Source organism: Phenylobacterium conjunctum, from assembly GCF_042679085.1.
Lineage (GTDB): Bacteria > Pseudomonadota > Alphaproteobacteria > Caulobacterales > Caulobacteraceae > Phenylobacterium > Phenylobacterium conjunctum.
The window spans coordinates 1-57,671 of sequence record NZ_JBHTLQ010000010.1 but is presented as its reverse complement, the minus strand read 5'-3'; the positions used below and the strand labels follow the sequence as shown (position 1 = coordinate 57,671).

At 69.2% G+C, this 57,671-nt stretch carries 44 protein-coding genes, 1 tRNA gene and 1 pseudogene (1 of these 46 running past the window's edge); 30 read left to right on the top strand and 16 right to left on the bottom strand.

What is annotated here, in order from left to right; genetic code table 11:
* On the bottom strand, window positions 1-1,146 hold the 5' portion of the coding sequence (locus tag ACFQ27_RS06405) for a UxaA family hydrolase (RefSeq protein WP_377353010.1). 333 nt of this gene lie to the left of the window's left edge; the window shows 1,146 of its 1,479 coding nt (coding positions 1-1,146); it begins with the start codon at window positions 1,144-1,146; the stop codon falls past the left edge of the window.
* 105 nt (window positions 1,147-1,251) lie between these two features.
* Here ACFQ27_RS06405 and ACFQ27_RS06400 point away from each other — a divergent pair, with 105 nt between their 5' ends.
* The 9 genes from ACFQ27_RS06400 to ACFQ27_RS06360 all read left to right on the top strand — a co-directional run bounded on the left by ACFQ27_RS06400 (window position 1,252) and on the right by ACFQ27_RS06360 (window position 15,041).
* Window positions 1,252-2,325 (top strand): LacI family DNA-binding transcriptional regulator, encoded by a 1,074-nt coding sequence (locus ACFQ27_RS06400; RefSeq protein WP_377353009.1) that lies wholly within the window; start codon window positions 1,252-1,254, stop codon window positions 2,323-2,325.
* Between the two features lie 114 nt (window positions 2,326-2,439).
* On the top strand, window positions 2,440-3,885 hold the full coding sequence (gene uxaC / locus ACFQ27_RS06395) for a glucuronate isomerase (protein ID WP_374344658.1): 1,446 nt from the start codon (window positions 2,440-2,442) through the stop codon (window positions 3,883-3,885).
* Between the two features lie 24 nt (window positions 3,886-3,909).
* A complete protein-coding gene (gene kduI / locus ACFQ27_RS06390; protein ID WP_374344656.1) occupies window positions 3,910-4,755 on the top strand; it encodes a 5-dehydro-4-deoxy-D-glucuronate isomerase in 846 nt (281 codons plus the stop codon).
* A gap of 4 nt (window positions 4,756-4,759) precedes the next feature.
* Entirely contained in the window at window positions 4,760-5,515 is a 756-nt protein-coding gene (kduD, locus tag ACFQ27_RS06385) for a 2-dehydro-3-deoxy-D-gluconate 5-dehydrogenase KduD (protein ID WP_374344654.1), read from the top strand.
* Between the two features lie 21 nt (window positions 5,516-5,536).
* The gene (gene ppc, locus ACFQ27_RS06380; RefSeq protein WP_377353008.1) at window positions 5,537-8,221 is read left to right on the top strand and encodes a phosphoenolpyruvate carboxylase; all 2,685 of its coding nucleotides are present in this window, start codon (window positions 5,537-5,539) and stop codon (window positions 8,219-8,221) included.
* Between the two features lie 107 nt (window positions 8,222-8,328).
* The gene (locus tag ACFQ27_RS06375; RefSeq protein WP_377353007.1) at window positions 8,329-9,906 is read left to right on the top strand and encodes a L,D-transpeptidase family protein; all 1,578 of its coding nucleotides are present in this window, start codon (window positions 8,329-8,331) and stop codon (window positions 9,904-9,906) included.
* Between the two features lie 222 nt (window positions 9,907-10,128).
* Complete coding sequence (locus tag ACFQ27_RS06370; protein ID WP_377353006.1) at window positions 10,129-12,996, top strand: TonB-dependent receptor; 2,868 nt, start codon at window positions 10,129-10,131, stop codon at window positions 12,994-12,996.
* Window positions 12,997-13,158: 162 nt separating this feature from the next.
* A complete protein-coding gene (locus ACFQ27_RS06365; protein WP_377353005.1) occupies window positions 13,159-14,172 on the top strand; it encodes a sugar kinase in 1,014 nt (337 codons plus the stop codon).
* 50 nt (window positions 14,173-14,222) lie between these two features.
* Complete coding sequence (locus ACFQ27_RS06360) at window positions 14,223-15,041, top strand: TrmH family RNA methyltransferase (RefSeq protein WP_377353004.1); 819 nt, start codon at window positions 14,223-14,225, stop codon at window positions 15,039-15,041.
* A 66-nt stretch (window positions 15,042-15,107) separates the two neighbouring features.
* On the opposite strand, the gene ACFQ27_RS06355 is transcribed toward ACFQ27_RS06360, so the two are convergent.
* A complete protein-coding gene (locus tag ACFQ27_RS06355) occupies window positions 15,108-15,521 on the bottom strand; it encodes a helix-turn-helix domain-containing protein (RefSeq protein WP_374344643.1) in 414 nt (137 codons plus the stop codon).
* A 268-nt stretch (window positions 15,522-15,789) separates the two neighbouring features.
* On the opposite strand from ACFQ27_RS06355, the gene ACFQ27_RS06350 reads away from it, so the two are divergent.
* The 5 genes from ACFQ27_RS06350 to ACFQ27_RS06330 all read left to right on the top strand — a co-directional run bounded on the left by ACFQ27_RS06350 (window position 15,790) and on the right by ACFQ27_RS06330 (window position 23,064).
* Entirely contained in the window at window positions 15,790-18,207 is a 2,418-nt protein-coding gene (locus ACFQ27_RS06350; RefSeq protein WP_377353003.1) for an ATP-binding protein, read from the top strand.
* An 88-nt stretch (window positions 18,208-18,295) separates the two neighbouring features.
* The gene (locus ACFQ27_RS06345; protein WP_374344639.1) at window positions 18,296-18,886 is read left to right on the top strand and encodes a TetR/AcrR family transcriptional regulator; all 591 of its coding nucleotides are present in this window, start codon (window positions 18,296-18,298) and stop codon (window positions 18,884-18,886) included.
* 71 nt (window positions 18,887-18,957) lie between these two features.
* Window positions 18,958-19,986, top strand: a complete 1,029-nt coding sequence (locus ACFQ27_RS06340) for an NAD(P)/FAD-dependent oxidoreductase (RefSeq protein WP_377353002.1) — start codon at window positions 18,958-18,960, stop codon at window positions 19,984-19,986.
* Window positions 19,987-20,011: 25 nt separating this feature from the next.
* Complete coding sequence (locus ACFQ27_RS06335) at window positions 20,012-21,181, top strand: acyl-CoA dehydrogenase family protein (RefSeq protein ID WP_377353001.1); 1,170 nt, start codon at window positions 20,012-20,014, stop codon at window positions 21,179-21,181.
* A gap of 98 nt (window positions 21,182-21,279) precedes the next feature.
* Window positions 21,280-23,064 carry an ATP-binding protein gene (locus ACFQ27_RS06330; RefSeq protein WP_377353000.1) on the top strand — a complete coding sequence of 595 codons (1,785 nt, stop codon included), beginning with the start codon at window positions 21,280-21,282 and terminating at the stop codon, window positions 23,062-23,064.
* Between the two features lie 6 nt (window positions 23,065-23,070).
* Here ACFQ27_RS06330 and ACFQ27_RS06325 read toward each other — a convergent pair whose 3' ends face one another.
* Window positions 23,071-23,766: an energy transducer TonB gene (locus ACFQ27_RS06325; protein WP_377352999.1), complete on the bottom strand. Its 696-nt coding sequence runs from the start codon at window positions 23,764-23,766 to the stop codon at window positions 23,071-23,073.
* Window positions 23,767-23,934: 168 nt separating this feature from the next.
* Between ACFQ27_RS06325 and ACFQ27_RS06320 the strand changes: the two genes are divergently transcribed.
* Window positions 23,935-24,777 (top strand): transglycosylase SLT domain-containing protein, encoded by an 843-nt coding sequence (locus ACFQ27_RS06320; RefSeq protein WP_377352998.1) that lies wholly within the window; start codon window positions 23,935-23,937, stop codon window positions 24,775-24,777.
* On the opposite strand, the gene ACFQ27_RS06315 is transcribed toward ACFQ27_RS06320, so the two are convergent.
* On the bottom strand, window positions 24,774-25,970 hold the full coding sequence (locus ACFQ27_RS06315) for a CaiB/BaiF CoA transferase family protein (protein WP_377352996.1): 1,197 nt from the start codon (window positions 25,968-25,970) through the stop codon (window positions 24,774-24,776). The two genes, ACFQ27_RS06320 and ACFQ27_RS06315, sit on opposite strands and share 4 nt — an antisense overlap.
* A 50-nt stretch (window positions 25,971-26,020) precedes the next feature.
* Window positions 26,021-27,856 carry an ATP-binding protein gene (locus ACFQ27_RS06310; RefSeq protein ID WP_377352995.1) on the bottom strand — a complete coding sequence of 612 codons (1,836 nt, stop codon included), beginning with the start codon at window positions 27,854-27,856 and terminating at the stop codon, window positions 26,021-26,023.
* A gap of 159 nt (window positions 27,857-28,015) precedes the next feature.
* Here ACFQ27_RS06310 and ACFQ27_RS06305 point away from each other — a divergent pair, with 159 nt between their 5' ends.
* Both ACFQ27_RS06305 and ACFQ27_RS06300 read left to right on the top strand, forming a co-directional pair.
* On the top strand, window positions 28,016-29,164 hold the full coding sequence (locus ACFQ27_RS06305) for a DUF2336 domain-containing protein (RefSeq protein WP_374344621.1): 1,149 nt from the start codon (window positions 28,016-28,018) through the stop codon (window positions 29,162-29,164).
* Between the two features lie 79 nt (window positions 29,165-29,243).
* Window positions 29,244-30,029, top strand: a complete 786-nt coding sequence (locus tag ACFQ27_RS06300; protein WP_377352994.1) for an NUDIX hydrolase — start codon at window positions 29,244-29,246, stop codon at window positions 30,027-30,029.
* A 16-nt stretch (window positions 30,030-30,045) separates the two neighbouring features.
* Here the strand turns inward: ACFQ27_RS06300 and ACFQ27_RS06295 are convergent, their stop codons facing one another.
* From ACFQ27_RS06295 to ACFQ27_RS06285, 3 genes are all read right to left on the bottom strand, one after another.
* Window positions 30,046-30,528 (bottom strand): Hpt domain-containing protein, encoded by a 483-nt coding sequence (locus ACFQ27_RS06295; RefSeq protein ID WP_374344617.1) that lies wholly within the window; start codon window positions 30,526-30,528, stop codon window positions 30,046-30,048.
* A 75-nt stretch (window positions 30,529-30,603) separates the two neighbouring features.
* A complete protein-coding gene (locus ACFQ27_RS06290) occupies window positions 30,604-31,386 on the bottom strand; it encodes an NAD kinase (protein ID WP_377352993.1) in 783 nt (260 codons plus the stop codon).
* A gap of 33 nt (window positions 31,387-31,419) precedes the next feature.
* Window positions 31,420-32,544, bottom strand: coding sequence for a DUF2336 domain-containing protein (locus tag ACFQ27_RS06285; protein WP_377352992.1), 1,125 nt, complete (start codon window positions 32,542-32,544; stop codon window positions 31,420-31,422).
* A gap of 148 nt (window positions 32,545-32,692) precedes the next feature.
* Between ACFQ27_RS06285 and glpK the strand changes: the two genes are divergently transcribed.
* The 6 genes from glpK to ACFQ27_RS06255 all read left to right on the top strand — a co-directional run bounded on the left by glpK (window position 32,693) and on the right by ACFQ27_RS06255 (window position 41,740).
* Window positions 32,693-34,192 (top strand): glycerol kinase GlpK, encoded by a 1,500-nt coding sequence (glpK, locus tag ACFQ27_RS06280; protein ID WP_377352991.1) that lies wholly within the window; start codon window positions 32,693-32,695, stop codon window positions 34,190-34,192.
* A gap of 23 nt (window positions 34,193-34,215) precedes the next feature.
* Window positions 34,216-34,761 (top strand): pantetheine-phosphate adenylyltransferase, encoded by a 546-nt coding sequence (gene coaD, locus ACFQ27_RS06275; RefSeq protein WP_374344609.1) that lies wholly within the window; start codon window positions 34,216-34,218, stop codon window positions 34,759-34,761.
* 57 nt (window positions 34,762-34,818) lie between these two features.
* Window positions 34,819-36,228 carry a M20/M25/M40 family metallo-hydrolase gene (locus ACFQ27_RS06270; protein WP_377352990.1) on the top strand — a complete coding sequence of 470 codons (1,410 nt, stop codon included), beginning with the start codon at window positions 34,819-34,821 and terminating at the stop codon, window positions 36,226-36,228.
* A 65-nt stretch (window positions 36,229-36,293) separates the two neighbouring features.
* Window positions 36,294-37,064 (top strand): class II aldolase/adducin family protein, encoded by a 771-nt coding sequence (locus ACFQ27_RS06265; RefSeq protein ID WP_374344605.1) that lies wholly within the window; start codon window positions 36,294-36,296, stop codon window positions 37,062-37,064.
* Window positions 37,065-37,301: 237 nt separating this feature from the next.
* A complete protein-coding gene (locus tag ACFQ27_RS06260) occupies window positions 37,302-38,501 on the top strand; it encodes an efflux RND transporter periplasmic adaptor subunit (RefSeq protein WP_377352989.1) in 1,200 nt (399 codons plus the stop codon).
* Entirely contained in the window at window positions 38,501-41,740 is a 3,240-nt protein-coding gene (locus ACFQ27_RS06255) for an efflux RND transporter permease subunit (protein ID WP_374345523.1), read from the top strand. The genes ACFQ27_RS06260 and ACFQ27_RS06255 overlap by 1 nt, the downstream gene beginning before the upstream one ends.
* Window positions 41,741-41,977: 237 nt before the next feature.
* On the opposite strand, the gene ACFQ27_RS06250 is transcribed toward ACFQ27_RS06255, so the two are convergent.
* The 3 genes from ACFQ27_RS06250 to ACFQ27_RS06240 all read right to left on the bottom strand — a co-directional run bounded on the left by ACFQ27_RS06250 (window position 41,978) and on the right by ACFQ27_RS06240 (window position 43,130).
* On the bottom strand, window positions 41,978-42,490 hold the full coding sequence (locus ACFQ27_RS06250; protein ID WP_374344601.1) for a c-type cytochrome: 513 nt from the start codon (window positions 42,488-42,490) through the stop codon (window positions 41,978-41,980).
* Window positions 42,491-42,561: 71 nt separating this feature from the next.
* Window positions 42,562-43,035: a YaiI/YqxD family protein gene (locus ACFQ27_RS06245; protein ID WP_374344600.1), complete on the bottom strand. Its 474-nt coding sequence runs from the start codon at window positions 43,033-43,035 to the stop codon at window positions 42,562-42,564.
* 19 nt (window positions 43,036-43,054) lie between these two features.
* Window positions 43,055-43,130: transfer RNA gene (locus tag ACFQ27_RS06240), tRNA-Thr, on the bottom strand.
* Between the two features lie 276 nt (window positions 43,131-43,406).
* Here ACFQ27_RS06240 and ACFQ27_RS06235 point away from each other — a divergent pair.
* Window positions 43,407-45,605 (top strand): methyl-accepting chemotaxis protein, encoded by a 2,199-nt coding sequence (locus ACFQ27_RS06235; protein WP_377352988.1) that lies wholly within the window; start codon window positions 43,407-43,409, stop codon window positions 45,603-45,605.
* Between the two features lie 96 nt (window positions 45,606-45,701).
* Window positions 45,702-47,111 (top strand): amidase, encoded by a 1,410-nt coding sequence (locus ACFQ27_RS06230; RefSeq protein WP_377352987.1) that lies wholly within the window; start codon window positions 45,702-45,704, stop codon window positions 47,109-47,111.
* Here ACFQ27_RS06230 and ACFQ27_RS06225 read toward each other — a convergent pair.
* Window positions 47,108-47,248: a hypothetical protein gene (locus ACFQ27_RS06225; RefSeq protein WP_377352986.1), complete on the bottom strand. Its 141-nt coding sequence runs from the start codon at window positions 47,246-47,248 to the stop codon at window positions 47,108-47,110. The genes ACFQ27_RS06230 and ACFQ27_RS06225 overlap by 4 nt on opposite strands.
* 67 nt (window positions 47,249-47,315) lie before the next feature.
* On the opposite strand from ACFQ27_RS06225, the gene ACFQ27_RS06220 reads away from it, so the two are divergent.
* Window positions 47,316-47,669, top strand: coding sequence for a DMT family protein (locus ACFQ27_RS06220; protein WP_374344594.1), 354 nt, complete (start codon window positions 47,316-47,318; stop codon window positions 47,667-47,669).
* Here the strand turns inward: ACFQ27_RS06220 and ACFQ27_RS06215 are convergent.
* A complete protein-coding gene (locus tag ACFQ27_RS06215; RefSeq protein ID WP_374344592.1) occupies window positions 47,653-48,081 on the bottom strand; it encodes a DUF1761 domain-containing protein in 429 nt (142 codons plus the stop codon). The genes ACFQ27_RS06220 and ACFQ27_RS06215 overlap by 17 nt on opposite strands.
* Before the next feature lie 128 nt (window positions 48,082-48,209).
* Between ACFQ27_RS06215 and metG the strand changes: the two genes are divergently transcribed.
* Window positions 48,210-49,997 (top strand): methionine--tRNA ligase, encoded by a 1,788-nt coding sequence (gene metG / locus ACFQ27_RS06210; RefSeq protein WP_377352985.1) that lies wholly within the window; start codon window positions 48,210-48,212, stop codon window positions 49,995-49,997.
* Between the two features lie 94 nt (window positions 49,998-50,091).
* Window positions 50,092-51,228, top strand: coding sequence for an alpha-L-fucosidase (locus tag ACFQ27_RS06205; protein WP_377352984.1), 1,137 nt, complete (start codon window positions 50,092-50,094; stop codon window positions 51,226-51,228).
* A gap of 210 nt (window positions 51,229-51,438) precedes the next feature.
* Here ACFQ27_RS06205 and ACFQ27_RS06200 read toward each other — a convergent pair whose 3' ends face one another.
* Both ACFQ27_RS06200 and ACFQ27_RS06195 read right to left on the bottom strand, forming a co-directional pair.
* The gene (locus tag ACFQ27_RS06200) at window positions 51,439-52,188 is read right to left on the bottom strand and encodes a YjbE family putative metal transport protein (RefSeq protein WP_377352983.1); all 750 of its coding nucleotides are present in this window, start codon (window positions 52,186-52,188) and stop codon (window positions 51,439-51,441) included.
* A gap of 37 nt (window positions 52,189-52,225) precedes the next feature.
* Window positions 52,226-53,755 (bottom strand): acetyl-CoA acetyltransferase, encoded by a 1,530-nt coding sequence (locus ACFQ27_RS06195; protein ID WP_377352982.1) that lies wholly within the window; start codon window positions 53,753-53,755, stop codon window positions 52,226-52,228.
* 111 nt (window positions 53,756-53,866) lie between these two features.
* Here ACFQ27_RS06195 and ACFQ27_RS06190 point away from each other — a divergent pair, with 111 nt between their 5' ends.
* Both ACFQ27_RS06190 and ACFQ27_RS06185 read left to right on the top strand, forming a co-directional pair.
* Entirely contained in the window at window positions 53,867-54,604 is a 738-nt protein-coding gene (locus ACFQ27_RS06190; RefSeq protein WP_377352981.1) for an IclR family transcriptional regulator, read from the top strand.
* 38 nt (window positions 54,605-54,642) lie between these two features.
* The gene (locus tag ACFQ27_RS06185; protein ID WP_377352980.1) at window positions 54,643-55,782 is read left to right on the top strand and encodes an aminotransferase class I/II-fold pyridoxal phosphate-dependent enzyme; all 1,140 of its coding nucleotides are present in this window, start codon (window positions 54,643-54,645) and stop codon (window positions 55,780-55,782) included.
* A 268-nt stretch (window positions 55,783-56,050) separates the two neighbouring features.
* Here ACFQ27_RS06185 and ACFQ27_RS06180 read toward each other — a convergent pair.
* Window positions 56,051-56,563: pseudogene (locus ACFQ27_RS06180) on the bottom strand (hypothetical protein); the annotation flags it as partial.
* Window positions 56,564-57,671 lie beyond the last annotated feature (1,108 nt).

Below are 57,671 nucleotides of genomic sequence, written 5' to 3'. Positions count from 1 at the left end.
GCCGGGGCAAGTCGCCCGGTCGCCATAGCGCAGCACCTCGGTCACCTGGCCCCGTCCGGCCTTCTGGACCGCGCCCAGGGATTTCTCCTCCAGGGTGGTGATGCCGCCCGCGATATTGCCGGGGGAGGGGTTCTCGCTGATCGGCTCCCCGTGGGCGATGAAATAGCGCCGGAAGTCGTCCACCACTTTGACGACGCCGTCGAACACCGCCGCGTCCGTGGCGCGCGCCATCAGCAGGCGCTCGGCCCCGAAGATTTCCGGGATCTCGGTCAGGATCGCCGTGCCGCCCGCGCCGGCGACCTTGTCGGCGATGCGGCCCACCAGGGGATTTGCCGTCAGGCCGGAGAACCCGTCCGAGCCGCCGCACTTCAGGCCGATGACCAGGTCCGAGACGGGGCAGGGCTCGCGGCGGTCCTGCTCGGCGACCGCGACCAGGGCCTCAACACAGGCCAGACCTTCCTCCAGCTCGTCCTCGCTCATCTGGGCGGAGAAGGCCCGCAGGCGCTCAGGCGCGACGCCTTCCAAGGTCTCCAGCAGGGGGCCGAGCTGGTTGCTCTCGCAGCCCAGGCCGACGATCAGCACGCCGCCGGCGTTGGGATGCCCCGCCAACTGGGCGATCATCTTGCGGGTGGCCGATAGGTCATCGCCTAGCTGGGAGCAGCCGAAGGGGTGGGTAAGGGCGATCACCCCGTCCACGCGGCCCGCGAAGCGCTTCGCGGCCGCCTCGGCGATGCGCTGGGCGGTGCGGGCCACGCAGCCCACGGTGCACAGGATCCAGATTTCGTTGCGCGTGCCCACCCGGCCATCGGTGCGGCGATAGCCCAGGAAGCTTGCATCCGAGCCGGCCAGCGGCTCCGGCGCTTGCGGCGCATAGGCGTAGTCCTCAAGGCCCTGCAGGGCGGTGGCCAGGTTGTGGCTGTGCACATGGTCGCCGGCGGCGATGTCCGCCGTCGCCCGGCCGATCGGCCAGCCGTACTTGAGGACCGGAGCTCCCTTGGCGATGGCGCGCAGGGCCAGCTTGTGTCCTGCCGGGATTTCGCCGCGGACCGTCACGCCGCCGGCCGAATCGCCGGGGGCCAGGGCGACCAGGGCGGTGGCGACGTCGTCGCGGGGATCGATGCGCAAAATCGCGGCGTCTTGGGTCATGACCTAGGTATGATACCGGTGTCAGGTATCGTGCAAGGCTTCCCTTGGCGCGGCCGACGGCGGCGGGCTATGTACGACGCCTGAAGAATAGGGACGGGTGGGCCTGTGGCGTCGCACGAAGAAGGTCCGGAGAGGAAGCGCAGGGCTCGCGCCCAGGACGGTGACGCCAAGCGCCGTCACACGATCAATGATGTCGCCCGCATGGCCGGGGTCTCCAAGAAGACCGTCAGCCGCGTCATCAACGCGTCCCCCTTCGTCAAGGAAGAGACCCGCAAGGCTGTCCTGGAGATCATCAAGGACACCGGCTACGTGCCGGATCCCCAGGCGCGCGGCCTGGCCTTCCGCCGCTCGTTCCTGATCGGGCTGATCTACGACAACCCCAATCCCCAACACACGGTCAGCCACCAGCAGGGCATCCTGGACGCCCTGAAGGGCACGGGCTTTGAGCTGGTGGTCCGCCCGGTGGACCGCTCCAGCCCGCGCCTGCTGGACGAGATGCGGGTGTTCGTCGAGCGCCAGAAGCTGTTCGGCGTGGTGCTGCCCTCGCCGGTCTCGGAAGACGAAGCCCTGGTGGAGCTGCTCAAGGAACTGGGCTGCAAGTACGTCCGCATCGCCTCGGTGCCCATGGACGACGCCTCCTGCATGGTGGTCAGCCATGACGGGCGCGGCGCGGCCGAGGCGGCCCGCCATCTCGCCGACCTGGGCCACAAGCGCATCGCCCTGATTTCGGGACCGCCCAGCTTCCGCTCCTCGGTGGAGCGGCGGCGCGGCTTTGAATCCGGCCTGGCCGAGCGCGGCCTGAGCCTGGACCCGGCCCTGGCCAAGCAGGGGGCCTATACCTACGAATCCGGCATCGCCGCCGCCCGGGAACTGTTCGAACTCAAGGATCGGCCCACGGCCATCTTCTGCCTGAACGACGAAATGGCCAGCGGCGCCTATCTGGCGGCGCGGGACGCGGGGCTGCGGATCCCCGAGGACGTCTCCATCCTCGGCTTTGACGACGCGCCTATCGCCGCGCGCCTGTGGCCGCCGCTCGCCTCGGTGCGCCTGCCGCTTCGGGACATGGGGCGGATGGCCGGGGAGATGCTGGTTCCCAACCCGCTGCGGGACACCCACGCCGACGCTCACGAGGTGCGCCCGGAGCTGGTGGTGCGGGCCTCGACCGCCAAGGTCGGCTGACCCAGGACCATAGATCGCGCTAAGCTGGCTTCGATCATTGCCCTTGGCGATGACACCGGTTACCATCGCGCCAAGTCGAGCGCTCGTCTCGCTGCAGGAAACGCCTCAGAGCCCATGACCCGCCCGCTGATCCTCAATGATGATCGCCTGTTTCCGGTCGAGGCCGGTGTCCGCGCCGTGGCCCGGCGGCTCTATGGCCTGGTGAAGGACCTGCCGATCATCAGCCCGCATGGTCATACCGATCCGGAGTGGTTCGCCACCGACGCCAGCTTCGGCAACGCCACCGAGCTGCTGCTGGCCCCGGACCACTATCTGTACCGGATGCTCTACTCGCAGGGGATCGCCCTGGAAGAGCTGGGCGTGCCGTCCAAGGACGGCCCGTCGAAGGCTGATCCGCGCGAGGCCTGGCGAGTGTTCGCCGCCCATCAGCACCTGTTCCGCGGCACGCCCTCGGCCATGTGGCTGGCCCACGTGTTTTCCTCGGTGTTCGGCTTCGAGGTGGCGCTGGAGGCCTCGACCGCCGACCTCTACTACGACGCCATCAACGACAAGCTGGCCACCGACGTCTTTAGGCCGCGCGCCCTGTTCGAGCGCTTTAACATCGAAGCCCTGGCCACCACTGAGAGCCCGTCCGACGACCTGGTGCATCATCGGGCGATCCGCGCCAGCGGTTGGGGCGGGCGGGTGATCACCGCCTATCGCCCAGACCCGGTGATCGACGCCGAGCACGAGCAGTTCCCCGAGGCCATGAGGCGCTTCGCCGAACTGTCCGGCCAGGATGTCTGGAGTTGGAAGGGCTATCTCGCGGCCCACCGCATCCGCCGCGCCGCCTTCGCAGAGATGGGCGCGACCTCCACCGATCACGGCCACCCGACCGCCGCCACCGCCGACCTGTCCGCGAGCGAGGCCGAGGCCCTGTTTAAGGTGATCGTGTCCGGAGCGGCGACGCCCGCCCAGGCCGAGCTGTTCCGCGCCCAGATGCTGACCGAGATGGCGGCCATGAGCCTGGACGACGGCCTGGTGATGCAGATCCACCCCGGCTCGTTCCGCAACCACAACGCCCGCCTGTTCGCGAGCCACGGTCGCGACAAGGGCGCCGATATCCCAACGGGAACCGACTATGTCCGGGCGCTGAAGCCGCTGCTGGACCGGTTCGGCAATGAGACGCGGCTGTCGGTGATCCTGTTCACCCTGGATGAGACGGCCTATGCCCGCGAACTCGCGCCCCTGGCCGGCCATTATCCAGTCCTGAAGCTGGGTCCCGCCTGGTGGTTCCACGACAGCCCCGAGGGCATGCGTCGGTTCCGTGAGCAAACCACCGAGACGGCGGGCTTCTACAACACCGTCGGCTTCAACGACGACACCCGCGCCTTCCTGTCGATCCCGGCCCGCCACGACGTGGCTCGGCGCGTCGACTGCGCCTTCCTGGCGCGGCTGGTGGCCGAGCACCGCATGGCCGAGGACGAGGCCGCCGAGCTGGCGGTCGATCTCGCCTACACCCTGCCCAAGCGCGCCTACAAGCTCGACCGGGCTCCCGCATCCCTGGCGCAAAGCGCCTGAAATCCATCCGACAAGGCTCAGATCATGTTCAAGAAAACCTATCACGCCACCCACCCGGACATGATGTGGGGCGCCGACAATGACGACCTGCGCGACCGCTACCTGGTCCAGGAGCTGTTCGTCGCCGGCGAGGTCAGCCTGAACTACAGCCACAATGAGCGCTTCATCATCGGCGGCGCCCAGCCGGCGGCCGCGCCCCTGAAGCTGCCGGTCCAGACCGAGCCGGAGAGCGCCAAGGGCCATCCCCTGCTTGAGCGCCGGGAACTGGGTGTCGTGAACGTCGGTGGTCCGGGCAAGATCACGGTCGACGGCCAGGCCTTCGACATGGCCCCGCGCGACGGCCTCTACATCCCGATGGGGTCAGTGGAGGTGGTGTTCGAGAGCGCCGACGCGGCCAACCCGGCCAAGTTCTACCTGGCCTCGACGCCCGCCCATAAGGTCTGCCCGATCAAGAAGATCGCCATCAGCGAGGCCAATCCGCTGGAGCGCGGCGCGCCGGAGACCTCCAACGAGCGCACCATCTACCAGTACATCATCCCCGGCGTGTGCGAGAGCGCCCAACTGCTGCTCGGCGTCACCTTCCTGAAGCCCGGCAGCGTGTGGAACACCATGCCGCCGCACCTGCATGACCGCCGCTCGGAGATCTATTTCTACTTCGACCTCGAAGGCGACAACCGCGTCTTCCACTTCATGGGCGAGCCCGACAGCATGCGCCACATCGTCATGGCCAACAACGAGGCGGTGATCTCGCCGCCCTGGTCGATCCACATGGGCGCCGGCACCTCGAACTACGGGTTCATCTGGGCCATGGGCGGGGAGAACCTCGACTACACCGACATGCACGTCCTCGACATCTGCCAGCTGAAGTAGGCCGATGAAGCTGTTCGATCTTTCCGGAAAGACGGCCATCGTCACCGGCGCCAACACCGGCTTGGGGCAGGGCATCGCCCAGGCCCTGGCCATGGCGGGCGCCGACATCGCCGCGGTGGGGCGCACGGCGCCGGCGGAGACCCAGAAGGCGGTCGAGGCTTTGGGGCGGCGGTTCGTGGCCATCTCGGCCGACCTGTCGTCCATGGAGCCGATCGGCCGGGTGCTGGACGAGACGATCGCGGCCTTCGGCGGGGTGGACATCCTGGTCAACAACGCCGGGATCATCCGGCGCAATGACGCGTTGGAGTTCACCGAGGACGACTGGGACGCGGTGATGGACGTCAATCTGAAGACGACCTTCTTCCTCACCCAGGCGGTGGCCAAGCAGATGTTGGCCCAGGGGCGTGGCGGAAAGATCATCAATGTCGCCTCGATGCTGTCCTACCAGGGCGGCATCCGGGTCGCGTCCTATACGGCCAGCAAGAGCGGTCTTGCCGGGATCACCAAGCTGCTCGCCAATGAGTGGGCGGCCAAGGGGATCAACGTGAACGCCATCGCGCCGGGCTATTTCGCCACCAACAACACCGAGGCCCTGCGCGCCGACGAGGGCCGCACGCGCGACATCATGGCCCGCATCCCAGCCGGCCGCTGGGGCGAGCCGTCGGACCTGGGCGGCGCGGCGGTGTTCCTGGCTTCGGCCGCGTCGGACTACGTCCACGGGACCCTGCTCCCGGTGGACGGGGGCTGGCTGGCCCGCTGACCTGATCCTGGGAAAGGCCTGATGCGTCCCGATCCCGCCCGCGACCGCTCCGACAATGTGCGGGCCAACCTGCGGCTGCTCGAAGGCCTGCTCGCCGAGGTCATTGACGACCTCGACGGCGAGGCCGCCGCCGGTCTGCTGGAGGAGGCCCGCCGGGCCGGGGAGGGCGACCGGCTGGCGGACCTGTTCCAGGGGCTGACCCTGGACCAGGCGGTGTTCCTGGCCCGCGGCCTGGCGGTCCAGGCCCAGCTGGCCAATATCGCCGAGGACGTGGCCGGCCTACGGGCGCCCGTCGAGATCGGCCAGGCCGCGGACGAGGCGCGGATTGCGACCCTCAGCGCCGCCGTTGACGCCCTGACCTACAACGGCCTGGACCGCGACGAGATCGACCGGCTGATGCGCGACCTCCAGGTCTCGCCGGTGCTCACCGCCCATCCGACCGAGGTCCGCCGCCGCAGCGTGGTCGAGCGCCAGTTCGAGATCGCCCGCCTGCTGGGCCTGCGCCGCCACGCCCTGCCGCCGGACCTGGACCAGCGCCTGCGCGACGACCTGTTCCGGGAGCTGGCCCTGCTCTGGCGCACCCGCCTGACCCGGCCCGAGCGCATCACGGTGGCGGACGAGATCCGCAACACCCTGGCCATTGTCTCCAACGCCATGCTGCCCGCCTTGGCGGAGCTCTATGAGAGCTGGGGGCGGCAGTTCCCGTCTGGGCCAGACTTCGGCAAGGTGCTGCAGCTCGGCTCCTGGCTGGGCGGCGACCGGGACGGGCATCCCGGCGTGGAGGCCGAGGCGTTGCGTGAGGCCCTGACCCTCCAGGCCCGGCTGATCTTCGGCTTCTACCTGACCGAGGTGCGCCGGCTGCGCGAGGACCTGTCCCTGGCCGCCGAACTGACCCCGGTGTCCGACGCGCTCCTCGCCCTGGCCGAGGCCTCCGGCGACGACAATCCGCACCGGCGGGACGAGCCTTATCGCCGGGCCCTGGTCGGGGTGGAGCAGCGGCTGACAGTGACCATGGACCGCCTGGGCGGCACGCGCTTCGGCGGTCAGGCCGAGGCCTATGCCGGTCCCGACGCCTTTATCGCCGATCTCGAGGTGGTTGCGGCCTCGCTGCTGGCTCATGGCGGGCGCCGCGTGGTGGGCTCGCGGCTGGCGTCCCTGATCGCGGTGGCCAAGGGCTGCGGCTTCCACCTGTTGTCCATCGACCTGCGCCAGAACGCCGATGTGCACGAACGGGTGCTGGCCGAGTTGTTCGGTCACGCCGCGCCGGGCCTCGACTATCGCGACCTGGACGAGGCCACCAAGGTCACCGTGCTGCTGGGGGAATTGGCCAATGACCGGCCCCTGCGCTCGCCCTTCGTCGCCTACACGCCCGAGACCCTGAAGGAGCTGGCGATCTTCGACGCCGCGGCCCAGGCCCTGTCGGCCTACGGTCCCCGCGCGCTGGCGTCCTACATCATCTCCAAGTCGGATTCGGTGTCCGACATCCTGGAGCCCTATGTGCTGTTCAAGCAGGCGGGCATCGCCTTTGGCGGCATGAAGCCCACCTCGCGTCTGCCGGTCACGCCGCTGTTCGAGACCATCGGCGACCTGGAGCGGGCGCCGGGGATCATCGCCGCCTGGCTGGCCATGCCCCAGGCCCGGTCCCTGTTGGGCGATCCGGCCCGCCAGGAAGTGATGCTGGGTTACTCGGATTCCAACAAGGACGGCGGCTTCTTCACCTCGCGCCGGGCCGCGACCCAGGCGGCCCAGGCCCTGGCCCAGGTCTGCGAGGACGCCGGCGTCGCCCTGCGCCTGTTCCACGGCCGCGGCGGCAGCGTCGGGCGCGGCGGCGGGCCGACCGGCCAGGCGATCCTGGCCCAGCCGCGGGGCGCGGTGCGGTCCCGCATCCGCCTGACCGAGCAGGGGGAGATGATCACCCGCCGGTTCGGTGACGCCCCTACCGCCCGGCGGAATCTGGAGGAGCTGGTGGCCGCGGCGTTGGTGGCCAGCGGCAAGGGCCGCGCGGCGGGTGAGGGGGACGATGATCGCTTCGCCCCGCAGATGGACGCTCTGGCGGCCGGCGCGTTCGCGGCCTATCGCGGCCTGGTCTATGAGGACGCGGCGTTCGAAGCCTTCTTCTGGTCCGCCACGCCAATCGCCGAGATCGCCGACCTGAAGATCGGCTCGCGCCCCCCGTCGCGCGGGGCCAGCCGGCGGATCGCCGACCTGCGGGCGATTCCCTGGGTGTTCTCCTGGTCCCAGGCGCGCTTCATGCTCCCGGCCTGGTACGGCTTCGCCTCTGGCGTTCGGGCTGCGGGGCTCAGCGCCGCGACCCTGCGCGAGATGGGGCAGGGTTCGGACTTCTTCGCGACGGTCCTGTCCAACATGGAGCTGGCCCTGGCCCAGAGCGACATGGACCTGGCGGGCCAATATGCGGACCTGTTTCCGGACCCCACTGCACGGGCGCGCATCTTCGACGCCGTGCGGCGGGAGTGGGAGGCGGCCTGCGAGCTGACCCTGGCCGTGAGGGGCGCGACCCGCCTGCTGCAGCTCCAGCCGGAGGTGGCTGACGCCGTCGCCCTGGGCCGTGTGCGCGTGGATCCGCTGAACCGGCTGCAGATCGAATTGCTGGCGCGCCGTCGCCGAGGTGAGGACGACGCCCGCCTTCGTCTGGGCCTGCACCAGACGGTGTCCGGCATCGCCGCGGCTCTGAGGTCAACAGGCTGACGCACCGGATTGGGGCGAGAAGCGGCGCCCCTGTGGCGCGAGTGGTCTAGCGGGATCGTTAACCCTGTTCCATGGTGGCGGAGCACGGGGGACGCATGGCGGCACGGATGAAGAGCGGAAAGGGCGGCGGGGGCAAGCGCTCTAGCCCGGCCAAGCGCGTCACGCGTCGTGGTTTCAACGGCTGGGCCCTGGGCCTGGCGGTCGGTGCGCCCCTGGCGGTGGCCGCCCAGCCCCCGCGCCAGCCGCCGCCGGCGGTCGATCCCTTTGTGCTGCGCCAGGCTGTCACCGACGGTCGGGTGCGCCGTTTCTACGCCCGCAGGGGCTGGACCGCCGCCTGGACCGAGGATCAGGCCTTCGCCCTGACCATGGCCTTGGACGGCGCTCCCCGTCACGGCCTCGACGCCGAGGCCTTCCGTCCGCCGCAAGGGGGATGGGGCGATCCCGCCATGCGCGAGGCGGCCCTGACCCTGACCGCCATCGCCTATGGCGAGGCGCTGTCCAGGGGCATCATCGACCCCGTCAGCCTGCATGCGATCTATACGCTGGAGCGCAATACGGTGGACGTGGTGGGCGGCCTCGACCGCGCCCTGTCCCGCGGCGAGGTGGCCGCCTGGCTGGACAGCCTGGCTCCGCGTGACCCTGAGTATCTCGCCCTGTCCGCCGCCTATCTGAAGGTGCGTGACGAGATGACTTTGCCGCCCAGCCTGGCGGTGACGGGCGGGCCGGAGGTCGGGCTCGGCGACTATGACGGCCGTGCGCCGCGGGTGGCGCAGAAGCTGATTGACCGTGGGCTGATGGCCGGGTCGGCCGGCCAGGACGTGAAGATCACTCCGGCGATGGTCGAGGGGCTGAAGCGGCTGCAGGCCGCCCACGCCCTGCCGATCACCGGGCGGCTGGACCGGGCGACGGTCGCGGCCCTGAACATCGACGCCGGCGACCGGGCGCGGAAGCTGGTGCTGAATATGGAGCGGCGGCGTTGGCTCAGCCGCGAGGTGCCGGCCACGCGGATCGACGTGAACACCTGCGGCGCCACCTTCGCCTACATCGAGAACGGCGGGGTCGACTGGGCCGGGCGGGCCGTCTGTGGCAGTCCGGGCCGGGCCACGCCGAACCTCGGCGGCGTGTTCTCGAACCTGGTGGTCAATCCGCCCTGGAACGTGCCGCCGTCGATTGCGCGCCGGGAGATCCTGCCGCGCGGGCTCGGCTATCTGCGGCGTTCGGGCATGTACCTGACGGGCGGGCGCGTGGTGCAGCGGCCGGGTCCGAACTCGGCCCTGGGGCAGGTCAAGTTCAACATGGTGAACCCCTACGCCATCTATCTGCACGACACCCCGGCCAAGGCCCTGTTCGCGACGTCCACCCGGCACAAGAGCCACGGCTGCGTGCGGGTCGAGAACGCCGTGGACTTCGCCCGGCATCTGGCGACCAAGACCGGCCGCGAGGCTGAGTTCGAGGAGGATCTGGCCTCGCGCCAGACCCGCGTCGTCGAGCTGGGCCAGCCGGTTCCGGTCCGGCTGCTCTATCACAGTGTCGCCGTCGACGACGCCGGGCAGGCGGTGTTCCTGGACGACCCCTATGGCTGGGACGCCAAGCTGTCGCTGGCCCTGGGGCTTGGGACGCTGCGCAGGACCTCACAGGTTCAGACCGCGACGCCTGAAGAGGGTACGGCCCCGCTCGGGCCGTAATTTCGCAACACTCCACGCAGAATGGCGCCAAGAGCCGGTCGCGCGTGACGCGACCGGGCTTGCGAACGTGTCGGAACCATGTCACCTAATTGTTGATACCGGTGTCAACGCGGTCTGTCCGTCAGTGACACCGGTGTCAAAACGGGGAAACGCGAGGCGGCGTCCTTCTGGGGGCGCGTCGAATCTGGCGATAGGCCAGTCGGTCTCGCAAGGGAGGGACATATGGTCCGTTATCGCTCTACGCATGCTCGCGCGCTGTTCGCCGGCGCATCCCTCGCGGTTCTCGGCATGGCCGCGGCCGCGCCGGCCGTCGCCCAGGACAAGGGCGGGGCCGAAGTCGAAGAGCTGGTGGTCACCGGCTTCCGCAGCAGCCTGCAGGAAGCCCTGGTCCTGAAGCGGGACTCGGCGGTCGCCGCCGACACGATCCTTGCGGAAGACATCGGCAAGTTCCCCGACCTCAACCTGTCGGAATCCATCCAGCGGATCTCTGGCGTCGCGATCACCCGCGACGGCGGCGAGGGCCGCAACATCTCCGTCCGTGGCCTGGGCGCCCAGTTCACCCGGGTCCGGATCAACGGCATGGAAGCCCTGACCACCGCCGGGGGCTCGGACGCCTCGGGCGGCACCAACCGTGGCCGCTCCTTCGACTTCAACATCTTCGCCTCGGACCTGTTCAACTCGATCACGGTCCAGAAGACGACCTCGGCCGAGACCGAAGAAGGCTCGCTGGGCGCGACGGTGGATCTCGCGACCGCCCATCCGCTCGACTACAACCACTTCACCTTCGTGGCCTCGGCTCAGGGCAGCCACAACGAGCTGTCCGGCGACACCAGCCCGCGCGCCGCGGCGATGATCGCCAACACCTGGGGCGACGGGACCTTCGGGGCCCTGCTGTCGGTGGCCTATTCCAAGCGCAACCTGCTGGACGTCGGGACCTCGACCGTCCGCTGGGCGCCGGGCACCTCGTTCTCGCCGGGTTTTGATGCGGTGAACAACGCCGCCGGCCTGCCGACCACGGTCAACGCGGCCGCCGCGGCCAACAACGCCGCCCTGCACCCGCGCTTCCCGCGCTTTGACCGCTACGACCAGGAGCAGGAACGCCTGGGCGCCACCCTGTCCCTGCAGTGGAAGCCGTCGGACCAGACCCTGGTGACCTTCGACGCCCTCTATGCGGACCTGAAGAGCAACCGCGAAGAGACCTATCTGGAGGCGCCGTCCTTCAGCGTCGGCGGCGCCTGCACGGCCGCCAACGTGAACACCAGCTGCGGCATCGCCGACACCAATGTCCTGTCCTCGACGATCAATTCGCAGGGCGTGATGGTCGCCGGGACGTTCAATGACGTCGATCTGCGGGTGGAAGACCGCTACGACGAACTTGAGACCAAGTTCTCCCAATACACCTTGGATCTGAGCCACGAGTTCAGCGACAGCCTGCGCCTGCACGCCGTGGCCGGCCACTCCAAGTCGGACCACAACAACCCGGTCCAGACCACCCTGACCTTCGACCAGTTCAACGTCGACGGCTACAGCTACGACTACACCAAGGGCCGGGTGCCGCTGATCACCTACGGCACCGCGAACCTGAACAGCCCGTCGGCCTGGGCCCTGACTCAGGTGCGCCTGCGGCCCCAGACCGCGGTCAACACCTACGACACCTTTCAGAGCGACGTGACCTTCGACCTCAGCGACAACCTGACCCTGAAGGGCGGCGTCTCCTGGAAGAAGTACGACTTCGAGACCACTGAGCTGCGCCGCTCGATCGGCACCACCACCAACCAGGAAACCGTGATCCCGGCCGCCGTCGCCGCGATCCCGCTCAGCAGCTACTACAAGATCGTCAACTTCCCGGCGGATGGCCTGGGCCTGCCGGCGGGCAACGTGTCCTCGTGGCTGGCGCCGAACTATCAGGTCGCCCAGAGCCTCCTGCAGCTGAGCGATCCCACCGCCTTCGGCGGCGCCTGGAAGCTCGGCAAGGAACCGTCGCTCGGCAACAACCGCGGCGTCTCCGAAGAGGACAAGAGCTGGTTCGTCCAGGGCGACTTCAAGGGCGACGTGCTGGGCGTTCCGGTGCGCGGCAATGTCGGCGTCCGCTATGTGAAGACCCAGCAGGACTCCAGCGGTTACGCCTATCTCTCGGGCGCCCCGGTCGCGGTCAGCGCCAGCCGGACCTACGACGACACCCTGCCGTCGGCCAACCTGGTCATTGAGCCGACCGATAACTTCCTGATCCGCATGGCCGCGGCCAAGACCATGTCGCGTCCCGACCTGGGCAGCCTGACGCCCGGCGCCACGGTCAGCGTCTCCGGCGCGACCCGCACCGTCTCGGCCGGCAACCCGAACCTCGATCCTTTCCGGGCCAAGGCCTATGACGTGTCGTTCGAGTGGTACTACCAGCCGGGCGCCCTGGTCAGCGTGGCCCTGTTCCAGAAGGACATCGACAGCTTCGTCCAGACCCTGTCGACCACCACCACCTTCACCGGCAACCCGTTCGGCCTGCCCGACAGCGTCGCGGTCGCCGCCTGTGGCGCGACCTCGGGCTGCAGCCCGTCGGCGACCTGGGCGTTCACGACCCCGGTCAACACCCCCGGCGGCAAGCTGAAGGGCTATGAGATCAGCTTCCAGCAGCCGCTGAAGTTCCTGCCGGGCCTGCTCTCGAACCTGGGCGTGCTGGCCAACTACACCCGCGTGGAGTCGGACATCGACTACTACGCGACCGTAGGCGGCGTGGTGACCAAGGTCGCCACCGAGCAACTGACCAACCTGTCCCAGACCTCGTACAACCTGACGGTCTATTATGAGGACGAGAAGTGGAGCGCCCGCGCCTCGGCCGCCTATCGCGACGGCTACCTGACCCGCGTCCTGGGCCAGGAGAACACCGCGGTGGCGCCGGTCGCCTATGACGGCACCAACGAGACGTTCAACGTCGACGCCTCGATCACTTACACCCTGAACGACCACCTGAAGTTCTCGCTGGAGGGGGTGAACCTCACCGACGAGTTCCAGGACCAGTTCAACGGCGTCCAGAACCTGCCGACCTTCTATCACCACACCGGTCGTGAGGTGCTGTTCGGGGTCCGTTACACCTACTGATCGCCGGCGCCCGCGCCCGATCACGACAAGGGCGCGGCGGAATTCGAAGTGAAGGCCCGCCAAGGGCCAGGAGAGCACTGACAGACGCGTCGGCCACCCGCCGGCGCGTCGATTTCTGTAAGGACGCGCGCTAGTCTTGGCGCGTCAGTGGGGGAGGGGGCGATGAGCGCTCGCATCGTCTGTTTCGGTGAAGTGCTGGTCCGGCTGTCGGCGCCGGACAACGAGGTGCTGCTGCAGAGCGCGCGGCTGAACACCTGCTTCGGCGGCGCCGAGGCCAATGTCGCCGTATCTCTGGCCCGCTTCGGTCACGCCTCGGCCGTGGCCGCCGTCCTGCCCGACAACGCCATCGGCCGTGCGGCGCGCGATGAACTGCGCCGGCACGGCGTTGATGTCAGTCGGCTGGCCTTCGCCGCCGGCCGCATGGGGCTCTATTTCCTCACCCCTGGCGCCGGGCAACGGCCCTCGCAGGTGCTCTATGACCGGGCGGACAGCGCCTTCGCCCGCGCGGCGGGGGAGGTGGACTGGGACCGCGCCCTGGCTGGGGCCGAGTGGCTGCACGTCTCCGGGGTCACGCCCGCCATCGGGCCCGCCACCGCCGAGGCCGCCCTGAAGGCGGTGCGCGCCGCGACGCGCCTGGGCGTGAAGGTGTCGATGGACGGGAACTACCGGGCGAGTCTGTGGGCGGCCTGGGACGGGAACGCCCCGGCCATCCTGTCAGAGATGCTGTCCCACGCCGCGCTGCTGTTCGGCGACCACAGGGACATTGGCCTGATCCTGGGCCAGGCCTTCGAGGCCGGTGACGCCGAGCACCTGCGCCGCCAGGCCGCCGATGTCGCCTTCGCGGCGTTCCCGCGCCTGCAGCGCCTGGCCTGCACCGACCGCGTCCAGCACAACGTCAACCACCACGACCTGACCGGCTTCATGCTCGACCGGGGCCAGACCTGGCGTTCGGCGCCCCGCAGCCTCAATCCCATCGTCGACCGGATCGGCGGCGGCGACGCCTTCGCCGCGGGGGTCCTGCACGGCCTGCTGAGCGGCCTGGATGAGGACATCACCCTGGACTTCGCCGTCGCCGCCGCGGCGCTGAAGCACGCCATTCCCGGCGACTTCAACCTGGCGACCCTGGCCGAGGTTGAGGACCTGCGCACCGCCGAAAGCCTCGACGTCCGGCGCTGACGCGGTCTGGGCGGGCGTGTAGAAGCCCGGTCTCTGCGGGAGCTTGCGGCTTGGTCCAGTTCATCACCATCGACGATCCCACCGACCTGCGGGTGGCCGGCTACGCCCAGGTGCGCGAGCGCGACCTTGTGGGCCGCCACGGCCTGTTCATGGCCGAGGGCGAGGTCGTGGTTCGCATGCTGGCGACCAGTCGGCTGTGCGAGCCGGTGTCCCTGCTGCTCGCGCAGAAGCGGGTCGAGGCGCTCTCTGACAGCCTGGCCGCCCTGGCCCCGGAGGTTCCCGTCTATGTCGCGGGGCAGGCGGTGATGGACGCCCTGGTCGGCTTTCCCATTCATCGCGGCATCCTGGCCCTGGGCAGGCGCCGCGCGACGCCGACCGCTTGCGAGATCCTGGCGGGCCTGGGTCCTGAAGCCCTGATCCTGGTGCTCTATGGGATCGGCAACCACGACAATATGGGCGGGCTGTTCCGCAACGCTGCGGCCTTTGGCGCGGACGCCGTGCTGCTCGACGCGGATTGCTGCGATCCCCTGTACCGCAAGGCGATCCGAGTGTCGGTGGGCGCCAGCTTGATCACTCCCTTCGCCCGGCTGGAGCGCGATGAGGACCTGGCCGGCCTGCTGGAGGCGGCGGGGGTGCGTTCCGTGGCCCTCAGCCCCGCAGGGCAGGGGACGCTGGCCCAGCTGTCCCGCGCGCCGCGCATGGCCGTGTTGCTGGGCTCGGAAGGGCCGGGGCTGCCGGCTGACGTCCTGGCGCGCACGCGCACGGTCGCGATCCCGATGGCGGCCGGGTTCGATTCCCTCAACGTAGCGACAACGGCGGGGATTGTGCTCCACCACCTCGGCTTCATGGCCGAGCGGGAAGCAGGCTGAGCCGCGCTGACCGCGGCTCCAGCCCTGGCGTTCCGGCGTCCCGTCCCCCTAGGACGCCGTCAGGCCTTAGCGCGAGCGGCGAACCGGGGCGTCGCCTGCATCCTCGATGAGGGAGCGGGTGAGATTCAGGATCGCGGTGCGCAGGGCCGGCTGTTGAACGCCGGCGAAGGCTTCCAGGAGTTGGACAGCGCCGGGCACAGCCAGCTTCTCGAACAGGGAGGCGTCGCCTTGCTGCGGCTCAGCCGTCTCGCCGACCAGTTCGCCGACGGTCGTTTCCAGGCGTTGGGCGATCCGCACCAGCATGGAAGCGGACACGCGGTTCGCGCCGCGTTCGTACTTCTGCACCTGCTGGAAGCTCACGCCGAGGTGTTCGGCGAGGGCGGACTGCGAAATCCCGAGCCACTTGCGACGCACCCGAATGCGATGCCCCACGGCAATATCAATGGGGTCCGGCCCCATGTCTTCAAAACTCTCGGCCACCGATTAGTCCTTGAGGGGACGCGCCCAAGTGCGCGCTCGGGGCTTCTTGCACAGGCGAAGACGGAATCGCTAGCCCTTTGTAAGCACAGGGACATCAGGACGCGGTGTAGAGTAAATTTTTACCCGAAACGGGGAACTCGCTCGCTCGGGTATGGGCCGGATTCAAGCCGCGTGGCGCCGCTCGCGGTTGTGTCGGGCGCTTCAATGCAGCCTTAACTTCATCCCTTCATGGTGAAGCCTCTCGCATTCGTGCTTCACGGGGGGCGACATGGCCGGCGATCAGACGCCCGCGCCCCTGGGCCAGGAGGGGCCCTTCGGACTGGGGCTCACCCAGGCCGCCTGCGATCGCGCCACGCGCCTGGCGCGCACCCTGTTCCCGGGCGCCGACGCCCAGGTCGTCCTGCAGCAGGACGGGCAGATCTGGCGCAGCCGCATGGGGCTGGGCCACGCGGTGGACGATGTCGCCGCCCGCATCGCCATGGAGACCGGCGAGCTGGTCTGGGTCGAGGACGGCCGTCTGGATCCGCGGTTCGCTGAAAATCCCCTGGTGGTCGGACCGCCCGGCCTGCGGTTCTACGCCGGCGCCCCGCTGCAGCTGGCCAATGGCGAAACGCCCGGCGTGCTGGCGGTCTATGGGTCTGAGCCCAGGGCCTATGACGCGAGCCTGGCCGCCCGTCTCGAAGACCTGGCCGCCTTTGTCGCCGACGAGTGGGTGCGCAGCCAGGCTGACCTGGCGCGAGAACAGAACCGCCGCGAGCGCGACGCGGTCACCGAGACCCTGAACTCTGTCCTGCGGGTCGCGCCAGTGTTCCTGGTGCTGATGGACCGCGAGATGCGGGTGCTGGGGTGCAGCGGCCGTTGGGCCGAGCAGTTCGGCCTGACGGCGGAGGCCGCCCAGGGGCTGACCCTGGGCGAGATCGCTCCAAGCCGCTTCGACCGCTGGCGACCGTTCTATGACCGGTGCCTGGCCGGTGAGACCATCCGCGCCCCGCAGTTCGCCTATGAGCGGCCCGATGGCGAAACCGGCTGGCTCTCCGCAGAGCTGACGCCCTGGCGCGACGCCAATGGCGAGATCGGCGGCATTCTGGTCGGCAGCCACGACATCAGCGAAATGGTCGAGGCCCTGCGGCGCAGCGAACGCTCCGAGGAGCGGCTGACCCTGGCGCTCGAGACGGCCGACATCCACGTCTACGACATCGACTACGAGCGGGGGGAGCTGTTCAAGGCCGGCCTCGAGCAGCGGTTCTTCGGCGAGGAAAAGACCTTCGAAGGCCTGCGCGACGACATCTGGTCGACCATCCATCCCGACGACCAGCCCCGGGCCAAGGCCGCGTGGATCCGCTATCTGAAGCATGGGGAGCCCTATGCGCCGGAGTATCGGATCGCCCGCGCCGATGGCGCGGTGGTGTGGGTGGTCTCCACCTGCCGACTGATCACCAATGAGGCTGGGGAGCCGGTTCGCCTGATCGGCGCCCTGCAGAACATCACCCATCGCAAGGAAGCCGAGCGGGCCCTGGTCCAGGCCAAGGACGACGCCGAGGCCGCCAACCGCGCCAAGTCGACCTTCCTGGCCACGATGAGCCATGAGATCCGTACGCCCCTGAACGGCGTGCTGGGCATGGCCCAGGCCATGGCCGCCGAGGGCTTGCCGGGCCCGCAGCGGGAGCGGCTGGATGTCATTCGCCAATCCGGCGAGACCTTGCTGGCGATCCTGAATGATGTGCTGGACCTCTCCAAGATCGAGGCCGGCAAGCTCGAACTGGAAGAGGCCGAGTTCGACATGGGTGAACTGGCCCGTGGCGCGCACGCCGCTTTCAGCGCCGTGGCCGGCAAGAAGGGTCTGGACTTCACCCTGACCGTCCAGCCCAACGCTCAGGGCGTCTATCTGGGGGACTCCACCCGCGTCCGCCAGATCCTCTACAACCTGGTCTCCAACGCCCTGAAATTCACTGAGCGCGGCGAGGTACGGGTCTGCGTGGAGCGCACCCAGGACATCGTGCGGATTTCCGTCGCCGACAGCGGCATCGGCATCGCCCGCGACCGCCTGCAGAGCCTGTTCCAGAAGTTCGTCCAGGCCGACGCCTCGACCACCCGTCGCTATGGCGGCACAGGTCTGGGGCTGTCGATCTGCCGAGAGCTGGTCCAGCTTATGGGCGGGGCCATCGCCGTGGAGAGCGTGCAGGGGCGTGGGACCACCTTCCGTGTCTCGCTGCCGCTGGAATGGATCTCCGCGCCCGAGGCGGAGGCGTCGCCGGCGCTGCAGGCTGTAGGCGAGGTCACGCCCGTCCAGATGCGGGTGCTGGCGGCCGAGGATAATGAGGTCAATCAGCTGGTTCTGCGGACCCTGCTGAACCAGGCCGGGATCGAGCCGGTCATCGTCGACAGCGGCCGCAAGGCGGTGGAGGCCTGGGCCGAGGGCGAGTGGGACGTGATCCTGATGGACGTCCAGATGCCGGAGATGGACGGGCCGACCGCCACCAGCCAGATCCGCGCGCGCGAACTGGTCGAAGGTCGCCGCCGCACGCCGATCATCGCGCTCACCGCCAACGCAATGGCGCATCAGATCGTGGAATACCGGGCCGCCGGCATGGACGGGTTCGTTGGCAAGCCCATCGAGGTGGCCCGCCTGTTCGCGGTGATCCAGCAGGTGCTGGACGAGAGCAGCGAAGACAGTCGCGCCGCCTGAGCGCTATCCCCACTGTCGCCTTCCCCCTGGACTTCCGCCCGCGGCTGCGGATCAAATAGACCCAACATCGCCTAGGGAGGGCGAGCCTATGGCCTGGCTCGAAACCGGCGTGCGCCGGCGCAGCTATCATGTGGGGAATCTGCGAGCCCAGTTGCTCGACGAGGCGCGCGCGCTGCTGGAGAGCGGCGGCCTGTCCCAGCTGAACCTGCGCGCCCTGGCGGCCCGGGCCGGCATCGCGCCGGGCTCGGTCTATCATCACTACGCCTCCAAGCAGGCCCTGTTGGCGGGGCTGGCCGCGGCCGGCTTCGGTGAGCTGGAGGCGGCGCTGCGGGCGGCGTCCGGCGGCGACGCGACGCCGATCCGCACCTGCGCCCAGGCCTATTTCGACTTCGCCCAGGCCCAGCCGGCGCTCTATGCGCTGATGTTCGACCCGCCGGTGCTTGCGGTTCCCGAGGTGGACGCCGCGCGCGTCCGCGCCTTTGAGGTGCTGGAGGACGTGATCGCGGGCTCGCCGACCCAGTCGGACCGTGACAGCCGCACGATCCACCAGATCGCCCTGGCGGTCTGGGCCTGTGGGCACGGGGCGGCGTCGATGACCCTGGCCGATCCCGCCGATGGCGAAGGCCGGCTCATGGATGAGGTGATCGCCGGGCTTGAGGCGTTGTTTCGGCGCCGTTGAGCGGCCGAACCGATCCAAGACTTGATCCATCTGGACTTGATTTCATCGCCGAAGCCCGTTCGTTAGGCGACATGAGCCGCATCCGGATCACCGTCGCCGGCGCCGGGGCCATGGGCCTGACCGCCGCCCTGGCCCTTGCCGAAGCCGGGTGCGAGGTGGCGGTCTTCGACCCGGCGCCGCCCCTGGCCAACGCCTCGGGAGTCGCCGCGGGCATGCTGGCGCCGGCCTTTGAGGCGGCCCTGGATCCGACCCGTGACCAGGCCTTCGACCTGCTGCTCGCCGGCCGGGACCTGTGGCCTGGCCTGGAGGCGCGGCTGGGACTGAGCCTGGATCGCGCGGGGGCGATCGCTGTCGGCGCGCCACAGTTTCTCTCGACCACGGACACCGCCCTGCGTCGACTGGGCCTCTATCCCAACGCCATCGGCCGCAACACCCTGGCCCAACTGTCGCCTGGCCTGTCGCCGGAATGGCGTGAGGGTTTGCTGGTGCGCGAGGACTGGCGGCTGGATCCGGCCCAGGCGCTCTCCGCCCTGCGCCGGGCGGCGGCGGACCTTGGGGTCAGTTTCCACGCCCGCGCCGCCACGGGATTCGAAGGCGCGGACCGGCTGGTGGTCGCCACCGGCGCCGCCACCGACCTGGCGGTGATGGCACCCAGCCTGTCCCTGCTGCAGCCGATCAAGGGCCAGCTGGTCCGCATCAATGACCCGCTGGCGCGGGGCGCTGTCGTGCGCACCGAGGGCGTCTATGCGGCGCCGTCGGCCACCGGCCTGGTGCTGGGCGCGACCATGGAGCCCGGCCGGGCTGACCTGGACATTGATCCTGCGGCGATCGAGACCTTGCGGGTCCGGGGCGCCAAGCTGTTCCCGCGCCTGGCGGACGCCGGGGATGTGCAGGCCCAGGCCGGCGTCCGCGCCGCCAGCCCGGACGGCCTGCCCCTGGTGGGGCGCGGGCGGCATCATGGGGTTCTGCTGGCTGTCGGCGCGCGTCGCAACGGCTGGCTGCTAGCGCCTCTGGCCGCCCGGATCATCGCGGCTTGCGTTACGGGGCGGGACGCTGGGCCCTATGCTGCGCGACTGGACCCGGGCCGCTTCGCGGCCTGAGCGGCGGGACGGATTTGGGGGGAGAATGAGCGGCTTCTGGTTCACTGACGAGCAGGAGGCGATCCGCGACAGCGTCGCCCGTCTCTGCGCCGATTTCGACGCTGACTATTGGCGAGAGACCGACGAGACCGGGGCGTTTCCGGAAGCCTTCGTCGCCGCCATGGCCGCTGGCGGCTGGCTGGGCGCAGCGATGCCGACGGAGCTCGGCGGGGCCGGCCTTGGGCTCACCGAGGCCGCCATTGTCATGCAGGCGGTGGCCCAGTCCGGTGCGGGCTTCTCCGGCGCCAGCGCCCTGCACCTCAACATCTTCGGCCCCATGCCCATCGCCAAGTTTGGGTCTGAGGCCCAGAAGCGCCTGCACATCCCGCGGCTGATCGCGGGCGAGGACAAGATGTGCATCGGGATCACTGAACCCGACGCCGGCCTGGACACCACCAGCCTGACGACGCGCGCGGACAAGATCGCTGGCGGTTACGTGCTGAACGGTCGCAAAATCTGGACGACCTCGGCCCAGCGGGCGAACAAGTTCCTGGTCATCGCGCGGACCACGCCGCGTGACCAGGTCAAGAAGTCCACCGAGGGGCTGTCGCTGTTTTACACCGACTTCGACCGCAGCCGGATCGAGGCCCGGCCGATCCCGAAGATGGGCCGCAAGGCGGTGGAGTCCAATGCGGTCTTCATCGACAACCTGGAGATCCCCGCCGACCACCTGATCGGTGAGGAGGGGAGGGGCTTCTACTACCTGCTGCAGGGCCTGAACCCCGAGCGGGTGCTGTTCGGCGCCGAGGCCGTCGGCCTGGGCCGCGCCGCCCTGGCCCGAGCCGCGGCCTACGCCAAGGAGCGGGTCGTGTTCGGCCGGCCCATCGGCCAGAACCAGGGCGTCGCCCATCCGCTGGCCAAAAGCTGGGCCGAGCTGGAAGCGGCCAACCTGATGGCGTTCAAGGCCGCCGCGCTCTACGACGCCGGGCGCGATTGCGGCGCCGAGGCCAATGCAGCCAAGTATCTGGGGGCGGAGGCCGGCTTCCACGCCTGCGAGACCGCGATCTTCACCCATGGCGGCATGGGGTACGCCAAGGCCTATGACGTCGAGCGCTACTTCCGGGAATCCATGATCGCCCGCATCGCGCCGATCAGTCGCGAGATGGTGTTCAACTTCATCGCCGAGCGCGTGCTGGGCCTCGCCAAGAGTTACTGAGATCACACCCAGTTTGAGCGCAACATTGTTCGGCGATTAACCCGGACTCGGATGTACTCGTTTTGAGGCGGTTTGCGCCTGCAGCCCGAGTCATTGTCTTGAGCCCGAGACCCCCGGTCGATGTGCCGCCCGACGAAGTCGCTGCAGCCTATGTGCCTGTAGTGCGTGGGTATTTGCTGGCCGCGGCTTGCTACTACGTCGTGATCTCGTGCGCTCACCCGTTTTTCGAGGTGGGCGCGAACCTTCTGTATCTGGAGGGCCTGGCGGTCATCGCGGCGCTTTCGGCCGGATTGCTGTGGCGAGATCTCAAGCGGCGGCCGCCCAGCATGCTGCGACTTGAGGTCGCAGCGGCCTGCGTGAACCTCCTGTTGCTGGTCAACGTCGTCGCCTACCTGACCATTCACTTCGAGCCGCTCAAGCTCGTCTACTTTGTGCTCATGGCCCTGGTGTTCGGCACCTCGGCGCCCAGCCGCCGGGTCGCGTTCGCCAGCGTGGCCATGGCGGTGACCGGCTTCCTGATGCTGGCCCGCAATGCGCCTGGCGACCTGATCGGCCAGTACGCCTTTGTGGGCGTCGCCGGGGTCTTCGCCGCCATCGGGATGTCCACCCTGATGCGCGGCGCGGTCATGCGCGAGCTCGGCGCCCGCATCGCCTCGGATGAGCTCAACCGGGCCCTTGGCGAGAAGCTGGCGGAGAACGACCGACTGCGGGCCGAGGCCCAGGAGCTGGCGGTGTCGGCCCAGGCGGCCAGCCGCGCCAAGACGGAGTTCCTGGCCACCATCAGCCACGAGATCCGCACGCCTCTCAACGGCGTACTGGGCATGGCGCATGTCATGGCCCAGTCCGCCCTGCCGCCAGATCAGGCCGGCCGTCTCCAGCTCATCGAGTCCTCGGCGCGCAGCCTGCTGGACGTGGTCAACGACGTGCTGGACATCTCCAAGATCGAGGCCGGCCGGATGGAGATCGTCCCGGCGCCCTTCAGCATGGATCGCTTCGCCGAGGCGATTGACCGGCTTTATGGCGGCTTGGCCCAGGACAAGGGTCTGGCCTTCGCGCTGGAGCTGGATCCCGGGGCCGCGGGCTGGCGATTTGGCGACGAGGTCCGCCTGCGTCAGGTGCTGAGCAACCTGTTGTCCAACGCCATCAAGTTCACCGACCAGGGCGGCGTGAAGGTGCGGATCGCGCCCGGTGAGGACGGCATTGTCTTCACCGTCGCTGACACCGGTCCCGGCGTCTCGCCGGCGCATCAGGCGGTGATCTTTGACCGCTTCGTCCAGGGCGACGGCTCCAGCACCCGCAGGGCCAGCGGGACGGGCCTGGGCCTGGCGATCTGCCGAGAGGTGATCACCCTCATGGGCGGCGCGATCCGGCTGCACAGCCAGCCGGGGCAGGGCGCCACCTTCACCTTCGAGGCGCCGCTCCCGCGGGTCGAGGCTCCGGAGGAGGCGGAAGGTGAGGTCGCCGACGCCCTGGTTCAGGGCGAGCTGCGCGTGCTGATCGCTGACGACAATCCGACCAACCGCGTGGTGCTGCAGACGCTTCTGTCCCACCTGGGCGTGGCCTCAGAGGCGGTCGGTGATGGTTTGAAAGCTGTCGAGGCCTGGTCGGATCGGCCCTGGGACGTGATCCTCATGGACATCCACATGCCGGACATGGATGGGCTGGACGCCAGCCGCCTGATCCGCCGCCGCGAAGCCGAGATGGCTCGACCGCGGACACCCATCGTCGCGGTCACCGCCAGCGTCCTCACCCACGAGACGGAAGCCTACTACGCTGCGGGCATGGACAACGTCATCGCCAAGCCCATCGAGGCGACCCGGTTGGTGGAGGTGCTGCAGCAGAGCCTGAGCCAGGCCGCGCCCTCCGCCGTCCAGGTCGCCTGACCCGGCTCAGTCCGCGAGCCTGAACCGCAGGGGGATCACCACGCGGGCGCCGTCGACCGGTCGGCCATCTTCCGTCTGCGGGCTCATCAGGAAGCGCGGCGCAAGCTTCAAGGCCGCGGCCCCGAAGCCGAGGTCGGTGGGGCTCTCAGAGGTCACTGCGCAATTGCGCACCGCCCCGCTGGCGCCAACCTCGCAGGACAGGGTGGCCGCGCCCTCAAGGCCAAGGCGGACGGCGCGGTCGGGATAGACTCGAGCCAGGTCTCGGGCGGTCGGTTTGCGGATCCATTGGGGCCGACCGATCAGCCGCGGCGGATCCGGCGTGATCGGGGTGACCTCGACCTGGGTGATGGTCTTTACAGGGCCTGGATCCACGGTCTCGGCATGGGTCTGCGGCGGTTGCGCGGGCAGAGGCGGTGGTGTCGGCAGACTGCGGGTCGTCACCGGCTTGTGGAGGGGGGGCGGCTTGCGGGCGTCCACGACCGGCTTCGGCGGCGGATTGGCCAGGGTCACAAGGGTGGCCGGTGGCTCGGCGAGCGTCTCGGTCGGCTCCGACGGCGTCGCGAAGCGCTGCAGGGCCAGATAGCCGAACAGGCCGGCATGGACCGCGATGGACACGCCGATGGCGGTGACCGCCGTGCGTGACGGGCGTGGGCGGGCGACGGGAATCCCCGCATAGGCAGGGGCGAACGGGGCTTGGACCAACTCTACCTCCCTTGTCATGGCGTCCGCGTGTTGCGGCGCTGAAACAAGGGTCGCGCCGTGATCGCGGCGGAACGGGGGCCGGACCCAAGCGGGACCATGACCTTCCTGGGGCGGTCCGCCGCAGTATGGTTAGCGCGCCGTTAACCATGTCCCTTCACATCTGGCGTCATGGCCATCCAGGGACTCAGAGGCGTCGTCGAAACCGCCATCCAGCGCGCGTCCAGCGCGACGGGGGTCGACTTCTCGTTCCTGATGAAGACCGCCAGCCGCGAGAGCGGCTACAACCCCAAGGCCAAGGCCCAGACCTCCTCGGCCGCTGGCCTGTTCCAGTTCACAGAACAGACCTGGCTTTCCACCCTGAAGCAGCACGGCGCCAAGTACGGCTACGCTCGCTATGCCGAGCTGATCCAGCGGGGCGCTGACGGTCGCTACAAGGTCAATGGCGGGGAGGCGCGCCAGGCGGTCATGGACCTGCGGCTCGACCCGCACGCCGCGTCTCTGATGGCCGGCGAACTCGCTTCGGACCACGCCTCCTATCTCAAGGGCCGCACCGGCCGCACCCCGACCGCCGGCGAACTCTACGCCGCGCACTTCCTGGGGCCGCAGGGCTCGGCCCGGCTGATCGAGGCGGTCCAGACCCGGCCCGCCGCCAGCGCGGCCAGCCTGTTCCCCGACGCCGCCCAGGCCAATCGCTCGATCTTCTATCGCGAGGGGCGGGCGGCCACGGTGTCAGAGGTCTACGCCAACCTGACCCGCACGGGCGGGGCAGCCCCGGCGGTGGACGCCCCGCGCGTCACGCCGGACCAGGGCTTCATCCAGTACGCCTCGGCCCGCAACGCCGATCGCAGCCGCGAAGAGGCGATGCTGATGGAAATGATCCTGCGCGGCCCCCAGGAGGCCGACAGCGGCATGCCCCAGACCGGCGGCTCCGGCCTGCGCCTGGCGAGCTCGATGTTCTCCACAGAGATGCTGCGGGTCCTGTCGGACGCCCGCGACGACAAGAAGAGCTAGACGGCCGCGCCGTCGCGGATCATCGCCTCGATCACCTCGTCCTCGTAGCCGGCCTCGCGCAGGATCTCGCGGGTGTGCTGGCCCAGCACCGGCGCGGGCGGCCGCGTGGACTGGTCCATGCCGGGGAAGCGGGCCGGCGCGGCCGGCGAGCGGAAGCCGTGACCCTGGCCGTCGGTGATTTCGACCCAGGCGCCGGCGGCGGCGGCCTGCGGGTCGGCGGACACATCAGCCGGGCTCTGGAAGGGCGACCAGACCAGGTCGGCCTCGTCCAGCCGGGCGGCGACCTCCTCGAAACTGAACTTGCGGAAGGCGGCGTCCAGTTCGACCGCCAAGGCGGCGGCGTTGACCCGGCGAGCCTTGCCGGTGGCGAAGCGTTCATCCTGGGCCAGGTCAGGCCGGCCGGCGGCGGTGATGATCGGGACCCAGTCCTTGCCCGCGCCGCGCGGATTGAGCACGAACCAGCGGCCGTCCGAGGCGGCGTAGAAATTGGCCAGGGCGTCAAACGGCGCTGTGCGCGGGCGGGCCGAGGCCAGCCGGCCGAAGGCCAGCTGCACCGCCAGGTCCGAGCTGACCGTATAGATGCCGGTGGCCAGGAGAGAGGTCTGGACCACCCGGCCCTGGCCCGTCTGCTCGCGCTCGTACAGGGCCGCCAGGATGGCCGAGACGGTGGCGAGGGAGGTGGTGTGGTCGCCCACCCCGGTGCGCAGCAGGAAGGGCTCGCCGCCCTTCGGCACCGTCATGTGGCCGACCCCGGCGCGGGCCCAGAAGGCGGTGACGTCAAAGCCCGGCTTGTCGGCGTCCGGCCCCTCCAGGCCGTAGCCGGTGACCATGGCGTAGATCAGGCGCGGATTGGCGGCGCGCAGGGTCGCCTCGTCCAGACCCGCCCGCTTCAGGGCCGCGGGCCGGACATTGGTCAGGAACACGTCGGCGTCCTGAGCCAGCTTGGCCAGGGCGTCCCGGCCCGAGGGCTTGGAGATGTCCAGGACGATGGCCCGCTTGCCGCGGTTATCCAGGCTGAAGGTCGGATTGCCCGCCAGGTCGGATGCCGCGTCGGCGAAGACGTGGCGCATGGGGTCGCCCTCCGGGCGCTCCACCTTGATCACCTGGGCGCCCCAGTCGGCCATGATGCCCGCCGCGCCGGGCGCAGCGATATAGGAGGCGAATTCGACGACCTTCAGACCCTTGAGCAGCACCCGCACCTCCCACTGTTTGGGCGGCATTGTGTCGGGGCTGGAGCCGGGCCTCAAGCCACGTTGCGGCCTTCCGTAACGGTACGCTCGGCGGCGATGGCGTCGGCGACGGCGCGGGCCACAGCGCCCACGCTCACCGGCTTGCGCAGAACCGCGTCGGCCCCGGCCTCGGAGCACTCCATGGCCTCCTCGGCGTCACCGCCGATCACCGCGATGATTGGCGACTGGGCCATGGGGCCGGGCAGGCCGCGGATGGCGCGGATCGTCTCGGGACCGTCCATGTTCGGCATGCGGCCGTCGATCATCACCAGATCGAACTCGATGGACTTGGCCAGCTCAAAGGCGCGACGCCCGTCGATGGCGTGAACCACGTGGTGACCCAGCTGTTCCAGCACCGCGCGCAGCATGGCGGCGTTCAGGCCGTCATCCTCGGCCACCAGCACGCGCAGGGACTTGCGCTCCAGCGGGGCGGTGATGGGGGCGGCGGGCTCATCATAGGTCACATCGCGCTCCGGCAGGGCCTCGGCGTCAAAGGGCAGTTCCAGGCGGAAGCAGCTGCCGACGCCCACGGCGCTGTGGGCGGTCAGGTCGCCGCCCATCAGACGGGCCAGCTGACGCGACAGGGACAGGCCCAGGCCGGCGCCGGACGTGCCGGCGCTGGTGCGTTCCACCCGCAGGAAGGGCTCGAAGGCCCGCTCCATCTCGTCGGCGGCGAGGCCCGGGCCAGTGTCGGCGATCTCGATGGCCAGCCGGCCTGCGACCGTCAGCTCGATGCGGGCCTCGACCCGGCCACGCACGGTGAACTTCACCCCGTTGCCGATCAGGTTGGCCAGGATCTGGCGCACTCGTTGCGGGTCGGCCAGGGCGGCGCCCCGCTCGGACTTGGCGAGCTCTGGCGAGACATGGACGCTCAGCTCCAGGCCCTTGGTTGTGGCGTGCGGCCGGTTCAGCAGGACGAGGTCGCGCAGCAGGGAGACCGCATCGAAGGGCCGGGCGTCGACCGACAGGCGCCCCGCCTCGGCGGTCTCGGAATCCAGGGTGGTGTTCAGCACCGCGATCAGGTCGTTGGCGGCGTCGAGGGCGGCGGACAGCTGTTCGCGCGATGGCGCGCCACGGCCGTTGCGGCCGGCGGCGGCGGCCAGGACGTGGGCGACGCCTGTCAAGCCGTTGCGGATCTCATGGCTGAGGGTCGCGACCAGGTCGGACTTGGACTGGGCGAGGCGCCGGGAGGCCTCCACCATGCCGGCGCGGTCGGCGATCAGGGCCTCGCGCTCGGCGGCCATCTCGAACTGGCGACGCAGCACGCGGTTGAAGATCAGGGCCAGGGCCATGGCGAGGGCGATGGCGCCCCAGCTCAGCTTGCCGATCTCCTGGGTCTCAGCGTGGCCGAACAGGGCGATCAGCGGCCCGGCGGCGGCGGCGGGGCCGACGATCAGCAGGCTCGGCAGCCAGGGCGAGGCGAAAAAGACGATCACAACGGCTGCGGCGACGGCGGTGATCAGCAGGGGTTCGCGGGCCGGGCCTGCGCCGTCGGCGAAGACGGCGATCTGGGCCACGGCCACGGCCCAGAGCAGGGCGCACAGGATCTGGATCCGGCCGCGCAGCTTGAGGTTCGTGGCCGCGTCGGGCTGCTTCAGCCAGTTCACGGCGCCGTAGAAGGCCGCCCAGGCGGCGGCGAAGATGGCGAAGGTGACGCTCATCCACACCGCGTTAGGCGCGTGGCTGCCGGCCCAGACATAGGCGGGCAGGCTGACCGTGAATACGGCCAGGGCGTAGGGGAGCAGGGCGGTCTGCGCGTCCAGCGCCTGCTGGGTGGCGGAAACCCCGCCGCGCTGGGGCTCGGGCGATCGAAGATCGGGCGGGACGGGCACGGCGTGAGACCTTTGCATGGTTGCAAACCAGCCTAGGGCCACAGCCTTGGCGAGCCGTTACGGAACACCGTTAATCGTAAGGATAACCGCGTCCGCCGCCGAAACCGATCATTAAGCCTAATGATCGAGTATGCTCGCGAGAGATTGCCGATTCCGGCGCTCAGGGGTTTAGGGCGAATGTCGACGACGCGTGCCGCGCTGACGGATGAAGATATCCGCACGCTGGTGAGGGGGGCGACCCCTGACGAACGCGCGGTGGCCGCTCACAAGATCTGCCGCAATATCGACCGCGCGATCCTGACGCCCGCCGAGCGGGAACAGGCCCACGAAATCCTGCGGGTCATGGCCGCCGACGCCGCCGAGCTGGTGCGTCGCGCCATTTCAGTGACCCTGAAAGCCTCGCCCAATGTGCCGCGTGACGTAGCCCTGCGCCTGGCCAGGGACGTCGAAAGCATTTCCCTGCCCATCCTGTCGGCCTCGCCGGCCTTCACCGACGCCGATCTGGTGGAGATCGTCCGCCTGGGCGGGCCGGTGCGTCAGGTGGTGATCGCCAAGCGCCCGCGCGTCTCTCAGCAGGTCAGCGAAGCCATCGTCGAGCAGGGGGTGGAGCGCGCCGTCGAGGCGGTCTGCGCCAATGACAACGCCGACATCGCTGAACGCACCCTGCAGAAGGTGATTGAGCGCTTCGAGAAGTCCGAGCGGGTGCTGGCCTCGGTGGCCTACCGCCAGGCCCTGCCCCTGTCTGTGACCGAGAAGCTGATCGACCTGGTCAGCGACCAGGTCCGCGATCACCTGATCAACCACCAGGCCCTGCCGCCGGAACTGGCCATCGAGATCGCCATGGGCTCGCGCGAGCGGGCGACCATTGACCTGGTCGACCAGGCCGGGCGCGCGGCGGATGTGAAGGCCTTCGTCTCCCACCTACACAAGCACGAGCGGCTGACCGCCTCGCTGCTGCTCAGGGCCCTGTCGCACGGGCACATGACTTTCTTCGAGTGGGGCGTGGCCGAGCTGGCCAGCGTGCCGCATCACCGCACCTGGCTGATGATCCATGACGCCGGCCCCCTGGGCCTGCGGGCCATCTATGAGCGCACCGGCATGCCGGCCCGGCTCTATCCCGCCTTCCGGGCGGCGGTGGACACCTATCACTCCATGGAATTCGACGGCGGGGCCAAGGACCGCGAGCGGTTCCAGGAGCGCATGCTGCAGCGGTTCCTGACCCAGCCCGCCACGGCGTCGCGCGAGGATGTCGAGTACCTGCTCGAAAAGATGGACCGGGTCTCCACCGAGGCCCGTCGCGGTGCGCGGGCCGCTCACGTCGCCTGACCTTTTCCCGGTCGGATTGACCTAAGGGCGCACGAAAAGCCTGCTTGCGCAGGGCGCGTGGGGCGCCCAAGCTTGCGGCATGACCGAGATCGCGCCCGACTCCGCCATCAAGCCGGCGGCCACCATCCTGATCCTCCGCGACGACCCGACCTTCGAGGTCCTGATGGTCAAGCGGCACCACCAGATCGACTTCGCCACCGGGGCGCTGGTGTTTCCGGGCGGCAAGACGCACGCCGGCGACGCCGACGAGGCCTGGGCCGAGCATATGGTGGGCTGGGAGGACTTTGATCCGGTTCAGCGTGGCCTGCGGATCGCCGCGATCCGTGAGGTGTTCGAGGAGGCGGGCCTGATGCTGGGCCGCCGCCGCGACGGCGCGCCGATCACCGGCGAGGCCGCGCCCCTGGACGTCCGCCTGGCGGTGGACGCCGGCAAGCTGAGCTTCCTGGACGTGGTCCGCGACCTGAATGTCCAGATCGATCTGCATGCGCTCACGGTGTTCGCGCGCTGGATCACCCCGCCGCTGACGCCCAAGCGATTCGACACCTGGTTCTATGCGGCCCGGGCGCCGGAGGACCAGCTGGCGGCCTGCGACGGTCGCGAGACCGTGGACGCCGAATGGATCCAGCCCAAGGAGGTCCTGCGCCTGGCCGCCGCCGGTGAGCGCAAGGTGATCTTCCCGACGCGCATGAACGTGCAGCTGCTGGCGGAGGCGGAGAGCGCGGCGGATTGCGTGGCGCGGGCGCGGTCCCGCGAGCTGGTGACCGTGCTGCCGGAGATCACCGAGCGGGACGGCCGTCGCGTGCTCGTGCTGCCGCCGCACGCCGGCTATGGCGACGTGGCGGAGCCGCTGGAAAACGTGATGTAGTCGGTGCGGGCGCCGCTCAGGCGCCCGCGTCGGTGACCATGCGCTCGAGCTCGGTCACCAGGATCTTGCCCACCGGGTGATCGTCGGTCTTGATCCCGTCGCGGACCGCGGCGCGGATGCCGTCGATGTGGGCGTCGATCAGGGCCATGGAGGCGCTGAGCCGCTTGTCCTTGTCGTCGATCAGCTTGCACAGCGAAGCGCCGATCCGGGTGACCAGCGGGAACTCATAGGTCGTGCCCAGGCCCTTGAGATCGTGGGCGCGGAGATAGAGGAATTCCATGGTCTCGGGCGTCACGCCCTCGGTCTTCACCCGGGCGCGGGCGGTCTCAAGCTTGGTGACCTCGTCCTGCAACCATTGGCCGAAGTTCCCCGACAGGCTTTTCAGCGCGGCTTCAGCCTTGGCGATCGCCGCCGGATCCAGGGCGCCGAAACGGCCGCCGACCTTCAGCTTCAACGCGTTGGACGCCGGGATCACCTGACCGGAATTCTGCTGGCTCACAACGGGGCTCCTGACATCGTCGACTCACACTAGCGCTGATGCGTTAACAACGGATGAGGCTTTAATGGATTGAAATTATACTGAAAATTGTTCCGCCAATACGCGTTCTTCGAGGCTGCGACCTGCGTCGAACAACATGACCATACTCTTCTCGCGGTCTTCGGCCACATCAACCTGGACCACGTCGCGGACCTCAAAATTATCCGCCACAGCGCTGACCGGGCGCTTGTCACCTTCCAGCACCTCGATGGACACCTTAGCCGTGTGGGCCAACAGGGCGCCGCGCCAGCGCCGCGGCCGAAAGGCGCTGATCGGCGTCAGGGCCAGCACCTTGGCCTCCAGCGGGATGATCGGGCCGTGGGCCGACAGGTTATAGGCCGTTGACCCCGCTGGGGTCGCCACCAGGGCGCCGTCGCAGGACAGCTCGCTTAAGCGCACCTTGCCGTCGATGGAGATCCGCAGCTTGGCGGTCTGGCGGGTCTGGCGCAGCAGGCTGACCTCGTTGATCGCTAGGGCCATGTGCTTGGCGCCGTGCACATCCACGGCCTGCATGGACAGGGGATGGATGACGGCGTGCTCGGCGGCGTTGATCCGCTCAAGCAGGTCGTCCTCGCTGTATTCGTTCATCAGGAAGCCGACCGAGCCGCGGTTCATGCCGTAGATCGGCTTGCCCGAGCCCATGTGAGCGTGAAGCACTTCCAGCATGAAGCCATCGCCGCCGAGGGCGACAATCACCTGAGCGTCAGCCGGGCTGGCGTCGCCGTAGCGGCTGGCTAGGAGGCTGCGGGCCTCCTGCGCTTCGTGCCGGTCACTGGCCAGGAAGGCGAGGCGAGTCACGTGAGGTTCGGCCTTGAACATGCGCCGCCAGAAGCCTGCGAATGGGCCGGCTTGTCAAACCTTGGCGATCGCCTGGACGAAGGCGGTGCGCGCAATATCGGGCGAGAAGGGGCCAAAGGCGCCGGCGGCGCGCCGGGCGCCCTCCGCGCCGCCGCCGGGCTGGCCGCCGTTGAGCTCGCGCACCAGGTCCAGGATGGTGGGGAAGACGCTGCGGTCGATGCCGACGCCCGCGCAGGCCAGGGCCAGCAGCTCCGGGCGGTCTGAATCGATGGCCTTGCGCACCTGGTTGGGGTCGTAGCGGCCCAGCGTCGTCAGGCCCCCGATGAACAGGCTGAGCTTGGCCTCGCGCAGGGCGCGCAGCAGGTATCCGGGGCGCAGCTGGCCCGCAGCGTCCAGCTTGGCCAGCAGCCGCTTCTCCATGTCCTCCCGCTCGTCTTCCTTGGGGAAGACCACAGTGCCCTCGACCTCGTGCTGAACCCCGCCATGGGCCTCGCGCACGGACTCGGCGATGGCGGCGTCGAGGGCGGCCTGGTCCAGGCGGAAGCGATTGGCCAGGCTGTTGCGCAGGGCCTGGCCGACCCAGAGATACAGTTCGCGCGCCAGGTCGTCGGTCAGGCCGGGATGGCGCGACAGCGGGGTGCGCAGGGCCGCGACGCGCTCGGAGGCGCCGATCAGACGCCGCAGGTCGCCCGGCGTCACCCGGGCGGTGGCGTTGCCGGCCAGGGCCGTGAGCACGGCAGGTTCGTTCTGTTCCAGGATGGCGGCCACGACGGGCGCGCCCAGCTGCGGGCGGCGGGCGACCTCGATCTGGTGCTCTACGGTCGCCTCGACCAGCAGGCGGATCAGGTCCTGGTCCTGCAGCACGGGGCTGGAGGCGATCACCGGCCGGGCGATTTCGATGTCGTCCAGGGCCAGGACGTTGATCAGAGCCACGGGGGCCCAGCTGGCGGTGGCGAGCTTTTCGGACAGGCGGCGGCGGATGTCGCGCTCGGCCTCGACCACCAGGCTCATGAAGATGGAGGACAGCAGGCCCTGGACCGGCGGCGATTCCATCAGAGCGTTGGCGCTGTCGCCGGCGTCGCACAGGTCGACGATGGCCAGTAGCAGGCGCTCACGATCCTGCACCGCCCGACTGCGGGCCAGGGACAGGATTTCCTGGGTCTTGGCCGCGACGCTCACTCGGAGGGACCTCAACTGGCTTTGGAACAAGAGACTCGGTGGCGAATCTGCTCCGGGTTGGATGAAAACATGGTTACAAGCCGCTGACCATGAATGCGGCCGAACAGCGCAGCTTGCGCCGCGGCAGGCGCCGGGAAGGGGGGAGACGTTGAGCGAAACCTTGTTGCTGGCTCTGGACCAGGGCACGACATCGACCCGCGCCATCCTGTTCGATGGCCGTGGCAAGGCCATCGCTGAGGCGGGCAAGCCCCTGGAGCAGCACTATCCGGCCGACGGCTGGGTGGAGCACGACGCCGCCGAGATCTTCCAGGCCAGCGTCGAGGTGCTGAAGGCCGCGGTCCAGAAGGCCGGCCGCGCCATGGCGGAGGTCACCGCCATCGGGATCACAAATCAGCGTGAGACGGTGGTGATCTGGGACAAGGCGACCGGCGAGCCGATCCACAAGGCGATTGTCTGGCAGGACCGCCGCACCGCCCCGACCTGCGAGCGCCTGCGCGCCGCCGGCCACGAGGCCAGGGTCAGCGAGACCACCGGCCTGCTGCTGGACCCCTATTTCTCGGGCACCAAGATCGCCTGGATGCTGGACGAGGTCCCGGGCGCACGGGCGCGGGCCGCCGCCGGCGAGCTCCTCTGCGGCACGATGGACGCCTGGGTGATCTGGAAGCTGACGGGCGGGCGGGTGCACGCCACGGACGCCACCAACGCTTCGCGCACCCTGCTGTTCGACCTGAAGACCCAGGCCTGGTCGGCGGAGATGCTGGACCTTCTGGACGTGCCGGCGGCCCTGCTGCCCCAGGTGCTGGACTGCGCGGCCGACTATGGCGCGGCTGACGCCGGCCTGCTGGGCGCGGCGGTTCCGATCCGTGGCGTGGCGGGAGACCAGCAGGCGGCCCTGATGGGGCAGGGCTGCGTCAAGGCCGGCGAGATGAAGGCCACCTACGGCACCGGCTGCTTCATGCTGGTCAACACCGGCGAGTTCCTGGCCCCGTCGCGGGCCCGCCTGCTGACCACGGTCGCGGCGCGGCTGGGCGGACGGCCCACCTACGCCCTGGAAGGCTCGATCTTCATCGCCGGCGCGGCGCTGCAATGGATCAATGAGGGGTTGGGCGTCGCCAGCGGCGGCTCCGGCGTCGAAGCCCTGGCTCAGACGGCCCGGCCGGATCATGGCGTGGTTCTGGTGCCGGCCTTCACTGGTCTGGGCGCCCCCTGGTGGGACGCCGATGCGCGCGGCGCCCTGTTCGGCCTGACCCGTGACGCCGGCCTGGCCGAGATCGCCCAGGCGGCCTTCGACGCCTGCGCCCTGCAGACCCGCGACCTGATCGAGGCCATGCGCGCTGACGCGCCGCAGGCGTTCGGGGCAGGGGTGGAGTTGCGCATCGATGGCGGCATGTCGCGCTCGGCCTGGTTCAGCCAGCGCCTCGCCGACCTGACCGGCGTCGCCGTCGGACGGGCGAGCTACCAGGAGACGACGGCCCTGGGGGCGGCCCTGTTCGCCGGCCTGGGCGCGGGGGTCTACGCCACGGTGGAGGAGGCCGCCTCGGCCCGTCCGGCCACAGAGCGGTACGATCCGGCCCTGAACGCCCACGCCCGCGAGGGCGCCTATGCCCGCTGGCTGGACGCCGTCGCCCGCGTCCGCACCCAGACCTGAAGCCCAATCCGAAGCGAGGGACCGTGCTGAAAGCCGGCAAGACCAAGGCGCTGTACGCAGGCTCCTTCGACCCGATCACCCGCGGGCACCTGGACATCATCCGCAAGGCGCTCGCGACCTTCGACGCGGTCCACGTCGCCATCGGCACCAATGTCCGCAAGACCCGCGCCTTCAGCGAGGAGCAGAGCAAGGCCCTGATCCGCACCTCGATCGCCGAGCTGTGGCCCGGCGCCGCCGATGCGGACGGCCTGCTGTTCGGCGGGGCCCTGGAGATCAGCGACTACGCCAACCAGGGGCTGATGCGTTACGCCCGCAGCATCGGCGCGACCCACATCGTCCGCGGTCTGCGCGAGGCCACCAACTTCGCCGAGGAGTTCAATCTGCACGGCCTGGCCGGGCGGATCGATCCGACCATCCCCATGGTCCACTTCATCTGCGAGGCCCAGTACCTGCATATGTCGTCCAGCACCGTGAAGGAGCTTGAGGCGGTGGGTGAGGCGATCGACTGGCTGGTGCTGCCCTGCGTCGTCGAGGCTTTCCGGCTGAAACGCGAGCAGGCGGCGAACTGAGGCCTCGACAGGGCCTCGCGGGACGGCTCAAGCTCGGCCGAGTTTCTGGAGCCCGCCATGCATCCCACCTTGCCCGCCCTGACCGCCGCCGCTCTGTTGTTCGCCGGTGGGGCCCAGGCCGCAGCGCCGTTTGCGCCGCCCGCCAACCAGGCGCTCGCCCACGACATCCTCAAGGAGCTGGTGGCCATCAACACGGTCCACGACCACGGCACCCTGAAGGCGGCCCAGGCGATCCAGGCGCGGCTGAAGGCGGCGGGGTTCTCGGACGCCGATGTCCAGCTGCTGCAGATCCCCGAACACCCGGAGCAGGCCCAGATCGTGGCTCGGCTGCGGGCCAAGACCCCTTCGGCCAAGCCGGTCCTGTTCCTGGGGCACCTCGACGTGGTGGAGGCCAAGGCCGAGGACTGGACTGTCGATCCCTTCACCCTGACCGAAAAGGACGGCTGGTGGTACGGGCGGGGGACCCAGGACATGAAGGGCGAGGACGCCATCATGCTGGCCTCGCTGATCCGGCTGAAGTCCGAGGGCTATGTCCCTGACCGGGATCTGATTTTCGCCTTCACCTCGGACGAGGAGGTCGGCGACGAGATCGGCGCAAAGTGGCTGATCGACAACCACCGTCCGCTGATCGATGCGGCCCTGGTGATCAACACCGACGGCGGCGGCGGAGCCCTGCGCGGCGACAAGCGGCTCTATTACGGCGTCCAGACCAGCGAGAAGATCTACCTGACCTTCCAGTTGGAGACGACGAACAAGGGCGGGCACTCTTCGATCCCCGAGCCCGATAACGCCATCTACCGTCTGGCCGCTGCGCTTGGCCGGATCGCGGCCTATCAGTTCCCGGTCCAGACCACGGCGACCACACGAGGGGATTTCGCCATCTCCGCCCTGTTGTCCTCGGGCCAGGAGGCGGAGGACCTGAAGGCGGTGTCCAAGGATCCGCCGGACCTCGCCGCCGCCGCCCGGCTCAGCGCCTCGCCGCACTACAACGCCGCCCTGCGGACCACCTGCGTCGCGACGGGGGTGTCCGGCGGTCACTCCGAGAACGCCCTGCCGCAGCGCGCCCGCGCCACCATCCAATGCCGGATGATGCCCAATGACACTCAGGCGAATGTCACGGCCAGGCTGGTCGAGGTGATCGCCGACCCGCAGGTGAAGATGAGCGTGGCCTATCCCGCCAAGCCGTCGCCGGAATCGGTGCTGGATCCGAAGCTGATGGCCAGGTTCACGAGCGTCGTTCACGCCTCCTGGCCCGGCGTGCCGGTGGCCCCGCACATGGATCGCGGCGCTTCGGACTCCGTCTTCACCCGCGGCGCCGGCATGCCGAGCTACGCCATGTCGTCCATCTGGGGGGATATCGACGACAATCGCGCCCACGGCCGCGACGAGCGCATCTCCGCCAAGGCCTTCGCCGAGGGGCTGCAGTTTCACTACAACCTGATCAAGGCGATGGCGAAGCCCGATTAGCTTGACGCAAGGGTCCCCCGGCGCGAGTTTGCCGGCCAACAGAGACGCCATACAGGGAGGCCGCCATGGCCGATGGTTCGCTTGCGGGGATCACCTCGCTGAAGGGCAAGGTCAGCGCTGAAGAGTGGGAAGCGCGGGTCGATCTCGCCGCCCTCTACCGCCTGGTGGCGCTGAACGGGTGGGACGACATGATCTACACCCACATCTCGGCCCGTATTCCGGGGCCGGAGCACCACTTCCTGATCAATCCTTACGGCATGTTCTTTGGCGAGATCACCGCCTCGTCGCTGGTGAAGATCGACCTGGACGGCAACATCCTCCAGGACACGCCCTACTTCATCAATCCGGCGGGCTTCACCATCCACTCGGCCATCCACTCGGCCCGCGAGGACGCCATGTTCGTGATGCACCTGCACACGGACCAGGGGGTGGCCGTGGCCGCCCAGAAGGAAGGCCTGCTGCCCCTGTCGCAGCACGCCCTGATCTGCCTGCCGAAGCTGGCCTATCACGACTACGAAGGCATCGCCCTGAACCTGGACGAGCGCGAGCGCCTGATCGCCGACGTCGGTGACAAGCCCATGGTGCTGCTGCGCAACCACGGCACCCTGACCACCGGCGAGACGGCGTCAGACTGCTGGCTCAACATGTATTACCTCGAGCGCGCCTGTAAGATGCAGATCATGGCGCTCTCGGGCGGCCGCGAAAACGTGCTGATCGCGCCGGACGCGGCCCAGGCCGAGGTGCGGGGCCAGACCATGCGCGGCCTTGGCGGCAAGCTCGCCTGGCCGGGCAATCTGCGTCGCCTGGACAAGGAGTCGCCGGGCTACGACGCCTAAGCCTTCGAACTCACAGAACGGCAATCTGCGGGCGCCCTTGGGGCGCCCGTTTTATTTGCGCGCCAGACCGAATTTGCGCCGATTGTCTGCGCCATTCGCGGCAGATCGATTGATATTTCGGCGCGGAAATCGGTCGACATGGTTCTGTCACTGGACGTGGCCTTTCTAAACGCCATATGAGCGCTGAAGATTTTTAGACTAGCGCTTCCATTCCGAGGCGACGGAGTTCCCAAGCCCTTGCTGCGACGCCATTTCTTCCTCGCTGGCGCGATCCTTGTGCTGATCATCATGGTCGTGGTCGGAGCCGCCAAGATCCTTGGGGGCAAGCCCTCGTCTGGTCCGGGCGGTCCGCCCCAGGCTGGCGCGGGCGGCGCACGGCCCGGCGGCGGCATGGGCGGCGGCATGGGGGGCAGGGGCGGTGGCCCCACCCAGGTCGACGTGACCGTGGTGCAGCCGCGCACCTTCGTCGACACCATCGACGTCCTGGGCGTCGCCAAGGGCAAGCAATCGGTGACCCTGAGCGCGGCGACCACCCAGCTGGTGGACCGCGTTCTGTTTACGCCCGGCCAGGCGGTGCGCCAGGGCCAGGTGCTGGTGGAACTCAAGACCACCGAACAGGACGCCGGCATCGCCCAGTCCCAAGCCCGCGCCCTCCAGGCCCAGCGGGCTTATGAGCGCTGGAAGACCCTGGCGGACAAGGGTTTCGCCTCCAAGTCCGCCCTGGACCAGTATGAAGCCGCCTGGATCTCGGCCAAGGCCGATGTCGCCGCGGCCCAGGCCCGCCAGGGCGACCGGGTGATCCGCGCCCCGTTCTCCGGCGTCGTGGGCCTGTCCGACATCGCTCCGGGCGCCCTGATCAACCCTGGCGCGGCCATCGTCACCCTGGATTCCATCGACACCATCCGCGTCGACTTCCAGATCCCCGACCGGATGCTGGCCGCCGTGCGCGAGGGCCAGGCGCTGACCGCCTCGGTCGACGCCTATCCGGGGGAGAAGATCTCCGGTCGGATCGCCAAGCTCGACACCCGCATCGACGAGCGGACCCGTGCGCTCACGGCTCGCGCCGAGTTCGCCAACCCCGACCATCGCATCAAGCCCGGCATGATGATGCGGGTCGCCATCGCCCAGGGCGTGCGCCAGGCCCTGGCGGCGCCTGAGACCGCGTTGTCGGTCCAGGGCGACAACGCCTTTGTCTTCGCCATCGGCCAGCGCGGCGAGCGCACGGTCGCCGAGCAGCGGCCGGTGCTCACGGGCGTGCGCCAGGACGGCTTTGTCGAAATCAAGGACGGGGTCGCGGCTGGCGACAAGCTGGTGGCCGACGGCCTGAACAAGGTCCAGCCCGGCGCGCCGATCCGACCGGCGGGCGGCCGCCCAGGCAGTAAACCGCCTATGGCCGGCGCTGGCGCGGGAGCGGGCGGCGCCCGACCCGCGGCATGATGCTCTCTGACCTCTCCGTCCGCCGCCCGGTCTTCGCGGCGGTGGCCGCGATCATCCTGTGCGTGGTGGGCCTGGCCTGCTTCAGCGCCCTGGCGGTCCGCGAGCTGCCCAGCGTCGATCCGCCGGTGGTGTCCGTGTCGACCATCTATCGCGGCGCCTCCGCCGAGGTGGTCGAGGAGCGGATCACCCAGGTGATCGAGCGCCAGGTCGCCGGCATCCAGGGCATCGACCGGGTCAATTCCTCCAGCCGCGACGGCGTTTCGCGGGTGAACATCTCCTTCACCCTCGACCGCGACCTCGACGACGCGGCCAATGACGTGCGCGACGCGGTCAGCCGAGTGGTGTCACAGCTGCCCGACCAGGCCGATCCGCCGCAGATCGCCAAGGCCAACGCTGACGCCTCGCCGATCATGTTCCTCAGCTTCTCCTCGACGAAGCTGAACCGCCTGCAACTGTCGGACTACGCCAACCGCTATCTGGTCGAGCGGCTGTCCACGGTGCCCGGCGTCGCCCAGGTGAACCTGGCCGGCAACCAGGCTTTCTCCATGCGGGTCTGGCTGGATCCCCAGGCCATGGCGGCCCGCGGCCTGACCGTGGACGACGTCGAGGCGGCGCTGAACGCTCAGAATCTGGAGCTGCCGGCCGGCTCGCTGGAAGCGCCGACCAAGGACTTCACCATCCGGGTGGCCCGCGGCTACTCGACGCCCGAGCAGTTCGCCAAGCTTCCGGTAGTCCCGACCTCTCGGGCCACCACCTCGACCACGACCGTCGCCGGCAACAATGGCGCGCTTGGCACCACGGCCTCCGCGGCCGGGGCGCTGGCGACGGCCCAGTCCAATCCCAACGCCTATGTCACTCGGCTGGGCGACATCGCCCGGGTGGAGGAGGGGCCTGACGAGCGCCGCCGGATGTTCCGCTCCAACGGGCGCGAACAGGTTGGCATGGCCGTCACCCGCCAGTCCCAGGCCAACGACCTGGACATCGCCGCCGGGGTGAAGGCGCAGCTGGCCGAGATCAACAGGTCGCTGCCCCCAGGCACCCGGCTCGACGTCTCGGTGGACTATACGGTCTTCACCCAGCACGCGATCCAGGAAGTCTGGATCACCATGGGCATCTCGCTCGCCCTGGTGGCCCTGGTGAACTTCATCTTCCTGGGCACCTGGCGGGCGGCGCTCATCCCGTCGATCGTCGCCCCGATCTGCATCCTGTCGACCTTCATCGTCCTGGCCCCCCTGGGCTTCTCGATCAACCTCCTGACCCTGCTGGCCCTGGTGCTCGCCATCGGCCTGGTGGTCGATGACGCCATCGTGGTGGTCGAGAACATCCAGCGCCGGATCGATGACGGCGAGCCGCCCATAGTCGCCGCCCAGCGCGGCGCGCGTCAGGTGTTCTTCGCCGTGGTGGCCACCACCATCGTGCTGATCTCGGTGTTCGCGCCGCTGATGTTCATGCCCGGCTATATCGGCCGGCTGTTCGTGGAGCTGGCGGTGGCCATCGCCGCCGCCGTGGCCTTCTCGGCTCTGCTGGCCCTGTCTCTTTCGCCGATGCTGTCGTCGCGGCTTCTCCGCCCCGCCCATGGTGAGGGCTGGCTGGCGCGTCGGGTCGACGCCGGCATGGCGCGCTTGCGCAACTCTTATCACGCCTCGTTGGAGGCCCTGCTGGGTCGCAAGGGCGTGGGCTTCATCGCCGGCGGCCTGGTGGCTTTCCTGGGGCTGTGCGCCTGGGCGATGTTCGCGGCCCTGCCGTCTGAGCTGGTCCCCAACGAAGACCGTGGCCGGGTGGACGTGATGGTCCAGGCGCCGGAAGGCACGGGCTATGACTACACCGTCAAGGCGGCGCGCGAGCTTGAGGCCAAGATCATGCCGCTGCTCAAGGACGGCACCATCGAGCGCTATACGGTCAGTGTCCCGCGGTTCGGCCAGGCCCAGTTCAACACCGCCAACCTCTCGATCTCGCTGCCCGACACCCGCAAGCACAATATGAGCTCGCAGGATCTTGCCGCTCAGCTGAACAAGGAATTCGCCTCGGTCACCTCGGTGCGGGCGATCGCCTCGGTGCGCCCCAGCCTGCAGCGCGGCGGTGGGCCTGGCGGCGGCGGGGGCGGCGGCTCCAGTGTCGACCTGATCGTGCTGGGCAACGAGTATCCGGAGATCGAGGCGGCGATCCGCCCGATCATGGAGGCCGTTCAGTCTAATCCGAACATGTCGCGGGCCCGGCTGGACTATGAGCCGACCTCGCCGCGTCTGCTGGTCGACCTCGACCGAGACAAGGCGGCCAATCTCGGCGTCTCGGCCCAGTCCGTGGGCCGGGCGCTGGAGACCATGTTCGGCTCCCGCAAGGTGACCACCTACATCAAGGACGGCCAGGAATACGACGTCATCCTGCAGACCGACCGCGCGAAGCGGCAGACCGAGCAGGACGTCGGCGACCTCTATGTGCGGACGACGGCGGGGTCGACCGTGCCCCTGTCCTCGGTGGTCAGCACGCGGGTGCGCGGCGATACGCCGGACCGTTCGCGGGTCGACCGCCTGCGCTCCATCACCCTCAGCGTCCAGCTGAACCCCGGCTACACCGTGGGCGAGGGGGTGAAGTTCTTCCAGGACGAGGTCGCCAAGCACCCCGGCATGACCATCAAGTGGGGCGGCACGGCGCGGGACTATCTGGAGGCCGGCGGCGCCGTCGGCCTGGCCTTCGCCATGGCCCTGCTGCTGGTCTTCCTGGTGCTCGCCGCCCAGTTCGAAAGCTGGATCCACCCGGGCGTCATCATGCTGACCGTGCCGGTCGCCGTGGTGGGCGGATTGTTCGGGCTGCTGGTCGTGGGCTCGACGGTGAACACCTACAGCCAGATCGGCCTGATCATCCTGGTCGGCATCGCCGCCAAGAACGGCATCCTGATCGTGGAGTTCGCCAACCAGCTGCGGGACGAGGGCCTGTCGGTGCGCGAGGCGGTGATCGAAAGCGCCTCCCTGCGCCTGCGTCCGATCATCATGACCTCGATCTCCGCGGCCGCCGGCGCCATTCCGCTGATCCTGTGGGGCGGGGCCGGGGGCGAGAGCCGCAAGACCATCGGGGTGGTGATCTTCTTCGGGGCGATCTTCTCGACCCTGCTCACCCTGTTCATCGTGCCGGTGTTCTACAACCTGCTGGCCCGGTTCACGAAGTCGCCCCAGGCGACGGCGCGCCGCATCGAGGCCTTCGAGGCCGACGAACACGCCCGCGCCGCGAACGCCGCCGAATAGGTCCTTTTCCCCACATGAAAACGCCTCCCCGCCGAAACGGGGAGGCGCTCTTGGAGTCAGGCGCGTCGGACAGGGGGTTGTCACGGCGCTGGCGCGGGGTGCGGCCCTACGCTTGATCCCGGCGACGCTTGCGGAGACGCCGGGTGTGCGAAGACCGTCAGATGCGAAACGGCTTCGGCTTCCCCAATTTGGGCTTGGCCGAAAGTCGCGTCAAGGTTGCTTTTGCGATGTCCGCGCCTATTCCGGCGCGGCGCTGGTTTCCGTCTTCAGGTAGGCGACCAGATCGACCCGGTCCTTCTCGTTCTTGACGCCCACGAAGGACATCTTGGTGCCGGCCACCATGGCCTTCGGGTTGGCGACCCACTTGTCGATGGTCGCGGCGTCCCACACCAGGCCCGAGGCCTTGAGTTCTTCGGAGTAGGCGAAGCCGCCTTCCGTGCCCGCCTTGCGGCCAAAGACGCCATGCAGGTTCGGGCCCGTCATGTTGGCGCCGCCCTCAACCAGGGTGTGGCAGGACTTGCAGACCAGGAAGGCCTTCTTGCCGTTGGCGACGTCGCCGGTGTTGTAAGGGGCGGGCAGGGAGGCCAGCAGGGTCTGCTTCTGAGCGTCGGTAAGGCCCTCTTCCGCGGCCGGGGCCGCTGCGGGTTCGGCGGCCGTCTCCTCGGAGCCGGTCGACTGGGCCTGTTGCTTGCCGCAGCCGGCGAGCGCGGCGGCGGTGACGAGGGTGGCGGCGAGGAGGAAGCGACGCATGCGAGATCTCCGGAAAGGATGCGGCGCGGAAGCTACTCCAGTCCCGTCCCCGCGCAAGTGATCCAAAACAATCAGCGACGCCTGCGCAGCTCTTTGTTGATGGCCTCGTCCAGGGCCTGGAGAAAGCGCGACCGGTCGTTGCGGTCAAAGGGCCTCGGACCACCGGTGATTTCGCCCGAGGCGCGCAGGTGCTCCATGATCGAACGCTGGGCCAGGGCCTGGCCGATGGAGTCAGCCGTGAACGGTCGCCCGTTCGCGCCGATGGCGTAGGCGCCCTTCTTCAGCACCCGGTCGGCCAGGGGAATGTCGTTGGTCACCACCATGTCGCCCGCGCTCGCCTGCTCCACGATCCAGTCGTCGGCCACGTCGGGGCCGGCGTCGACGATCATGCGCGAAATCAGCGGCGAGGCCGGAATCACCATGAAGGCGTTGGAGACCACCCAGGTCTTCAACCCATATCGGGCGCCTACCTTGTACACCTCGTCCTTCACCGGACAGGCGTCGGCGTCGATGAAGATGCGGATCGGCGGACGCTCTGCGGTCACGGTCGGGGCTCGGGGGAAATGGTGCCGGCTGCAGGATTCGAACCCGCGACCTTCGGTTTACAAAACCGCTGCTCTACCAACTGAGCTAAGCCGGCGCGTTGTATTTGTTTCGGTTTCGCCGGCTTGGCGGCCTGGCGTCTTCCGCGCGACGCCACGCGGAGCCACGGTCCCCCCTTTATCCGCTTGTCCCCGGCCGATGCAACCGGTTCGGCGCGGCCGCCCTTGGGTGATCTGCGGCGCCCAGGGTGGGCGCGCCATCTTGCCGCGCGACAGTGGGGCATGCTCGCTTTCGGCGAACATTCATTGAGTATTTTTTCAGCATTGCGGCTTTCAGTCGCGGTCCAGGGGGACCTAGTAGCGTGTCGATAACCATGTCGCGTCGATTGAAGGTGGCGGGCAAGCTGATGCTCGCCGCGGGCCTGTCCATCAGTCTCCTGGTGCTGGCCGGCGCCGCCGTCCTGACCTGGAGCACCGGGCGGGAGATGACCCGCCTGTCGGAGCTCTATGCGCAGGCCATCGCTCAGGACGCGGCCCGCGAGATCAGCGGCGAGCTCGCCGCCGTGGACGCCTCCACCCGCGCCCTGGCCGGGTCGATGGCGGCGGCGAAGGCCGGCGGCGCCCACAGTCGGCCCGCCCTGCTGGAGCTGCTGAAGCCCGCCGCCACGGCCGAGCCGGTGGTCCTGGGCGCCTGGACCATCCTGGAGCCGGGAGAGACCTTGGGCTCGGACGCCGAGGCCGCCGGCCGCAACGACCTGGCCGGCACCGAAACCGGCCGCTTTGACGCCTACTGGGTGCGCGGCAAGTCCGGCCTGACCTTCCAGAGCGGCTCTGACAGCGATGCGCAGGAGCCCTACTATGTGACCTCGTTCCGCAGCGGGCGCGGCGCCGTGCTGGAGCCCTACACGGACGACATCGAGGGCAAGCCGGTCCTGATGACCTCGGTGACCTATCCGATCATTTCGGGCGGGCGGACGATTGGGGTCGCCGGCCTGGACATCGGGCTGAATGAGCTGGCCGCTCGGCTGGACGCGATCCATCCCCTGGGCAAGGGCCGGGTGATGCTGGTCTCGCCGTCCGGTGTCTGGCTATCGCACCCCGACGCCAAGCTGCGCATGAAGACCTACGCCGACCCCGGTATGGACGTGATCAAGGCGGCCCTGGAGAAGGGCGAGCCGGGACGGATCCGGGGTGTGAAGATGGATGGCGGCGGCGCTGAGCGGTTTGTGCTGCCCGTGCGCCTGAACGACCATGGCGCGAGCTGGGTCCTGGTGGCCGATGTCTCCCACGGCGCCGTGGCCGCGCCGGCCCGTCGCCTGGCCCTGGCCCTGTTCGTCGGCGGCCTGGTGCTGCTGGCCGCGGTTCTGGGCGCCTTGACCTTCACCTCCACCCGGGTGATCCGCCAGCCCCTGGCCCGTCTGGTCGCCGCTGTTCGGGGCCTGGGCGAGGGCCGCTTCAACGAGCCGGTTCCCGGCGGTGGAACCGGCGATGAGGTCGGCGAGATCGCCGAGGCCCTGGAAGGGTTCCGACACCAACTGGCCGCCAACGCCCGCCTGCAGGCCGAGCGCGCCCAGGCCGACGCCGAGGCCGAGGCTGAGCGGGCGCGGGCCGATGCCCTGCGCACCAGTGGCGAAGAACAGGAACGGGTGGTCCGCACCCTGGGCGAAGGCCTGGCCGGCCTGGCCGCGGGCGATCTCACCTTGCGGGCGCATACGCCGTTCCCCAGCGAATACGAGCCTTTGCGCCAGGATTTCAACCTGGCCACCGACGCCCTGGCCCAGACCCTGGGCGAGATGGTCGAGGCCGCGGGGCGCCTGCGCCACAGCGCCGCCGACATCAGCGGCGCCGCCAACGAATTGTCCCGCCGTACCGAAAACCAGGCCGGCAGCCTGGAGGAGACGGCCGCGGCCCTCGACCAGATCACCGCGACCGTGCGGCACGCCTCGGAAGGCGCGGGCAAGGCCGGCGCCGCCGCTGCGGACGCCCGCGCGGTCGCCGAGGACTCGAAGTCCGTCGTCGAGGCCGCCGTGTCGGCCATGGCCCGGATCGAGGCCTCGTCCGCCCAGATCAGCCAGATCATCGGGGTGATTGACGAGATCGCGTTCCAGACCAACCTGCTCGCCTTGAACGCCGGTGTCGAAGCTGCGCGGGCCGGGGAGGCGGGCAAGGGCTTCGCCGTGGTCGCCTCCGAGGTTCGGGGCCTGGCCCAGCGCTCGGCCGAGGCCGCCAAGCAGATCAAGACCCTGATCGCCACCTCGGGCTCCGAGGTTGGCGCGGGCGTCCAGCATGTGGGACGCACGGGCGAGGCCCTGGCCGCGATCCTTGAGCGCATCGCCGATGTGCATCGTCTGGTCTCTGAGATCACCGCCTCGGCGCGGGAACAGGCCAGCGGCCTCGAGGCCGTCAACGCCGCGGTCAGCCAGATGGACCAGATGACCCAGCAGAACGCGGCCATGGTCGAGGAGACCTCCGCCGCCGCCGAGGCGCTGAAGGATCAGGCCCAGAGCCTGGACCGGCTGGTGGCGCGGTTCCGTCTTCCCGGCGGGCGCAGCCAGGGACGCCGCGCCGCCTGACGCGCCCGCCTGCCCGGATCGGGCGCAAGGCTCCACTGCGGCGTTGGTTCTGACCTGGGGTTGTGGTCCTCTCCTGGACAAGAGGGAGAGCGCGCCATGAAGTTCGAAGAGTATCGCAAGCACGACGCCGTGGGCCTGGCCGGGCTGGTCGCCAAGGGCGAGGTCTCGGCCGGCGAGCTTCTGGACACTGCCGTCGCGCGGATGGCTGAGGTCAATCCGGCCCTCAACGCCGTGACCCTGGACCTGACCGAGATGGCCCGCAAAGCCCTGCCGGCCAAGCCGCAGGGGCCGCTCGGCGGCGTGCCCTACCTGCTCAAGGACCTCGGGGCCATGATGGCCGGTACGGTGACCACTGGCGGATCGCGCCTGTGGAAGGACAACCTCGCCGCCGCCGACAGCGCCATCGTCACGCTCTACAAGCAGGCCGGTCTGAACATCTTCGGCAAGACCAACACGCCGGAGTTCGGCCTGATGCCGATCACCGAGCCTGAGTTCCTGGGCGCCTGCCGCAATCCCTGGGATGTCGACCGCACGCCGGGCGGCTCGTCGGGCGGGGCGGCGTCGGCGGTGGCGGCCGGGATTGTGCCGGCCGCTCACGCCAGCGATGGCGGCGGCTCCATCCGCACCCCGGCCTCGGCCTGCGGCCTGTTCGGCATGAAGCCGTCCCGCGGCCGCGTCTCCTTCGCGCCGATGGGCGAGGGGTGGGGCGGGGCCTCGATCCAGCATGCGGTGACCCGCTCGGTGCGCGACAGCGCCGTGCTGCTCGACGTGGTCTGTACGCCGCAGTCCGGCGATCCCTACTATCTGGCGGCGCCGGCGGTTCCCTACGCCCAAGAGGTCGGCCGCGCGCCCGGCAAGCTGCGGATCGGCTTCACCACCGCCGCGCTCGCGGCCCCTGCGCTGGATCCGGAATGCGCCCAGGCGGTGCTCGACGCCGCGCGGCTGTGCGAGAGCCTGGGGCATACGGTGGAAGAGGTCACTGTCCCTGGCGACCTGGCCGCCATGCAGAAGGCCGCCGGCGACGTCATCGCCGCCAGCGTCGCCGCCACCCTGGAGATCGAGAGCGAGAAGCGAGGGCGCCCCGCCGACCAGTCCGACGTCGAGGACCTGACCTGGTTCATGGCCAGGCGAGGCATGAGCGTGACCGGCCCGGCCTATGTCCGGGGCCTGGCGGCGATCCATGCTTATGGCCGGGCGGTCGCCGAGCTGTTCAAGACCTATGACGTCCTGCTGCTGTCGACCCTGGGCAGCCCGGCCATTCCCATCGGCTGGCTGACCGAGAGCATCGAGACCTATGCGCCGCGCCTGTTCGACTTCATGCCGAACACCCAGGCCTTCAACAACACAGGCCAGCCGGCCATGACCGTGCCCCTGTCCTGGTCCAAGTCCGGCCTGCCCATCGGCGTCCAGTTCGTGGGCCGCATGGCGGAGGAGGGGCTGCTTTTCCGCCTGGCCGGGCAGCTTGAGGCGGCCCAGCCCTGGTTTGACCGGACGCCCGCGCTCTAGGCCCCCATCCCACCGTCATGGCCGGGCTTGTCCCGGCCACCCATGATCACCGCGTTGGTCGAAGTGGCGTGAGCTGCGCCGCCGCTCACCATCCTGAACTTCAGGCGCTTATGGGTGGCCGGGACAAGCCCGGCCATGACGGTCTCGGGGAGGGGGGAACCTTGGCCTTCGCATGACGTATAAAGCCCCGCCGTGGAGATCCGCATGCCCCTGAGCTTCGCCGCGATCGCGCCGATCCTGATGCTGATCGCGTCAAACATCTTCATGACCTTCGCCTGGTACGGCCACCTGAAGGTCCATGACCGGCCGCTGTGGCTGATCATCGTGGTCAGCTGGGGGATCGCGTTCTTCGAGTACTGCCTGGCGGTGCCGGCCAACCGGATCGGCCAGGGGCACTATTCCCCGGCCGAGCTGAAGACGATGCAGGAGGTCATCACCCTCAGCGTCTTCGCCGTGTTCTCGGTGACCTATCTGGGCGAGCGCCTGACGATGAACCACCTCGTGGGGTTCGCCCTCATCGCCCTGGGCGCCCTGTTCATCTTTAAGGGGCCGCTTTAGCGCCCTTCGCCGGCATCAGGCCGAGGATGGCGCCGGCGATCAGGTAGCTGATCAGCTGGTAGCCCATGTTCATGATCACCAGACGGCCCGGCATCTGCATGTACAGAAAGTCGATCGACATGGTGGTGAAGTTGAAGAAGAACCAGACCGCCACGGCCGCCCCGATCCCGGCCAGGGAGTTGACCCCCAGCTTGGCGAAGATCCAGGCGAGGCCGACCACCAGGATCAGGGTGTTGACCACCCCCAGCGCCATGTAGAGCGCCTGGCCAGAGGCGGACGGGGGATGGCCCATGGCCTCGGTGAAGGCCGAGGTCCAGACGTCGGCCAGCAGTACGCCGTACCAGAGGAAGCCCAGCGCCTCGAGCAGCACCACGCAGATGGCGACCGCGACCCAGTTCACGCCCTTGATCATGCTTCAGTCCCCCCAAAAGAACCGGCGCATGCTGAAGGCAATCGCGAAGCTTGGCGAGAAGGTTTTGGCGCGAGCGGCGTGGCGCCCTATATGACGCCGCTTCCAAGCCTCCTCATTTCGAGCTTCGCATGACCCGCATCCTCATCACCTCGGCCTTGCCCTACATCAACGGGATCAAGCACCTGGGGACGCTCGCGGGCTCCATGCTGCCGGCCGACGTCTTCGCCCGCTTCCAGCGCTCGCTGGGCCGCGAGACGCTGTATCTCTGCGCCACCGACGAACACGGCACGCCCACCGAGCTGGCCGCGGCCGAGGCCGGCATGTCACCGGCCGCCTTCTGCGACGAGCAGCACGAGATCCAGCACCGCCTGGGCCGGGCCTTTGGCCTGTCCTGGGACCATTTCGGCCGCTCGTCGTCGGTCCAGAACCGCCGCGTCACCCAGATGTTCGCCCAGACCCTGTGGGAGCAGGGCTTCATCGAGGAGCGGGTCACCCAGCAGGTCTATTCCAACGCCGACAAACGCTTCCTGCCGGACCGCTATGTGATCGGGACCTGCCCGCACTGTGGCTATGAGGCCGCCCGCGGCGACCAGTGCGAGAACTGCACCCGCGTGCTCGACCCTGCCGATCTGATCAAGCCGCGCTCGGCGGTGTCCGGTTCGCCGGACATCGAGATCCGCCCGTCCAAGCACCTGTTCCTGCGCCAGAGCCTGTTCGCCGAGCGGCTGCGCGCCTGGATCGAGGGCAAGAAGGGCGACTGGCCGCTGCTGGTCACCTCCATCGCGCTCAAGTGGCTGGACGAGGGGCTGCAGGACCGCGGCATCACCCGCGACCTGGAATGGGGCGTGCCGGTCAACGCCGCTGACTGGGGCGCCAATCCGGACGGCCAGAAGCCGGACGTGGAGGGCTTGGCCGGCAAGGTCTTCTATGTCTGGTTCGACGCGCCCATCGAATACATCGCGGCCACCTGGGAGTGGGCCGACGCCAAGGCCGGCGGTCAGGCGCAGGACGCCGACTGGCAGCGCTGGTGGCGCGGCGAGGCGGCTTCGGACGTCACCTATGTGGAGTTCATGGGCAAGGACAACGTGCCCTTCCACACCGTGGGCTTCCCCTGCACCCTGATCGGCGTCAACGAGCGCTTTGACGGCAAGGCCTGGAGCCCGGCCAGCAACGCGCCCTGGAAGCTGGTGGACCGGCTGAAGGGCTTCAACTGGCTGGACTATTACGGCGGCAAGTTCTCCACCTCGCAAAAGCGCGGCGTGTTCATGGACCACGCGCTGGAACTGCTGCCGCCGGACTACTGGCGCTGGTGGGTGACCGCCAATACGCCGGAGACCTCGGACGCGACCTTCACCTGGGAGCAGTTCCAGGCCCAGGTGAACGCCGACCTGGCCGACGTGCTGGGCAACTTCGTCAACCGCATCCTGAAGTTCACCGAGAGCCGCTTCGAGGGCGTGGTCCCGGACGGCGGCGAGGATGGCCCGCTGGAAGCCAAGCTGCGCGCCGACGTGGAGGCCAAGCTCGCCGAACTGACCGAGCTGATGGAGGCGATGGAGTTCCGCAAGTCAGCCACCGCCCTGCGGCAGCTGTGGGTGCTGGGCAACCAGTACCTGACCGAGGCCGCCCCCTGGACCGCCATCAAGACCGACCGCGACCGCGCCGCCGTGGCCGTGCGCACCGGCCTGAACCTGGTGGCCCTGTTCGCCAAGGTCTCCGAGCCCTTCATCCCCTTCGCCTGCGAGAAGATCGCCGAGGGCGTGGGCGAGGCCTTCCCGGGGCGTTGGCCCAAGGCGGGCGAGGCCCTGGCGGCCCTGGAGCCCGGCCAGACGGTCAAGGCCCCCGAGGTTCTGTTCCGCAAGGTCGAGGACGCCCAGGTGGCCGAGTGGGTCGAACGGTTCGGCGGCGCCGAGGCCTGAGGCCGCTCTATCGTCGATTGACTTCCCGCGCGGCGCCCGCTCGGAATGGTCCCCGACGCCAGGCCGCTCAAGAGCCTGGCGCGGGGAGGGACGAATGAGCAGCGCCGCCTATGAGGGCCGGCCGTGCCCTGAGTGGTACGCCAAGCCGCAGCTGGGGATCTTCATCCACTGGGGCATGTGGGCCATCCCCGCCTGGGCGCCGCGGGGCGAATCCCTGACCGAGCTGACGAAGACCGACTACGACCACGCTTTCGCGCTCGGCCCTTACGCCGAGTGGTATCCCAACGCCATGAAGGTGGCCGGCAGCCCCACGGCGCGCCACCACGCCGAGCACTATGGCGATGCGCCCTACGAGGCCTTCCGCGCGCCCTTCGACGCCGCCGCCGAAGCCTTCGACGCCGACGCCTGGGCCGACCTTTTCCAGGCCTCAGGCGCGACCTATGTGGTCTTCGTCACCAAGCACCATGACGGCTACTGCCTGTGGCCCACCCAGGTGGAGAACCCGCATCGGCCCGGCTGGCATAGCCGGCGCGACTTCGTGGGCGAGTTGGCCGCGGCGGTGCGCAAGCGCGGCATGCGCTTTGGGCTCTACTATTCCGGCGGGCTGGACTGGACCTTCTTCCACACCCCGATCTCGAACTTCGGCGACATGTTCGCCTGCGTGCCGACCGGCGAAGACTATCGCGCCTACGCCAAGGCCCAGGTCCGCGAACTTGTGGAGCGCTACAAGCCCTCGGTCCTGTGGAACGACATCGCCTGGCCGGACAAGCGCGACCTGGACGAGGTGTTCAGCCACTACTACGCCCACGTCCCCGACGGCGTGGTCAATGACCGCTGGATGGGGGAGAGCGCCCTGTTCCAGGCGCTGAAGGAGCCGATGGCGCTGGCCGGCTTCAACGCCGCGGTGAAGGCCAAGTTGGCCGAGACGGACGGCGAGGCGCACTCCCCCGCCACCACCCACCACGACTTCCGCACGGTGGAGTACGCGCGCGGCGAAGGCCTGGGCGATGTGAAGTGGGAGTCGGTGCGCGGCCTGGGCATGGCCTTCGGCTACAACGCCAATGAGGAGGTCGGCGACTATCTCGACGGCCAAGGCCTGATCGAGCTCTATCGCGACGTGACCGGCCGGGGCGGCAACCTGCTGATCAATGTCGGCCCGAAGGCCGACGCCTCGATCCCCGAGGTCCAGCGCGCGCCCTTGCTGGAGCTCGGGCGGCTGCTGAAGGGGTAGGGCTCATTCACTCGATTGGTCGTGCCAAGACGAGTCCTTCTCCCCTTGCGGGAGAAGGTGGCCCTGCGCAGCAGGGTCGGATGAGGGGTCTCTCAAAACGCTCCAGGTCGGCGATCTGGGACGCTGCGGAAAGAGCGGTGCGACCCCTCATCCGTCAGCTTCGCTGACACCTTCTCCCACAAGGGGAGAAGGGAACAGATAGGGCTGGACCTAGTCCTTCCTGGCGCGGTGGTGGGCCTCTTCCTTGGGCGTGATGTCCAGGAACTGGGGCATGGCGGCGTTGTAGGCGGGGGTCTTGTTCAGATCCATGACCACGCTGCGGTGGCCTTCCCAGATCATGTTGCAGGCCACGCCGAAGACGATGACCAGGCCCAGATAGCCCAGCCACCGGAAGCGGTGCAGGAGCTTGGCGATCCAGCCAGCGACGACGCCCATCAGGGCGATGGAGAGCAGCAGGCCGGCGACCATCACCCAGGGGTGGGCGTGGGCCGCGCCGGCCACGGCCAGCACATTGTCCAGGGACATGGTCAGGTCGGCGATCAGGATCTGGATCAGGGCCTGGCCCAGGGTCTTCGACTTGGCGACTGCCGGCGGCGCGGCGCCCTCGGCCTCACCCAGGGCCTCTTCCAGAACGTGTTCGCCCTCGGCCTCGGCGGCGTGCGCCTGCTCAGCCAGTTCGCGCCACATCTTCCAGCAGACCCACAGCAGCAGGAACCCGCCGGCCAGCAGCAAGCCCACCAGCTGCAGGAGCTGCACCGTGATCAGGGCGAAGCCGATGCGCATGGCCACGGCCGCGCCGAGGCCCAGCATGATGGCCTTGCGGCGTTGTTCCTGCGGCAGGCCGGCGGCCGCCAGGCCCACAGCGACGGCGTTGTCGCCGGCCAGGGCCAGGTCGATCAGGATAACCTGCAGGAAGGCGACGAGGGCGCCGGCGGCGGGCAGCTGGTCCAGGAAAGACATGGCGTCTTAGTGGGGCGCCCGCCGGGCTTTCGCAAGGTCAGGCGCGCGGCGTCAGCGCCGTGACCACGTTGCGGCCGCGCTCGTCCTGGCTGACGGCCACCGTCGCGCCCAGGGGCTCAGCGCTGATCATCTGCTGGACGATGTCGCCGTCGGCCATGGCGACGAAGCGCTCGCCAGCGGCGGTGTTGCAGACGAGGACCCCGTGCGGCGTCTCGCGGCCATAATCGATGGTGTAGGTCACCACCTGGCCGCCGGCCGGCTTGTCGGCCATCGCCGGCTTCGGCCACGCATTGATATCCGCCTGCAGGCCCTTGGACTCAAAAGGTTTCCAGGGCGCGGCCTTGGTCGAATAGACGCCGACCGAGTACTTGGACAGGAAGCCGCCATTGGCGCCGACGAAGCCATAGGCGCCGGGCTTGGCCCGCAGGGCGCGGATCATGCTGGCGATGGCGTGCATGGAGTAGTTGTTCCCGGCCCCGCCGAAGAAGGGCAGGCCGCCGGTGACGGTCAGGGGGCGCGGGTCGTTCGCGGCGATCCCCAGGTCGTCGCGGACATTGGTCACCGCGATGGGGAAGCAGCTGTAGAGGTCGAAGATATCGATGTCGGCGGCGGTGAGGCCGGCCCGCTCCAGGGCCGCGCGGCTGGCCAGGGCCGCGGCAGGATAGGCGGCCAGGTCCTGGCGTTCGATGGGGGTGCGCTCGGCGACGTCGGCGCCGCCATGCAGATAGACCCACCTGGATTCTGGGATGCCCAACTCGCGGGCCTTGGCGACCGAGGTCATCAGCACCGCCGCGCCCTGGTTCGCCTGGTCCCGGGCCACCATCCGACGCGGGAAGGGGTCGGCGACGATCCGGTTCTTGGGCGTCACGGTCGCCAGGCCCTCGGCGTCGAACACCTCTTGGCTCATGGCGTGCGGATTGGTGTGAGCGACCTCCGTGAACGGGGCGAACAGCTTGCCCATCTCCAGCGCATAGGCCTCGCGGGACAGGCCGGTCTTGGCGCGACGGGCGTTCTCGAACAGGGCGTAGAGCTGGATGGGCGTCCGCGCCCCGTGGCCGGCCAGCTCCATGGTCACCAGGCCCTCCAGGCCATAGCCGCGGAACTCCATCTGGCCGCCGACGGTCTCGCTCCAGTCGCGCTTTTCGCCCTGCGACATCAGGTGGCGGACGGTGGAGATGGCTTCGGAGCCGAAGAACAGGGCCATGCCGGTCTCGCCCTTGGCGATGGCTTGGGCGAACTCGTTGACCAGGTGCTGCGGACCCTGGCCGCCCACGGGCTCCAGGATGGCGCGGGCCGGGTCGGCGCCAATGCGGTTGGCCACGGCGCGGGGGAAGTTGTCGGCGCGGCCGAAGGGGGCGACCGCGTGCTCGCCGGAGATCTCGAACTGCGGGATGCCGGCGACCAGGTCGAGGTGTGGCGCGATGGCGGCCACCGACAGGGCGTCATCCAGGGCGGCGCGGGCGGCGGCGGCGGCCAGCTCCACCGGCGACAGGGCCTTGTAGTCGGGGGCGTCGATCCGCTCCGAGGCTTCGCCCACACCCACGATGATCGGCGTCAGATCAGTCATCTCGCAGTCCTCCCGACTTATGGGCCTTGTTCTTAGCGGCCTGACGTGGCGGCGCCTCAAGCCCTGTCGGCGCGGCCTACCATTTGCGTCTATACGGGGCGGGGAGGGGCCATGTCCCAGGCGGTGGTGAAATCGGCGCAGCGCGCCTTTGCGATCCTGGAGCTGTTCGAGCTGGAACGGCGGCCGCTCAGCCTGACCGAGGTGACCCAGGCCCTATGCTATCCGACCTCGTCCACCGCCGCCCTGCTGAAGAGCCTGGTGGTCACCGGCTACCTCGAGTTCGACCGGGCGCGGCGCGCCTATCGGCCCACCATGCGCATCGCGGTCTTGGGCCAGTGGGTTCACGAAGGCCTGTTCGGCGAGGGCGCGATCCTGGCCGCCGCCCACCGGCTGCACGCCGAGACCGGCCTGACGGTGGTGCTGGCCGCCCAGTCCGACCTCCACGCCCAGTACCTGCACCTGGTCCATTCCAGCGAGCCCCTGAAGGCCATGGTGACGCCTGGCCAGCTTCGGCCCCTGGCCTCGTCCGGTATGGGGCTGGTGCTGCTCAGCGCCCAGGCCGACGCCGAGGTCCGCCGGCTGGTGCGGCGGATCAACTACCTGCGCCGGGATGAACAGGTGGACCTCGCTGACCTCCTGGTGCGCCTGCACGAGGTGCGCAGCCGGGGCTACGCCTTCTCCAAGGATGCGGTCAGCCCTGGCTTCGGCCTGATCGGTGTGCTGGCCCCGCGCCAGGCCGACGCCCGGCAGCTGGCCCTGGGCGTCACCGGCCGAAGCGAGGAACTGACCGCGCGGGAAGGGGAGCTGGTCGCCGCCCTGCGCGCCGCCGTTGCAGACCTGCCCGCTTGAGCGTGCGCGCAGGCCCAAATCCCGATATGGAGCGGCTCATGTCCGCCGAGATCGATCCGTTCCACGCCATCGCCATTTCCGTCCTGGCTCATCGCCTGAAGGCCGAGGGCCACTCCATCATCCACATGGAGTTCGGCCAGCCCTCCACGGGCGCGCCGGCGGCGGCGATCGCCCGCGCCCATGAGGTGCTGGACACCGACGCCATGGGCTATTGGGAAAGCCCGGCCCTGCGCGAGCGGATCGCCCGACACTATGTCGAGACCTATGGCGTCACGGTGGAGCCGGAGCGGATCGTGCTCACCTGCGGCGCCTCGCCGGCCCTGGTGCTCGCGCTCAGCGCCGCGTTCCGGCCCGGCGACCAGGTGGCCTTGGCCCGGCCGGGCTATGTCGCCTACCGCAATACGCTCAAGGCCCTGCATATGGAGCCGGTGGAGATCGCCTGCGGTCCGGAGAGCCGGTTCCAGCTGACCGCCGCGCACCTCGAGGCCCTGGATCCGGCCCCGCAAGGGGTGATCTTGGCCAGCCCGGCCAATCCGACCGGCACGATCATCGCGGCGGAGGAACTGGAGAAGATCGCCAAGGTCTGCGCGGCGCGCGGCATCCGGATCGTCTCGGACGAGATCTATCACGGGCTGAGCTATGTCGGTCCGGCCCGCTCCATGCTGGAGTTCGCGCCCGACGCCCTGATCGTCAACAGCTTCTCCAAGTACTTCAGCATGGTCGCCTGGCGGCTGGGCTGGCTGATCGCGCCGCCGGAGCTGCTGGGGCGGGCCCGCGCCCTGGTCGGCAACCTGTTCCTGACCGCGCCGTCGCTGAGCCAGCATGCCGGGCTGGCGGCCATGGACGCCCGCGACGAGCTCGAAGGCCATATCGCCGTCTACCGCGCCAACCGGGAGCTGCTGTTGAAGGCCTTGCCGGAGCTTGGCCTGCGCTCCATCGCCCCGCCGGACGGCGCCTTCTACATCTACGCCTATGTGGGTCACCTGACCGACGACAGCCTGGCCTTCTGCAAGACGCTGCTGCGCGAAACCGGCGTGGCGACGGCCCCCGGCGTGGATTTCGACCCGGTGGAGGGCCGCCACTATGTGCGGTTCAGCTTCGCCGTCTCGACGCCTGAGATTGAAGAGGCGCTCAAGCGCCTGAAGCCCTGGTTCGCGGCCCGGACGTCTGCGGTCTGAGCCGAGCTATTGCGGCAGGCCGGCGCGTCCGTGCAGGGCGCAGCCGCGCCAGAGCGCTGACGCCATCGCGACGATGAAAGCGGTGAGGGCATTGACCATGCCCGGCCTCCTGAGATCCTCCGGCCGCATCTGACGCGCGGCTGATGTGAGGAGTGGAACACGCAAACCCGTGTTCTGGCAACTGGCCCCTTGGCTCCGCCGGTGACGCCCCCAAAGCAAAACGGCGGCCCCCGAAGGGACCGCCGTCTGTTGGGCTGCGCGCTCTGGCTTAGTGCGCGTGTTCCAGTTGCTTATGGCCGTGATGGTCATCGTGGCCGTGACCATGGTCGTCATGCCCGTGGCCGTGGTCATCATGACCGTGCGCGCCGTGGCCGTGGTCATCGTGGCCGCCATGGCCATGGTCGTCATGATGAGCCGCCGCGCCGTGGCCGTGATCGTCATGACCGTGCCCATGACCGCCATGACCGTGATCATCGTGCCCATGACCATGATCGTCATGACCGTGGCCGCCATGGCCATGATCATCGTGATGGGCCGCAGCGGCGCCGTGACCATGATCGTCATGGCCGCCGTGACCGTGGTCGTCATGACCGTGGCCACCGTGGCCGTGGTCATCGTGACCATGCGCAGCATGGCCGTGGTCGTCGTGACCGTGTCCATGATCGCCGTGACCATGATCGTCATGACCGTGGCCGCCGTGGCCATGGTCATCGTGACCGTGCGCGGCGTGGCCATGGTCATCGTGGCCGCCATGGCCATGATCGTCGTGATGAGCCGCGGCGTGGCCGTGACCATGATCGTCATGGCCGCCATGACCATGGTCGTCATGACCGTGACCGCCGTGGCCATGGTCCCCGTGCCCATGGTCATCGTGACCGTGAGCAGCGTGGCCGTGATCGTCGTGATGGGCCGCAGCGTGGCCGTGACCATGGTCGTCGTGGCCGCCATGGCCGTGGTCGTCATGACCGTGACCCCCATGACCATGGTCGCCATGGCCATGATCGTCATGCCCGTGAGCCCCGTGCCCATGAGCGTCGTGCCCATGCGCGTCGTGGCCGTGCCCATGGTCGTCATGGTGGCCGTGGGCCGCGGCCGCACCGGCGATCGCCGCCCCAGCCGCCGCAGCGGCCAGCGGGGCCGCCAGCGGCGCGTGGTGGCTGCTGTCATCCGGCTCGGGAGAGGCGAAGACCGACTCGCCCATGGTGCGGAACTTGCGCCGACGCTCGGCGCGCCGCGCGTTCTCGCCGACGCTGCGGGCGATCGCGACCAGCAGGGCCAGGCCAGCCAGCAGCAGCCCAAGGGCCACGACCGACTTGGACGGCACTTCGCCGACGCCCGGCAGTTTCACGGTCGGCATGCCCGGGATGGCGAGCTTATCGAGCAGCGAGCCCTTGGCGCGGGGCTGGACCGAGTCCACCGCCGACTTCACGGCCTGTTCCAGGCTGGCCAGGGAGAAGGTCATTGGGGCCTTGCCGCCGTTCAGGCTGGCGTCGACGTCGGCCTTCAGCGGACCCTTTTCGCCCGCGCCCGGCTTGACCTGCCAATTGAAGGCCGGTGCTTCGCCGGGCTTCAGGGTGGCGGTCTGCGGACCGTTCGGCGTGATTTCGTAGCCTTCGCCCGACAGGGTGGCGGTGACATCAGCCTTCTTCGCGGCCTTGCCCAGGCCGAGCTTGGCGGCTTCGCGCTGGATGATGGCCAGGACGGTTTGGGGCAGGGAGAGGCTGACCTGGGCGGGCTCGCCCTTGGCCAGGGCCTCGGGCACGGTCAGCTTGGAGCCGGCGGCCACTTCGCCGCCCACGGCGGTCTGCAGGGCGGCCAGGCGGGAGTCCGCGGGCTCGGGCAGGCCGGCCGGCGGCGGGTTCAGCTTGGCGGCGACCACGGGGGCCACA

Coding starts and splice junctions, on each gene's coding strand:
- ACFQ27_RS06300 (WP_377352994.1), top strand. CDS start 29,244: ATGACCGAGATCGCGCCCGACTCCGCCATCAAGCCGGCGGCCACCATC.
- ACFQ27_RS06290 (WP_377352993.1), bottom strand. CDS start 31,386: ATGTTCAAGGCCGAACCTCACGTGACTCGCCTCGCCTTCCTGGCCAGT.
- ACFQ27_RS06205 (WP_377352984.1), top strand. CDS start 50,092: ATGAGCAGCGCCGCCTATGAGGGCCGGCCGTGCCCTGAGTGGTACGCC.
- ACFQ27_RS06305 (WP_374344621.1), top strand. CDS start 28,016: ATGTCGACGACGCGTGCCGCGCTGACGGATGAAGATATCCGCACGCTG.
- metG (WP_377352985.1), top strand. CDS start 48,210: ATGACCCGCATCCTCATCACCTCGGCCTTGCCCTACATCAACGGGATC.
- ACFQ27_RS06365 (WP_377353005.1), top strand. CDS start 13,159: ATGAGCGCTCGCATCGTCTGTTTCGGTGAAGTGCTGGTCCGGCTGTCG.
- ACFQ27_RS06200 (WP_377352983.1), bottom strand. CDS start 52,188: ATGTCTTTCCTGGACCAGCTGCCCGCCGCCGGCGCCCTCGTCGCCTTC.
- ACFQ27_RS06195 (WP_377352982.1), bottom strand. CDS start 53,755: ATGACTGATCTGACGCCGATCATCGTGGGTGTGGGCGAAGCCTCGGAG.
- kduD (WP_374344654.1), top strand. CDS start 4,760: ATGAAGCTGTTCGATCTTTCCGGAAAGACGGCCATCGTCACCGGCGCC.
- ACFQ27_RS06345 (WP_374344639.1), top strand. CDS start 18,296: ATGGCCTGGCTCGAAACCGGCGTGCGCCGGCGCAGCTATCATGTGGGG.
- ACFQ27_RS06335 (WP_377353001.1), top strand. CDS start 20,012: ATGAGCGGCTTCTGGTTCACTGACGAGCAGGAGGCGATCCGCGACAGC.
- ACFQ27_RS06375 (WP_377353007.1), top strand. CDS start 8,329: ATGAAGAGCGGAAAGGGCGGCGGGGGCAAGCGCTCTAGCCCGGCCAAG.
- ACFQ27_RS06190 (WP_377352981.1), top strand. CDS start 53,867: ATGTCCCAGGCGGTGGTGAAATCGGCGCAGCGCGCCTTTGCGATCCTG.
- ACFQ27_RS06265 (WP_374344605.1), top strand. CDS start 36,294: ATGGCCGATGGTTCGCTTGCGGGGATCACCTCGCTGAAGGGCAAGGTC.
- ACFQ27_RS06350 (WP_377353003.1), top strand. CDS start 15,790: ATGGCCGGCGATCAGACGCCCGCGCCCCTGGGCCAGGAGGGGCCCTTC.
- ACFQ27_RS06320 (WP_377352998.1), top strand. CDS start 23,935: ATGGCCATCCAGGGACTCAGAGGCGTCGTCGAAACCGCCATCCAGCGC.
- ACFQ27_RS06225 (WP_377352986.1), bottom strand. CDS start 47,248: ATGGCCGGGCTTGTCCCGGCCACCCATAAGCGCCTGAAGTTCAGGATG.
- ppc (WP_377353008.1), top strand. CDS start 5,537: ATGCGTCCCGATCCCGCCCGCGACCGCTCCGACAATGTGCGGGCCAAC.
- kduI (WP_374344656.1), top strand. CDS start 3,910: ATGTTCAAGAAAACCTATCACGCCACCCACCCGGACATGATGTGGGGC.
- ACFQ27_RS06255 (WP_374345523.1), top strand. CDS start 38,501: ATGCTCTCTGACCTCTCCGTCCGCCGCCCGGTCTTCGCGGCGGTGGCC.
- ACFQ27_RS06220 (WP_374344594.1), top strand. CDS start 47,316: ATGCCCCTGAGCTTCGCCGCGATCGCGCCGATCCTGATGCTGATCGCG.
- ACFQ27_RS06185 (WP_377352980.1), top strand. CDS start 54,643: ATGTCCGCCGAGATCGATCCGTTCCACGCCATCGCCATTTCCGTCCTG.
- ACFQ27_RS06250 (WP_374344601.1), bottom strand. CDS start 42,490: ATGCGTCGCTTCCTCCTCGCCGCCACCCTCGTCACCGCCGCCGCGCTC.
- ACFQ27_RS06235 (WP_377352988.1), top strand. CDS start 43,407: ATGTCGCGTCGATTGAAGGTGGCGGGCAAGCTGATGCTCGCCGCGGGC.
- ACFQ27_RS06270 (WP_377352990.1), top strand. CDS start 34,819: ATGCATCCCACCTTGCCCGCCCTGACCGCCGCCGCTCTGTTGTTCGCC.
- ACFQ27_RS06215 (WP_374344592.1), bottom strand. CDS start 48,081: ATGATCAAGGGCGTGAACTGGGTCGCGGTCGCCATCTGCGTGGTGCTG.
- ACFQ27_RS06230 (WP_377352987.1), top strand. CDS start 45,702: ATGAAGTTCGAAGAGTATCGCAAGCACGACGCCGTGGGCCTGGCCGGG.
- uxaC (WP_374344658.1), top strand. CDS start 2,440: ATGACCCGCCCGCTGATCCTCAATGATGATCGCCTGTTTCCGGTCGAG.
- ACFQ27_RS06310 (WP_377352995.1), bottom strand. CDS start 27,856: ATGCAAAGGTCTCACGCCGTGCCCGTCCCGCCCGATCTTCGATCGCCC.
- ACFQ27_RS06340 (WP_377353002.1), top strand. CDS start 18,958: ATGAGCCGCATCCGGATCACCGTCGCCGGCGCCGGGGCCATGGGCCTG.
- ACFQ27_RS06370 (WP_377353006.1), top strand. CDS start 10,129: ATGGTCCGTTATCGCTCTACGCATGCTCGCGCGCTGTTCGCCGGCGCA.